Source organism: Peribacillus sp. GL_122, assembly GCF_057835005.1.
This window is the reverse complement of record NZ_CM174415.1, coordinates 1,848,876-1,906,546: the sequence shown is the minus strand read 5'-3', so window position 1 is coordinate 1,906,546 and position 57,671 is coordinate 1,848,876. Positions and strand designations below refer to the sequence as shown.

The following is a 57,671-nucleotide window of genomic DNA, read 5'->3' as shown; positions in this document are numbered from 1 at the left end:
CAATTATTCGGATGACATTTAACGTTTTTTGAAAATAGTCAAGAACTTTCTCTGCATAATAATACGATATTATATTAGAATGAATAAGGTGATAGGCTAGTGACAAATGGTAATAATATTCAAATTGATTATATTGACTTTGATCAATAGATGTTAAAATTTGAATACAATCTCGATACTGTCCGTTGTGAAAATAATACATACCTAGAACATGCTTTAACATATTGCGGTCTTGCGGAGGAAAAGATGATTCTTTTTTTTGCAGGTTTTGAATAATTAATAATGCTGTTTCTAATTGATAATTAGATAAATAATACCTTGCAGAGAGTAATTGATAGAAAACTTGAAAATCTGGCAATTGAATCAGTGTTTCTTTTTCGATTTCATCTTTTAAAATTTCTGATTCTTTGCTTTGTTGCATAACGAACGTGTCGTGCCATAACTTTAGTTTCTGTTGAAGATTATGATACCGCACAAATTCATCATCAAGACAGATATTCAATCTTTGGGATAATAAGTGAGTAATTTCCCCTGAGTAATCTGTTATCCCTCGTTCTATCTTACTAAGATGTGTAACCGAACAAATTCCTCCACAAAGCTGCCCCTGAGTCAACCCTGCTTTTTCACGATAAAACTTGATAAGTTTCCCCTCAATCATAGCTTCACCTCTAGATTGTAATTTTATCTACTATATATAGAAAAAAATGAATATATATTCTATATATTCTAGTAAAATTAAGAAAAGCGCAAGGCTACTTTAATAGCTTCACTCTATTTATTAGCTTTTTCAATATTCACTCTTATTTCCCGTTTTTATGAATTCCCAATCTACCTCAATATTTTATTCTGAAGAAAATCCAAATAACGCAACCTTATTGGAATACTCTCTTTCTTTAAAAATACTTTTAGAAATATTTTATACTTTCTTTAAAAGTTAAAACACGATGAAGCTAAGCTTTCATCGTGTTTTTTAATCGTTATGGCTGTATTCCCAACTCAACTAAAATTGATTCTAATGTCTTACCTTTATATATTTTCTTTGGTTTTGGAGCATTATCGACATGCTCATTTTGCTTGAGATAGTTTGTTTGAACATATTTCATATCTTTAGCATCAACTATTCCATCAAAGGTGATATCCGCTGCACGCTTCTTTGTTTTCCATGCATTTTGAATTTCAATCGCATCTAGAACATCAATGACATTGTCTTGGTTTACATCACCTGCAGTAATATCAAGGGCAGGTATCCAGCGATTTTGACCGAATAACTCACCATTGTGCTCAAAACCTATACCAGAATTTAGTTTTTCTTTCGTGACAAAGTGGCCTGGGACTTTCATTTCAATTGTGAAGGCATTTGTGCTTAACGGCAGCTTGTTGAATACATATTGTCCATTTTCTTCTACCGTTGATGTCGCATCGAACTCATTTCCTTCTGAATCAAAGATTTTCACTGTACCGCCAACCTTGCTCCAATCCCTTTTCTCTGTAACAGTACCATCTTCATTTTTAAATCCTTGCGGAGTGACATAACCTCTAGCCATTGAGAATTGAGGGTTAACCTTCCAACTTAAATCAGATTTTAACACACTGCTTGTCTGATTATTAGCATCCATTACGCTCACAATCGGATTAATCGCTGCTCCAAGGGTATATTGATCATCCTGAACCTTTAACGTAACCTCAACGACTTTTGCATGGTCTAATGCTTTACTCTCTTCATTAAATTGGACAGTAACGACCTTGTCTTTAATCGTTAAAGAGGCTTTGTCCGAGAATTTGCTGTGAAGCTTCGCATCAACTAACTCTACGCTATCTAAACCTCTGTCAAAGTCTCCGTCACCATTAAAGTTCCATTCCGCCTTTGACACTGCGTTTAGGTTATCTAATGATAGCGTTGCTTTTACCGTATCGCCTGTTTTCACCTCATACTTTTCGCCAATAGCATACGCGACAGGTGTACCTTCTTTTACAAAGTAATATTGCTTTGTAGCTGGTTTGTTTCCTGCCATATCATAACCATTCATGCGGAATTGAAGTGCTGGGATGGATTCATCCAGAGCGATTTCTTCGACAAACTTTCCTTCTTTATCCATTGGAATTGGCGTAGAAGGGAAACCACCTTGACCCCAGTAATACACCATCGAGTTCGATGATTGATCGATATTTACGCCCAATTTCTTTAGTTCGTCAACGGTTGGATCTGTGATTTGAATTTCGAATGGATATGTTTCTTGACCTGGCTTATATTCAATAAATGGAGATTTTCCATCAAGTGAACTTTTGAAGCTCGGTGCATCGAGATCGATGAACAAATGCTGCGTTTCAGTTGTAACCTTCCCGGAAGTACCTGTACCAATGAATTTCAACTTGTAATGTCCCGGTTGCACATAACTTGCTTCTTCCGAAATGGGCTGTTTTGAGTTTCCTGTAAACTCATAATAAGTTCCATTAAATGCATTTAATCCATAATCTACATTGTCATAAGCGTTTTCTAAATTTATTGTTCCGACCAACCCGAGGTCCTTTCCTGTTTTGCCATCTTGAAGAACGACATCCATTTTTTCCATTGGTGCACGAAGGTTAAAATCAGCAAATACAAATGGAGTACGCATAGGATCCCATCCTACTTGGTTTAAATAACTTGGGGAATAGGCAGGATTTAGTAGTCCAACCTTATTAAACCCATCTTCCATTGTTCGGAAGCTGAAAGGAATCCGATACTGCTCTGATGAATTCGCATTGTTTGTTAATGTAATATAACCTTCGTAAATTCCATCTTTTGCTTTCTTAGGAATAAGCAAACGTGGTGTTACTTTTTTGAAGTCTTCACTTTTTACAGAAATTTTGCTTGGAATATCCAACTCCACTCCGTTTTCCTTCAAGCTGTTTGAACCATTCGATTCAGTTACAGATACACTGAATGTTTTGTTTACTTTATCATTATTTTCAATAGTGATTGATTTTTTTAGATTTAGCTTTTTATCTGCATAGTGAACATCAAAGCTGAGTCCGCCCGTCAATTCTTTTACCTTGATTAATTCCTCAACACCTGGAACAAATGTTTTATCGTTAATTTTGAAGCTTGTTCCACTATACACAGCTTGGTATGGATCAACTCTTCCTGCTCCAACTTCAAATACACTGTAGTCTCCGTTGAGAGGATCTGCCGTATTCATTAGAACGGCTTTAATATCTTCCGGCTCTAATTGCGGATTCGCTTGAAGCATGAGTGCTGCAATCCCCGCTGTATGAGGAGTAGCCATAGATGTTCCAGAATATCTTGAATATGCATATTGATAGTTTTCTTGATGTTCAGCGTCCACCATATAAGAAGGGATTGTTGAGAGAACACTTACTCCCGGTGCCGTCACTTCTGGCTTCATATCGTATGTTTCTCTTGCCGGGCCTCTTGAGCTAAAGTCCGCTAAGTGGTCACCTTCTGTCTGTTTATCCGCGTATTTGGAGAAAGTAAAATTCGCTTCACCTGCTTGAATCTGTGCTTTAATGCTTTCTCCCGCTTCTTTTGTTAAAGAAAATGACGGCACAAAGTCAACGGACTCACCAAGATTTGCATTAATCTGCCCTTCCACATTGTTATAAAGAAGGACGGCGGCTGCTCCATTTTGTTTCGCATTGCTGACCTTTTCCGCTAAGGCGAATTCTCCGCGTTCCACAAGTGCAATTTTCCCTTTTACATCCTTGCCGGAATAATCAGAGCCATTTCCTAAACCGACATTTACTACCTCATAGGATTTCCCTTCCCATTCCTTTAATTGGTCTGAATAGTGGCGTGCCAAACTAACAAGTTCGATCGAATCTTTATTTCCGATTTTCCCACTGAAAGTAGAAACCGCCATCGGCACATCACTCGCCCCGACTGTCAAAGCAAGTGCTGCTGAGCCAGGTGAACCTAATGTATAATCATCTGATCCTGCATTTCCAGCTGCTACAACTGCTGTTACATCATTAAGGACAGCATAGTTAATGGCAGTACTGGTTGGATCATAAGGATCATTGATGTCCGATCCGAGGGAAAGGTTGATAACATCCATGCCATCGTTTACAGCTTTTTCTATACCTGCAATGACCCCTTCAGATGATCCTGAGCCATATGGTCCAAGAACACGATACGCATATAAATCCACATCAGGAGCCACACCTTTCACAGAAACCTCTGCATTCGTTCCTTGTCCAGCAATGGTACCTGCGACATGTGTTCCATGGGAAGTATAATAGGAAGAACCGGACCAGCTAAATTCTGGTTGCCCCGACGCTTGCCAATCCTTGTACGTTGCCTCCATTGGATCATTATCTTGATCAACTAAATCGTAACCGCCCTTATAGGCATCCTTCAAATCAGGGTGGTTGTAATCAATCCCTGTATCAAGAACCCCAACTTTGATTCCTTTTCCTGTAATACCTTCATTGTGCAGCTGGTCAATTTTTAAATATGGAATACTTTCAACGGATGTACCAGGGGCTGATTTCTCTCCCATAGCGATCGGATCGACCTTAAATTCTACATCTTTATATACTGCTTTTACGACTTCGGATTGTAAAAGCTGCTCTACCTGATTAGCTGGCAGCTTCATAGCTACCCCGTTATAAACGGTCTTAAAGGTAGAAGTGATTTTATGACCTGTTTTCTTGCTTCTAAGATTAGTAGATGGAAGAATCGATTGAATGTCTTTATTAAACTGAGCATGTTCCTTTTCTACTTGATCATCCGCATGTTTTTTAGAAAGCTCCTTTCCTTTTACATTCGCATCCAAGACTGCAACTTTTCCCGGCTTTGATTTAAACTGGACGATGACCGAGATTTCTTTATCCTTTTTTAACTCTTCCATTTTAAATCCTTGCAATCCGACATTATCTGTCATTTCAAGTTTATTTAACGCTTTTCGTTGTTCACTTGTCAACGAAGCCAAGACGTCTTCTGCCTTTATATTCGCTGCATTTGCATAAGGAATGAAAGGCGTGTTTGCTGATGATAGCAGCAAGCCAGCTGACAGCGTAATCGCCGCTGTTCGTTTAATGAATGAATGAATTTTCATATGTTCCCTACTTTCTTAGTTAAATAGAAGGTTTCCGAAAAATATCCCTTTCTAAAAATTTAAAATATTCATACAATAATATTAATTGCTTTTCTATTGGATTGCTATTGGGTTAATTTTAAAGTGCTTTATACCTACTTATTTAAAAAATGTTATAAAAAAAGCATTATCCCTGAGAAAATTAGTTAAAAAGACCTGAATCCATTTTTATAAATTGGGGTTTTCTTTAGTAAAATAAGAAAATATGAATTCCATTGAGTGAGTTGAGGAGGGGAAGGTCTATACTTAAGTTGCAGCAAAAAGGTTTATTCCCGAAAATATCCAAATTAACTTCCAAGTGTTATTCTATTATCAGGCCCAATTGTTGAACAAAGATCAAACAGCATTGTTGAACTAACCTGCCTTTAGCTACATAAGAAAAAGAGCTGCCGAAGCAACTCCCTTTTTAAAGTAAAGCACCCGTTAGTTCAACAAGAGAAATTAGATGAAACTTTCTTTGGTCATTTTTAGTTTTTTAATCCTCTTTCTCCTAACCCTTTTTCAATCCTTTTTCTATCAACTTCTTCTACCCAATCATAGTATTTCTCATAAAGTGGACGTATCTGGTCTGCTTCACGGGCTATGACTTCGCACCCTCGGTCGTCGTAGACAAAGAAAATAATGTCTTTTGTGATGTTCACAAAGAAAACATCAGGATAAGCAATGGAGTATCTCCCAAACTTTGGTTTCAATGGAAAATCCTCATTACTCGCTGCCTTAAGTAATTCATTTACACGTATGTCTTCTCGTTTACACAGCAAGGAAAATTGTTGCATCTCAAATTCTTCTGCTTCGTCCAACTCGAAGGGATAAGGGTAAGTTTTCACCTGAATTCGATTCAAATTATTTTTACACTTCAGAAACGGCTGGTATACCTTCAGTTTTCTTGTACGTTTCTCTTTTGTTTTGTGCTTATATACATTCGTTACAAGGAACAAGTCGTCATTTTGCTCAAACAATTCATTAAAAATTGTGGAGGTTTGCTTATATACTAGACGAAATCGTTCAAGATTGAGTTCATCATTTTCTTTGAATTGATAGATTTCCCCACCAAGTGAAAAGTGAATGCCAATGTCCCATTGAGAATAAATGCTTGGGACTAATTCGACAGTTGGAAAACTTCCATTAAGATAGTCCATTATATTCATTTACTCATTCTCGCTTTCGTTTACATCGAATTCAAGATATCCGAAAAAGGTTTGGATTTTTATACATAAATAGTTAAAGTGAAAATAATACAGCATTTCATCTTAAACTATCCTGCCCCGTTAGTGCCATAAGAAAAAGGTTGCCTCAGCAACCTTCCTTATTGAAGTAAAGCACCTGTTAGTTTAAGTACATTTCTTCACAAACTTATATTAGTTCGCAACTAAGATTTAAGAACATAATTGATAAATTCTGTTTTTTCTTTAGTGTACGCTTCACGATCATTGCTATATTTTTTTGCTAAATTTCTTTTAAGAATAGCGTATTCATCAATAAACTGCTGATTAGTCCGTAATAAATCACGAAAAAGTAGCTGATTATCCCACCGTTCTTCTCTCCCTCAAGTAAAATATGTAAATGTACTACTCGTTTGTCGTTAATTACTTTCACAAAAAATCTTTGCCAAGGTCGATTGTCTATGTTAGGTGGTACATAATTCCAGTCGTGATTAGCTAACAATGAAGATATTTCTTTTATTTTTTGAAATGAATCAATTTTAGCCATTAAATCAATGATTGGTTTAGCTGGTAAATTTGGAATAGATGTACTTCCATAATGTTGAATTTCCGTTATGCCGAAAGTTGAAAGAAGAATAAGAAGAAGTGCTTTTTCCTGATTACCTTTTTCTACCCACTTGGGATTTGGTTCGACAATGTCTATTGTCTCATTAGCCCAAACGGGCCATGTGCTTTCATCATGAATATCTTTCATTTTACTCTCCCTCAAGATTTTAATTTTTTCAGTTTCAGAAAAATCTTAGTACCTGCATTCTTTTACAAACCTGCCTCGATAAAAGAAAAAGCTGCCTTAAAGACAGCTCCGATCTTCAGCTAACGCACCCGTTAGTTCATTAAGAAAGCCTTTATGGAAGCAAAGAAAAGAAAATAAATAAAGAGATAGCAATATTCATATACCCCCAAAATCCTTTTCTGTCTTTTTGAAGTTCGGCTAATCCTGTCACCAACATAAGTGCCCCAAGGAAAAACATATAATATGGAAATAACTCAAAGGTTTGAGTTATTAGACTATAACCCTGATAGAACAATAACCACTATTGTTAAGATAATTCTAACCATTTTCAAGAATATATTTCCCCCTAAAAATTAAGTTCTGTACAATTTCTTTTTCAATCATACCATTTGACACCTTTTCATTTGTGTGAAAATGGAAATTCCTTCTTTCACTATCCTGCCCCGATAGTTTATTAAGAACAACAAAATAAAAAGGACCCTTGGTCCCTTAAAAATACTTTCTATACAAGTCTCTCCGCATTGCACCACTTAGATATGCATAAATTTTTGTGGTTTCACTTTTTTCATGACCCATTAAATTTTGAATCACTTCTAGAGGGGCTCCATTATTTAATAAATTTGTAGCGTAACTATGTCTAAGCTGGTGGGGATGAATGCTCTTTTTTATGTCCGTTCTCTTTGCTACCAGTTTTAAAATGTTCCTCGCTTGAGAAATACTCATTCGATGGGGTGCGCGTGTTGTCACAAATAGTGCTTCCTCATGATCTTTTCGCTCACTTAAATATCGCTTCAACCATATTTCACAACGAGTATTGAAATATACTTCTCGTTCTTTACGCCCTTTACCTAAAACGATTGCTGATTGATTAGAGAAGTTGATTGAGGCCTTATCTAGAGTTATTGCTTCACCAATTCTGCATCCTGTTGAATACATAAACTCAAATAAAGCATTTTCGAATGTTGTATGACATGCTTCCCGCAAATGTTCAATTTCTTCTTCAGACAAGTATTTTGGAACCCTTAATTCTAATTTTGGTTCCTTGATTTTGGAAGCAGGATTTCCATTAATTAAATTTTCATCCTGAGCCCATCTAAATAAAGATTTAATAAATCGAATTCTGTGACCCAGACTGGATGGCTTAAGCTTTTCAGCTGCTTTTCCGAGATAAACTTTAAGAGAATTAGTTGAAAGTTCTTGAATGGATATATTTCCAAAACTATTCACCAACAAGTTAAATTGGACGTAATAGGCCTTTAATGTTTGTGGAGAATAACCTTGGATTTGCTTATCTGCCTTATATAAACCCCATACATCAGTTAAGATCATATTTGTTTCTCTCCAATCTATACCCTATTAATTGACAGTATAGACAAAAGAAGAACTATTATACTAGATTAGTAGATTTTTATATTAAGCAATAACACCTGTTAGCTAAAGAAGAAAAACTGCCTTAAAACAGGCTTCAATCTTCAGCTAACGCACCTGTTAGTTCCATAAAAAACATTACGAACCACTTATAAATGCTATACCAAAAATACTACGAACCATATAAAAGCAATACCAAAATCTAATAACATCTGCCTCTTATTTTCCTTTTTTAAAAAACTTTCAAATCCATCTATTATTGAACCAATTCCTAATAAAAGAATTATATATTTAATGAAATTAAAATTAAAATCATTAATTATAACTAATATTAAAATTAAGCCCATTAATATCCTCATTAAATAACTAATCAGTATAAATGGTTTAGTACGTTTAGTACTTTCTCTTTTTTCAAAAAACAATCCCATTACATATTTCAACTTATTTGACACTAAATTTCCCCCATAAACTACAAACTGAATTTAATAAACTATACCATAAAGTAAACGGGTCTTCGTCAACTAACCTGCCCCGATAGTTGCATAAGAAAAAGCTGCCTTAAAGACAGCTCCGATCTTCAGCTAACGCACCCGTTACTTTAAGTACAATCTTTCACAAACACCATACTAGCATTACCATAAGTATTCAATATTTCTTAAGATTCTTCCTCCGTTAAATGGCCCTTTCGTGCAAAAAGGACGCTTTTCCTATTCCGGAAATGCGCCCTTTTATGGAATAATTAAAATCTGGATCAGCCCTAAAAACACTCAATTTTACTTAAACAATACCAGCTAATAGGTTGTCAATATCTTTCTATAATCCTTTTTTATATTTATTTTATAGTTATACTTTTTACAGAACTCCAAGAGCCATAATATTTTGTTCCTGACAATGTTTTGTACGCTTTTAATCGAACATAATATTTTTCACCCTTTTTTAAAGAGTTTATTGTTTTAGATACGGTATTTTTGTTTGTGATTGTCACATTCTTTGTTGTACTACTAGTAAACTTGCTGCTAGTAGAATACTGAATTTGGTACCCTGTAGAAGTAGAAATCTCCTTCCAGTTCACTTTCATACTTGTTGAGCTACTCTTTTTAACACTCGATAATGTAACAGTAGCCGGATTTGTTGTAGAAGTGAGAACACTGCTGTAGGATCCATAATAATTTGTTTTCCCTACGGTTTTATATGAACGAACTTTATATTGATACGTTGTTCCGGCACTTAGTTTGCTAATTGTATAACTGCTCGCGTTACTTGTAATTGTCTTTAACAGTTTACCCTTACTATCATACTGATAGATTTTATAGCCTGTGACTTCACTTTGTTTTGTCCATATCAGTTTTAAAGAGTTTGTCCCTCTGCTAGATACTTTTAAGCTTTTTACTTGAGCAGGGTTTACCGTTACATGTCTTTCTATATTTACAGTGTTTCCATCACTGTCCATTACCTTGTACGTTAAGGTGTAGCTACCCACCTTCGTCGAGTTCACACTTCCGGCAACTTCTATACTTGATGTCAGTTCTCCATCTTCTGTATCTGTTGCAGTCACACCATTTTTAATATCAAAGCTATCTCCTACTTTGATTGTTGCAGCTTTGGTCCCTTTGATCATAGGCTTATCATTACTTCTTACTCTCACTTGTCTTTTAACCTCTGTTGTATATCCATCACTATCCGTCACCTTGTACGTTAAGGTGTAGCTGCCCACCTTCATTGGGTCCACACTTCCGGCAACTTCTATACTTGATGTCAATTCTCCATCTTCTATATCTGTTGCAATCACGCCTTTTGTAACATCAAATCCATCTCCTAGTTTAATTGTTACAGCTTCTACCCCTTCAAATACAGGTGGATACAACCATTTAGCATATATCGTTACACCTGTTGTAGATTGATCCCAAACTGTTGTGTAATTTCTGTCTAAATACCAGACAAATAAGTGGTTTTCCTCAGTACTTCCAAAAGGAGCTCTCCCCATACTCGTTAGACTTTTCGGGATGGTTACACTTTTTAATTGATTATCCTTAAATGCCCCATCCCCTATTCTTGTCACGCCTTCCGGGATGGTTACATTTGTTAGTTGATTTCTACTAAATGTATAATATCCTATTCTAGTCACACTTTCTGGGATGGTTACTCTTGTTAGTTGATTATCACTAAATGCTCCATCCCCTATACTTGTCACGCCTTCCGGGATGGTTACATTTGTTAATTGATTTCTACTAAATGTATCAGATTCAATACTAGTCACACCATTTGGAATAGTTACACTTGTTAGTTGATTATCCTCAAATGCAGATGACCCTATCCTAGTCACTCTTTCCGGGATGGTTACTCTTGTTAGTTGATTATCCTGAAATGCATAAATCCCTATACTAGTCACACTGCTTGGAATGGTTACACTTGTTAGTTGATTCGAATGAAATGCCATCCCCCCTATACTTGTCACGCCTTCCGGGATGGTTACTCTCGTTAATTGATTTTCACTAAATGTATGAGATTCAATACTAGTCACACTGTTTGGAATGGTTACACTTGTTAGGTGATTATCCTGAAATGCATAAGACCCTATTCTTGTCACACTGTTCGGAATGGTTGCACTTGTTAGTTGATTCGAATGAAATGCATGATTCCCGATACTCGTTACACTGTTCGGAATGGTTATACTTGTTAGTTGATTCCAATGAAATGAATGATCCCCGATACTCGTTACGCTATTCGGGAGAGTTACATTTGTTAATTGGTTCAAAGCAAATGCATAATCCTCGATACTTGTTACACTTTTCGGAATGGTTATACTTGTTAATTGATTTGAAAAAAATGCAGATTCCCCTATCTTAGTCACACTTTCTGGGATGGTTACACTTTTTAATTGATTAGAATAAAATGCACTTTCACCTATACTTGTCACGCTATTCGGAATGGTTACACTCGTTAATTGATTACCACGAAATGCTTCACTCCCTATCTTGTTCACACTATTTGGAATGGTTACACTTGCTAATTTATTAGAACGAAATGCACTATCTCCTATACTTGTTACACTATTCGGAATGGTTACGCTTGTTAATTGATTACCACCAAATACATCATTCCCTATACTTGTCATACTATTTGGGATGGTTACACTTGTTAGGTGATTATCACTAAATGCAGATGATCCTAAACTAGTTACACTTTTCGGGATAATTACACTTGTTAGGTGATTATCGCTAAATGCAGATGACCCTAAACTAGTTACACTTTTCGGGATGGTTATACCTGTTAGGTGATTATCACTAAATGCATAATTTCCTATACTAGTTACACCTTCTGGGATGGTCACTCTTGTTAGTTGATTACTACTAAATGCACTATCTCCTATACTTGTCACACTTTTTGGGATGGTTACACTTGTTAATTGATTCCAAATAAATGCACCTTCCCCTATACTAGTCACATTATCCGGGATGGCTACACTTGTTAGTTTGTTACTACTAAATGCACCTTCTCCTATCTTAGTCACACTTTCCGGGATGATTACACTTGTTAGTTGATTAGAACGAAATGCATAATACTCTATACTAGTTACACTTTCTGGGATGGTTACACTTGTTAATTGATTAGCACTAAATGCTTCATTCCCTATCTTAGTGATACTTTTTGGAATTGTTATATTTGTTAATTCATTATGGCGAAATGCACCATTCCCTATACTTGTCACACTATTTGGGATGATTACACTTTTTAATTGATTACTACTAAAAGCATAATTTCCAATACTTGTTACTGGCATTTCATTCAGTTTACTTGGAATTTCCACGTTTTTAGCGTCTCCAAAGTAATCTACAATTTCAACTGTTCCATTTAAAACATTATATTTGAAATCACCTTCTTGTAGTGTTTCCGCAGATGCCTGAATCATTGAAATTGGTATAAAACTCAATAACAATGTAGATAATACTATTATCTTAAATATAAGTTTCATTGAATCCTCTCCTTTTTTGAAATCAATACTAAATCGTTTAAAACCAACTATACTACTATACAAAATAGGGATACACATTACTAGGTTCTAGTGCAAAAATCCCAAACTATCTGCAAGTAATCTTCTAAGCTTTGACATACTGATATGATTACTCTATAAAAGGTGCGTGATCAGTATGGAAAAGCAAAATCTATTCAAGTGGAAACATGCTTATTCTATGAACTAATAAAATTGTCATAGGCTTTATTCGTTTTTTTATAATTACCTTCTTGTGTACCTACTCCATATTCAATACAGGCCTTTATGTATTCTTGTAAAACTTTTTCTATAACCACTTACTTCATACCTTTCTCACATCTAACGCCTTTGGCGTTCTTGTTGAGCTAACCTGCCCCGATAGTTCCATAAGAAAAGAGCTGCCTTAAAGACAGCTCCGATCTTCAGCTAACGCACCCGTTAGTTTAAGTACATTTCTTCACATTCTTCGCTATATACTTTAACATATATATCCATTTTAATTAGTGTTATTCCACTAATTGGCCCCACGAGGATTGCTTTGCTAATTGCCAAAAAGGAAAAAAAGTGTGTCCAGGGTTTACCTAGGCACACTTTTTTTAGAATCAAGGTGAATTCCAAAATAAAGAAGCAACTAACGGAAGGATTCCAGCAATTAAAACTACAAAACTATTCCCGACTAAACCAATCAATTTTGAAACACTTTTTTTGGCCATTAATGAAACAACGATTCCTACAATTGGCACTAAGATCAGTATGGCCAATGTTAATTTACCAGGCAAAATTTCTATTCCAGAATATATACTAACAGCATAGAGGCAGATGGTTAGGATAAATATAAAAACAGATATAAGACCTAAATTTCTTCTCATTATTATTGTCTCCTATTCTCATAATTCCTTTTATGGTTCCGAAATCCCATAGGCTAAAGTTAGGGCCAAAGTAAAAAGAGTTAAAGCGATAAAAAATATGCTATTCGATATAACACTGATTACTCTTATACCAAATTGCTTTGTCTTGATTCCCAAAATCAGAGCTACTAAAAATCCAATATCAATTATAAAAAATAAAAAAATGGGTATCCTTAAGTCCGAGTTTGGGAAAAATCTGCCGATATAAAAAACCAGTAGTGCAGCAATCACTAAAACTACAGTCAATATCATTGGTATAGCTGCTTGTTTATTAACTTTTTGGTTTTCCAAAATATCACCCCTACCTCCATATTACCAAAATTTACCTAAATGGAAAAGGGAATAATCTCTGTAAAATATTTAGATTAATCATAGAAACACTCTAAAAAGCAATCCGGCTGAGAAGAGTACTGTTATCAAATTTTGAGCTATATAAAAAACCAATCCTAGCAAGGTTCCATCAGTTGTTATGGCGCTTTGTGAATACACTAAGCTTATTCAACTAACCAGGGCTGCCATAGCAACCCTATTCCCTAATTTTTGCATATAACGTGGAACGTGGAACTCCTGTAGTTTTTACTATGTCATTTACACTCATTCCGTTTGTTTCACGTTCATTATATAGCTTGATAGCCCGTTTTAAAGTCTTTTCATCTTGCCCTGGTCTTCCCATATGTTTCCCTTGCCTTTTTGCTCTCTCCCGGCCTTCTGTTGTTCTTTCTACAATAAGATCACGTTCAAATTGTGCGAATGAACCTAAAATATTAAAAAGCAGTGTTTGTAAGCTGTTTCCTTCGTTTGAACCATCAAACTTCATATCTTCTTTTACAAATCTTACATTAACCCCTTTTTCAGCTAATTCATGAACTATCTTATTTAAGTCCATAATAGAACGAGCTAAACGATCTATTTTAGTTACTACTAATGTATCTCCTTCTCGTGCAAATTCAATAGCTTCAAAAAGTTGAGCTCTTTGTTTTGTACTTGTTCCGGTTACTTTTTCAACAAACAGCTTTTTACACCCTTCATTTTCCAATATTTCTTTTTGCGTTTCTAAATCCTGGCCAGTAGTTGAAACCCTTGCATAACCAATTAACAATATGTATCATCCTCTGTCTATAAGTCTTAAATCTTTTATACATTAAATTATAGACTAACTTTTAGACAGGAAACAAGAATAAATAAACAAATATTATCTCTATTTTTAAGAGTGTCTTAAAGTTTTAATTTTTAGACACGTTCGTAAAGTTAATTCATAACCTAAATATAATTGTTTTTTTACAATAGTTAAATAAAACCTATATATTACCCCTGTACAATTATGCTTGAGATCTAAGAGAGGTGAGGATGAAATGAGAAAGGTATCAAAATTCATGTTGGCTGTTATGGTTTTAGTTGTGTCACTATCATCTTTAGTCGGGAATGCTTTTGCCGAAGAGCAGGAATTCCCTCGCGGAAAATCGGTTAATGTCAATGTGATGTCTTATAATATTCATCACGCCGAAGGGGTAGACGGCGTTTTGGATTTGGAACGAATTGCACGTATCATTGAAGAGGGGGAAGCCGATATTGTTGGTCTGCAGGAAGTGGACAACCATTTTTCCAACCGCAGTGACTTTCAAGATCAGGCAAAATGGCTGGCAAACCGGCTTGGAATGTTTTATACATATGCCGCAAACCTTGATTACAACCCGTTAAATGAAGGTGAGCCACGTCGCCAGTATGGGACAGCCATTTTAAGCAAGTACCCAATTTTAAAATCTGAAAATCACCTGCTGCCGAAAATTGGAAATACAGAACAGCGAGGACTGTCGGAAGTGACCATAAACGTGAAAGGTAATCATCTTCATGTTTATAATACGCATCTAGCTTTGACTTCCGCGGAACGCCAAATCCAAATTGAGGAAACAATCAATATTGCCGGTGAATCAAAAGGGCCAAAAGTTATTATGGGTGATTTGAATGCGACACCTGAAAGTAACGAAATGAAGCTAATGTATTCCAATTATATTGATGCATTTGCAAATCAAAATGAGGCATACACTATTCCTGCGGAAAACCCAACAAAAAGAATCGATTATATTTTTACCTCAAATAATATTGAAACAAATGGTGCCCGGGTGATTGACACTCTTGCATCAGATCATCTTCCAGTGATGACTACGATTGTGCTGGATCGGTCTGAGCCTTTTAATAATGGAGAAAAGTAATTTTTTCGGGGTCCCTTCGCTTTTTGCGAGGGGCTTTTTTAAAACGTGCTATCAAAAAGGATCTTTAATCGAAGATCCTTTTTTCATGCCTATAAGGGTGATTATGTGAACTAGTTCTGTATATGGTATACATATATTTTTCTAAGCAACTTGTTTAGTTTCTATTGATAAACATACTTTTCTGATTCTTATTAGATTTATATATGTAATAGTTATAAATACTAAACCAATTGCCAAAGGAATGAAATAATAGTGGCTATTAAATAATTTATCGTAGCGATCTAAAGGAGTAATATAAATGGCTGCTAAAAAGCTCATGAAACCTAATGCAAGTGTCGTGATTAAATTTAAGTTCTTATCTTTAATATTTTTATAGATGAACATAGAATTAGTCACTAACATCCACATACTTAATACAAGCAATGCATGAGGAATTCTTTCTTGATATAAAGAGTGGAAGTTAAGTATCACAATTGAAAGGATAATGAGAGCAACTATAGGTGTTGCCATAAGAATTTTGGTTTGGATATCTAAGCTTTTTATTGATAAGTTACCCTTTAAACCAATGATATTGTTGGCATTTAAAATTGAAAGAAAGGACAAGATAACGGCTAGAAATACTGCAATAAACAAAAAACCACTTCCTAAACGATAATATACAAATATCATACTACAAATACATATTGGGGTCTCGCCAGCATTTCGGAAATCTTGTACGCTAAGCGAATTTCAGCAATGATTTTGCTATTTTTGTGTACGTTAAGCTCTTCCCAAAAACGATATTAGTCCAGATTATTGAAACTTTGTTTTTGGGAATGAGTTTTGGGTCTGAAAATCAGCTATTTTCAAAGAAAAGTAGCTTTTTAAGGTTCAGTCCCAAAAAACGAGCGCTAACGGAACACCCCTTTTGTATCAACGGTTGAAGCCTTAGCGTACGTTTTCCCAAAATGTTGTCTGTACCCCTTATAGAACTAACCCACCCGACTATTGTGTTCTTCTTCCTAATTAGAGCATAAGGTAATATAACCCATTTAATTAAGTTCCTCCTTAAAAACAAATAAGGAGAGGTTTCTGTATGTCAGACGGTATTGGATTTGGTGGAGGTTTCGCCTTTATAGTCGTTTTGTTTATACTCTTAATCATTGTTGGAGCTAGCTTTGTTGGTGGAGGCTGCTGCTAAAACAGTATGAAAAAAGCCGACCTTTATTGGTCGGCTTCTTCAAATTTGATTCCTATTTCTGGGGAATAATAGCTATTTTGAACAGTCTAATTATGGTCCAGACCACAAAACGCGAAAAACTATGATAATACATTTTATGAAAAAATAAAGCCCCGAATTTCCTTCGCTTAGGATCTTCAAGGATCTCATATCTTATGCAACTAACGCACCCGTTAGTTCAAGAAGGATCAGCTTCTATAAACTGTTCATAATACTTTTTAGGGTTACTTATTTTGTTTTCAATGAAAAATTCAGCCTGGTTTTTAACCATATCAATATAGTCACTATCAATTTGACCCTTACGAGTATTCTCAACACTGCCTTCAACCTTAACATAATTTGATTGTACATTTACAATTACCGTCATTATTTTTGTATCTTTAAACGAAACTGTTCCAATAACTTCTTTATTTTCTAAATCAACAGAAGGATAGTCCACTGTTATCCCAGAGGATTTGTACACAGTAAACCCTGGTATTGGTACCATTGGTCTAATATATTTAAATGTAATATAAAGACCAATGCCAACAATCGGTATCAACAAAATTTTCAAGACAAGCGAACCACCCATTACTGTCCTCCTAACAACAATTCTCTTTCCTAAATAATACCATAAAGTTAAAGTTCCTTCTTCAACTAAACTGCCCCTTTAGTTGAATAATTACCAAAAAAATATCAATACTAAATTTTATAAAACCATTCTATACAGAGAGGATTGCATTATCATCAGAAAGTTACCTTTGTTAATTTTGCTTTTTTCATTTTTCCTCCTAACTGGCTTCAATAGTGCAAATCAGTTAGTAATATCAAATATTGAAACGACTATTATAAAAGCAGAGAATATTCTTCGTTATGATATTAAATTAAAAAATACAGGTACTACTCAAATTAAAAGTGAATTCGATTACCCAGGGCATCATGTTTACGGGCTTGAAGTGGTGATAAGACCTAATGGAAAGTTAGCAACTAAAATGGAAATGGACAATAGTAGCAAGTACAAAAAAATGATTTCAATGGGTTGTGGAAGTGATGGACTCATTGACCCAGGAAATGAAGGTTCATTTAACATTGAATACAAAATTAAAGAAGGTACAGACATTAAAGATATAGAAAAATTGGCTTTTGACTCTACCTTAATAATATTAGATGGTGTAAAAATTGTTAAAGAATTTCCATTAGAAAAAATAAACGAAAATTAACTGCACTATACGCCTTAATATGACATCAGTTATTAAGGTTTTTTTATTGTTTAATTTCAAAACTCTTGTTGAACTAACCTGCCCCGTTAGTTCATCAAGGAAATCAACAACTCCTTTAACAGAGCCTTCTAATAAAAAAGAGCAGGCATTAGCCCACTCTTAGATTTCTTTAATGACTGGTTTACCCAGCATGTTCTCAGAGGACAATAGTTCCTCTAACCGTTCTTCCTCAACCTTTTTATTTCCTGGTTTCGGAAATGCATCCCCTTTACGATAAATCTTTCCCTTGTCCTGAAGGTCTTTGAAATCCACGATTGCTTGGTAATTCTTTTTCTCGCTCATCCATTACACCCCTGCTAGTTTTCCAGGATAAGGCTTTCCAAATACCTTTTGCAAGAGAATCCCGGTTGTTTATTTCCCCTTTTTTGTCCGCTCCGAACAGAACAGATTTTTCAGATTTTACCCCTTCCACATAACGTTCCATAAATTCCCCTGTTACTTCTTCATTATCAAATTCCTTGTTTTCTTCTTTGGTTTTTCCTGAAATTTTGGAACGCATAAACATTCCTTTTGTAAGTCCCACCCATTATCTTGAGCCGTCCTCAAATGTCTTGGTAAATACAGCTGCGACATATGGAGGTACATCATCACTCCCAACGGACGAAAGGCCATCCCCTGTTTCCAAACCAAACAAGATATTTTTGTTTTGGGCGGGTACTTAATAAAACTGCGTGGATACGGTTATATTTCCACCTGAAATGGCTATTTCAGCTGTACGGTTATCCCCATACGCCCTCATCGCTTCTTGTGGAAACAGCAGCAGTATCAATCAAGCGGTAACCTTCCATCAGGGCGTTATAAACTGATTCTTCGCAAACTTCTTGATCATCAATTTGATAAACCCCAAATCCAAGTATCGGCATCTCAACACCATTGTTCAGTGTAACCTATTGCATGCTATTTCCTCCTATTTTTTATTTTGTGAAACGATTGTATTAGAAGACTTTGGTAAGTATCCCCCTTTTCAATGTGCAGACGGCATAGGGGAACATAAGTAAACCTTTTTCCTCTTGATTGTCCCCCTAATAAAACAGAATGGAAGTTTGAAAGTTACATGTATTGTGAAGCTGTTGATGACCTTCTCACCAAGATAACGTAGGAGATAACAGCCAGAATACTTGTCATAAAAATTGTTATTCCGAAGGGTACGGCAGAATTTTCTCCTGCGATACCTACTAAAGGGGAAGTGACAGCCCCTAACGCAAATTGAAGAGAGCCTAATATGGCTGCCGCACTCCCGGCAATATGCCCTTGTGATTTCATTGCCAGTGTAAATGAAACCGGTCCAATCATTCCAATAGCTGCTGCGAATAAGAAGATTGCAATGAACAACGCAACAAAAGGTCCGTGAACTAGCACGACAAACAAGATCGCAGTGGTAGTGATGAAAGCTAACAGCAGTCCATTCCGAAAAATACGGTGTTCGTCCATCTGCCCTGCCAGTCGTTTGACAAGCTGTGATCCCAGAATAATCCCAAGCCCATTTAAGGCAAAAAGAACCGAAAACAGTTGAGGCGATATGCCATACATATTTTGATAAATAAATGGAGTGCCGGCAACATAGGCGAACACACCAGAGAACAATATGCCATTGACAAGCGCATACCCCATAAAGCTCCGATCTCGAAGCAAGGAACCGTAGTTTCTTAATACTTGCCTAAAATTGCTGGGAACACGCTGCTCAACAGGCAAGCTTTCTTTTATTCCCCATATGGATATGCCTGTTAAAAAAAGCCCTAAAAAACCTAGAAAAATAAACACACCGATCCATGAAGTGAACGTAGTCACCGCGCTTCCAGCAGTAGGGGAAATCAATGGAGCGACATTACTAATCATCGTCAACAGTGCCATGAATTTGACCATTTCTAGTCCACTGTAGCGATCACGAACAATCGCGCGAGAAATAACAAGCCCTGCGGAAGCAACAAATCCTTGAATGAAGCGTAAAACAATAAATATACCGATGCTTGGCGAAAATGCACATACTATAGAAATAATAAAATAGAGCAGCATCGAAATCAGCAAAGGCTTACGCCTGCCATGAACATCGCTTAAAGGACCTGCAACGAGCTGCCCCAGACCTAACCCTAACAAACTGGCAGTTAAGCTCGCTTGAATGAAAGATGCCGTTGTATTAAAATCATTCATCATTTGGGGCAGCGATGAGAGATACATATCAACGGTAAATGGACCTAGTGCTGAAAATATTGCTAACAACAAGGCAGTTCTAAAAGAATTGTTAGAAGTCTTATAATCCATTTATACACAGCTCCTTTGGCATTCTATTTTGTTTGACACGGGGTATACTGCTAAATGAGGAAGCTGCAATAATAACAGCAATTTAACGGTTATTGCCCATTAATATTACCTAACTTAAGAAGTCCGAAACTATTTGCTATTATGAAATTGTGCAATTACAAGGTTCCAATAAGAAGATCGGCTTTCTTCTTTAACTTTGTGAAGAAATATACGTAAATTCAACTGATTTTAGTGCCAGGAAAAACCAAACAGGGGCATAATCCATCTGGTTCAATGCCCCCGTTTGTTTATGCTCATTACTTCAAATTCTCGGTAAAGAATGATTCCAACCTGTCGAAAGGAATGAAATCTGTCTTGTCGTACAAATCAACATGCCCTGCATTTGGGACGATGTACAGCTCTTTTGGTTCTTCAGCCAATTCGTACGCATCTTCACTAAAGTATCGTGAGTGAGCGTGCTCGCCTATGATAAACAAAATTGGGCGCGGCGAAATCGATTTGATGTGTGTAAGCAGAGGGAAGTTCATAAATGACATGCTGCTTGTTACGGTAAATTGAGTAATTGAGTTCGGGTGATACCCACGTGGCGTAGAATAGAACTCGCCAAACTCGCGACCAATAGGGTCTGTATTTTCGTCAAATCCAATAGGTGCTCCTCGCTGGGCGAGCGTTGGCTGGCCTGCCTCAAAATCCACGTAACGTTGCCCGGCAATTGCATCCAGTATACTGTTGCGATCTTCTTCAGTAAATGAATCCTTCCAGCCGTTGGCTGTTACACGGGATATATCATACATGCTGACCGTGGCTATTGCCTTGATGCGTCTATCTACCTGTGCTGCACTGATCGCAAAACCACCGCTACCACACATACCTATTGCACCAATTTGATTCTTATCTACAAATGGACGTGTACCTAAATAATCAACGGCTGCACTGAAATCTTCTACGAATAAATCTGGAGAAGAAATGTGTCGTGGTTCACCACCACTGTATCCGTTGTATGAGGGGTCAAATGTAAGAGCTACAAAACCACGCTCAGCCATGTTTTGAGCATAAATACCAGAACCTTGCTCTTTTACACCACCATAAGGCGCGCCTATAATAATCCCTGCGTGTTTCTTTGTCTCATCAAAATCTTTTAGCATGTAAAAATCTGCTGCAATTTCGATTCCAAACCTATTTTTGTATGAAACAGACTTTCTTGTAACTTTATTACTTAAATCAAAAATATAGTTATCTGTCTTTGACATTTTTTTCACCCATTTTTCTTCAATATTTTTTAGAGATACCACAAACACCTATGACTTAAAACCCAGCTATTTCAATAGTGGAATAACCCCTCTTACTGAGTATTTTTTCACCTTCCTAATGTAGAACTAGTTAATTTTCAGGATATATATGCTGATTATTAGCCCCATGTTAACTATAAAGTTCGCTTGATAAGCAGTATTGATTATCTATTTTTTATATAATCCACCTATAGCTGTGCAATTATTGTTCTTTCGCTGTCTTACAGGCAGTTTAGATCGTAATTTAGCAACTTAGATTGTACTAGTGTCAATAACAAATCGATACTTTACATCTGATGCTAAGACACGCTCATATGCTTCATCAATTTGATCAGCAGAGATTACTTCAATCTTAGGAACAATATTATGTTTGGCACAGAAATCCAACATTTCCTGAGTTTCACGTATGCCTCCAATCGCGGAACCTGCAAATGAACGACGATGACCGATAAGGGATATCACGTTTAGGGACAATGGCTCTCCAGGAGCACCGACGTTCACCATAGTGCCATCAAGGGTGAGTAAGGAGAAATACGCATCAAGATCAATCTTTGCACTTACTGTGTTGATGATTAAATCAAAAGAACCTGCAAGCTTCTCAAATGTATCTCGGTCGCTAGTAGCATAGTAGTTGTCTGCGCCAAACTGCAAGCCGTCCTCTTTTTTATTCAATGTTTGTGATAGAACGGTCACATTTGCACCCATAGCATGTGCAATCTTGACTGCCATATGGCCAAGACCTCCCAAACCAACAACCGCTACTTTCTTGCCTGGACCAGCTCCCCAATGGTTTAATGGTGAGTAGGTTGTAATGCCTGCGCAAAGTAATGGTGCAGCGGCGTCAAGTTCAATGTTATCAGGAATTCTTACAACAAAGCCCTCGGTTACGACGATATGTGTAGAATAACCACCTTGTGTAGGCTCACCATATTTGTCGACACCAGCGTAAGTTGGAACATGTCCTTTAAGGCAGTATTGTTCTTCCCCTTTAAGGCAGTTCTCACATTTTCCACAGGAGTCAACCATACATCCGACTCCTACTCGGTCACCGACTTTATACTTTGTTACCTCGGCTCCAACATCGGTAACAATTCCCGCAATCTCGTGTCCTGGTACAAGTGGATAGTTAACGGGACCCCATTCGCCGTGAGCAGCATGGATGTCTGAGTGACATATGCCTGCAAATTTAATCTCAATTAAAACATCATGTAAATCTAGATCACGTCTTTTAATTTCTGCTGCTCGAAAATGTCTGTCAGGACCGTCGACAGCTCTTGCTTTAGCCGTTACCATTTAAAACCCTCCAATTAAATATATTTTTCAAGAGAATACTTTGTAACTAGAGGAGAAAATTAGGTTTGAAAGCTCTCATTCCTTCATTACTCCCCCTCCTCTTTTCTCTTGCAAATCAATGTTATTCCTTATAGTTAACTCTAAGTCAAGTCATTTTTTTATATTTTTTCTCATTCGTTTAGGTGACAATTCAGCTAGTAACATAGGACAATAACACATTTATGAGTTATATCTCCATTTTTTAAAAGTGATTTTGACACTCAGCAATACCCATGATAAAATCGCTTCACGTCTTAGAGTTAACTCGAAATTTATGCTTGAGGAGAATAGGAGTGAAAACAATGAACAAATATTCTATTAGTGAAGTTGCAAAAGAATTGAACCTTACAACATATACCTTACGTTACTACGACAAGGAGGGACTTTTGCCTTTTGTAGAACGAACACCTAACGGAACACGACTGTTTAAAGAATCCGATATTAATGCTTTAAAAATCATTGAATGTCTTAAATCCACCGGGATGCCTATTAAAGAAATTAAAAATTTCATTGATTGGTGTACTGATGGGGATTCCACCATACAGCAAAGATATGACATGTTCTTAGAACGTAAAGCTGCTGTAGAAGCACAGTTGGAAGAAATGAACAAGACTATGAAACTAATAAATCTTAAATGTAACTATTATAAAACTGCCTTGGAGGCTGGAACGGAAGATATTCATAAAAACGATAAAATTGGGAATTTTAATTAATATAGAGCAACCTATCCTTCAAACCTAATTTGTAGGATAGGTTGCTCTATTTGTGATATTCACTGTGCCAATAAAGCAATGCATTTCCAAAACCACTGCATGTTCTCTACTCCCACTTCATCCAACGATACAAAGTGGCTTAATCTAAAGTTAACAATAAGCCAATAAAAAAAATTAATTATTATTTATAAAATTCCCTCTTGAATTAGAGTCTACTCTAACGCTTATGCTTAGTCATGTAACTAATTATCATTACTACGTCGTGTGATAAATGGAAATTCTTGATTCTAACAGAAGCTATTCGGGGAATAGGGCTGATTCCTTCATTTTTCTAGATTGTGCAATAATCTACTCTTGCCTATGATTAGCGGGCGAAAAAGGAGGATATTGGAAAATGTCAAAGGATACAAAAGTTGCACTTGTCACTGGCGGTAATCGAGGAATTGGATATGAGCTGGTCAAACAATTGGCTTTGGAAGGTTTTAAGGTCATCTTGACAAGTCGAGATCCAATAATAGGTCATAAAATTGCCAAAAAACTTAAGAAGTCAGATTTAGACGTATCATTTCTGGTAATGGATGTAAACAATCAAGAAAGCATTCTTCAGGCCGCGATCACTGTAAATGAGCGATATGGAAGATTAGATGTATTGATTAATAATGCAGGCGTGTATTTGGATGAGGATAAAAAGTTAGTGGCTATGGACCCTTCCATTCTGGAGAAAACAATGGAAACCAATTTCTTTGGAGTTTACCATGTAATCCGTTCCTTTATTCCCCTCATGGAAAAACAAGGCTATGGCAGAATTATTAATGTTTCCTCAGAATATGGCGGGATGAGCCAATTGTCATATCCAGGAGTAGGAGCATATAAGTTGTCTAAGCTTGCCTTAAACGGATTGACACAATTGCTTGCTGGAGAAGTCAAAGGTGATATTAAAATAAACGCTGTCGATCCAGGATGGGTAAGCTCAGAGATGGGTGGACCATCTGCTCCAACGACACCTAAGCAAGCAGCTGAGTCATTCTTATGGTTAACAACAATTGGATCTGAAGGACCAAGCGGAAAATTTTTCAGAGGCGGAAAACTAATTGATTGGTAACAAAACAGTCTAAGAAATAGAATATTCAGTGTTTAGGTGTGTTGGATGAAACCATCCGCAATATGCCGACCGCATTGCTGGTGCAATTGCCTTTCCTATTTAGCAACTATCTGATGTAGTCATTAATGAAATGATAATTTGACCAACTGTTCAAGTTGGTTAATAAAAAAATGAAGTTATTGGAGGCAGTAAAATGGCAAAACATGAAGAAGTAAAAAATGGCGTTATTTTCCCAGTGGGTGAAAAAAATGAAGCATATGCTCAATTTTTTGTCGGACAAAGTTATCTTAAGACATTAATTGCAGATCCTAAAGTAAATGTAGGTGTTGGGAATGTAACCTTTGAACCAGGATGTAGAAATAACTGGCATATTCATCGTAATGGGTTTCAACTTTTATTAGTAACTGGTGGCGAAGGTTGGTATCAAGAAGAAGGAAAACCTGCTCAATTCTTAAAAGCCGGTGATGTTATTGTCACCCATGATGGTGTAAAACACTGGCATGGTGCTACAAAAGACAGCTGGTTTGAACACATTGCAATTACTGCAGGTACGCCGGAATGGTTGGAACCAGTAACAGATGAGGAATATAACAGATTAAAATAATTGGCCGGACACTTCTTGGACCCTTTCACAGGGTCCTTGCCGGACATTTTATCTTTCACAGGCTGATAATGATGGCGTTGGCTGTTCTTTTTTCTCTTCATGGGTACTTGGCGGATCATGCCAAGGTCTTCAAGTTTCTTCATTAAACGTTGAACAGTTTTAATCGTATAAAAATATATAAGATAACTAATTAAAATAACTAAAGTTGCTATTGCTCACCAAAAGACTGCTGGTTATAAAAAAGGGGGTTTTTACGTTTATAAATTGGAGAATAAAGGAATCCATATAATACAGGGAAAAGAAAATCATTATATTACGATACACACAAATTCCTCCTTTATCCATAAGTTCCTCTTTTTATCATGACCTTAAATCATATAATTTCCAAATATTACATTAAAATTCTTTATCACTATGATTTACTTTTTGGGGTGGAAGCGTTAATGTAACCGGATTTATTCACAACAAAGGTGATATGGATGCGACTGATATTCAGGTTGCAGCAGAAGATAATAAATTTTCAGGTGCATTAATACGCATCTCTGACGACTCCACTACTGTTCAATCTGGCAATAGAGTAGCATTGGCCTAGGAGTTCCTTCATTCCCGAGTAATATGATTAAGGAAATAGATCACGCAGAAATTAAAGCAATTAGTTATTAATTGTGAGGAAAAACAATGAACATAAACATCAAGGTTTACTTACATTCAAAAGGAACGAGATTTTTACAGAGTAGAAGTTTCCCAGTACATATTCCTAGGTATGAACCTAAACATCCTCCTTTTCTTTGCATACTCTAAATCAATAAAGAATAGAGGAGGAATCGCAAAAAATGCATGATATATACACAGATGAAGATATAAATTTAAACGATTTAAGAAGACGTATTGGTTTTGGTGGTGGAGGTCACTTTGGAGGTTTTGGAAGGCCTTTTGGGTTTGGGAGACCTTTTGGGTTTGGAAGGCCTTTTGGGTTTGGATTTCCTTTTTTAGGTGGTCTTGCTGCTGGAGCTTTGCTTGCAGGACCTTTTTATGGCGGCTATGGAGGATATTATGGATATGATGGATATGGATATGATGGATATGGATATGGATATCCAGGTTATGCACCATATCCAGACTCATATTTATACTACACTTAATACTACTCTTATTGAGAAAAAAAGTTAGTGACTAAGAACAAGAGCGAATATGGACTTGTAAAGATAATCTACTTTAAAAGCCCTTCTCACATAGAGAGGGGTATTGTAAATGTGGTAAATGTGGTTCATAACAGGAAATATAAAACATAAAAAATGTTGATATTCCTAGGTAATAACCTAAACTTCTTCCTTATCTTTGCATACTCTAAATCAAATTAAAAAATAGAGGAGGGGTTACTTGAAATGTGTGAATTAAATGCAGGTATAAATATAGTTGATTTAAGGAGAATTACTGTAGGTGGTATTGGTCCCATTGGAGGGGTTGGACACATTGGTGGTGTTGGACACATTGGTGGTGTTGGACATGTTGGTCCCATTGGTGGTGTTGGACCCATTGGTGGTGTTGGACCCATTGGTAGTGTTGGTCCCATTGGAGATTATGGTGGTATTGGTATTAGCTATGGATTTCCTTTCGCAGGTGGGCTTGCTGGTGGAGCATTTCTTTCAGAGCCCTTTTATGGTGGATACGGTGAATATGGATACCCCGGATATGCTCCATATCCAGATTTTTATTCATACTACACTTATTGAGAAAAAAAGTTAGTGACTAAGGGCAAAACGAATGTAAATTGTAAAGATATTCTTATTTAAAAACCGGGATTTATGTTTGCATAAACATTAGCAATGCGCCAATTCTTACTAGTTAATTGTGAAATTATACATCATAAAACATTTATTAAATATGGATAAGTTTATTATATGCTTGAAAGGCTACTACCACTGCAATAAATGAACCAATAAGAAATAAAACAGAGCTTCCTAGTGTAAACAACCTTCCTATTAAGGTGTTTTTTGCTTCTTCAATCTAGGAAATATCGTTATTTATATATTATTGCCTCCGACCTATTGAATTTAATATTAATAACTGCAAAATTCACTGTTGGTGAAAATGGGGATAAATAAAATTTTGTAAGAAGATCACTTCTCTTTTTAGAGATTCGGTAATAAAAAATAAAGATTTCATATCCTGATGTAATGAATCTATTTGTTTTTCCATTTTTTTAATTTTTCTACTTTGTTCCTTTGCTTCTTGTTCTGCTTTTTTCTCTAATAAAGCTGTTTGTTCAATTGCCAGTGCAGTAGATCCTGTAGATACCATGTCTCCAATAGTCACCAATATGGCCCCAATCAATGATAATATAAAGCCTGCATTAGAATCTGATCCTGAATTGGTGGTATTTGGATTCTTAGTAGCTCCTTCTCCTTCTCCTACTCCTACTCCCTCTTCAACTTCTTCAACCTCTTCAACTTCTTGGGCCTCTACAGCAATCCCGATAACAGTGATAAGATTCCCTATGTTTACAATCATTTCACCAAAAAAATCAATCTTATCCGCAGTATTAGTAGGTAAGGAATACAATATATTATTTTCATCAGGTCCTTGGTTCAAAACATCTCACCTTCTTGTTTGTGAATTTAGCTTTTCAATCAAACCCAGTGTAGTTTCAGTTAATTCCTTTTGAATCACTTTTAATATAGAAATTTCATTCATAATATCAGCTTCTTTTATTTCTGCGGGTGTTACACTTTTAATTCTTAGTATTAAACTGTTTAGACAAATTAATATATCTTTAAATGCTTTGATCAATAATCCATGTTCCGTTTCTAAAATATACGGAGGAGAAATTGTCTCAAGAGATTGTATACTGCTTTGACTAACACTTATTGCATTTTTTATATCCAAACAGTATTGTTGATAATTAGAAATAGTTCCATTTGAATAAATAGGATAAATCATATTAGAAATATATACTAAGTTCCCTCCAACCAAATGGAGAGTTTGACCGTATTGCTTGAAATTTTTTCTCATACGAATCCCTCCTGGACTTACCGAAAGACTTTGGGCTGTTTGCTTAGATAATGTATGTAAAAGGAAATAAAAAGGTTCATTAGAGAAGATTATAATCAAAAAATAAAAGGTCTGATTTTTTTACTAATAGTGATGAAATAAGGCTTTTTTGACGTGATATACTAAAACACTTAGCGGTCTTTGATACAGTCGGTATACTGGCATTATAAAGGACAGAGAAAGACTCCTTCCCGATTAAGGAGAAGGATAGTCAATTATCCAGCAAGCAATTCAGTGAAAGTAGCTTTTCCTGCTTTCTTATCTGGAGATTGTCAAAAACCTGTTAAAAATAGGTGATTCAATTGAACTAAAAAAAGATGAAGAAAATATATATGACGAATACGCAGTAGAAGTGTTATTTAAAGTCATGAAATTATGGTATGTTCCTAAGTATTATTCAAAAGAATTTTGTAAAATGATTGATAGCAATGCACCTTATGATGCTAAAATTTCAAGGTTAGATATTGAAACCCCCTCCCCTGATGAATGGTCACAAATTAGGATTAAAATAAATAAGGTTCAATAAGAAAAGCCCCTCTCACTAAGAGAAGGACTTTTTATGATGGAGGTACCATGTGTAGTCTGCACCATAATTATACTTTTTCCATTCATTTTCTAATTAACCTAAACTCTCTCTATAAAAAAATTGAGCCCCACTCGATTCGAAAAGGACTTTTATTAATCCTTAACGATTACACTAATGATATCACTGAAGAATATACTCAAAGTTAAGGAGAAGGGTATTTTTTTAGGATTAATCTATTGCCATATCCGATGCCCTTCTTCCGAAGCCAATGCATCTGCTTTGGTAACATGAACAGTGCCAAATGGATGGTTAGGAGGTGCATATATCGAATAAAGTTTTAGAGGAATATTACCTGTATTGGTTACATTATGCCATGTGCCAGCAGGTATCATTATTGCATAATCATCATAAACGTTTCTTACAAAGTTTAAGTTATCCTGTCTATTACCCATTTGAACAACCCCCTGACCTTGTTCAATACGTAAAAATTGGTCAACGTTAGGGTGAATTTCTAAACCAATATCTTCACCAACTTTAAGACTCATCAGTGTAACTTGCAAATGTTTTCCTGCCCATAAAGCGGTACGGTAGGTAGTGTTTTGTTTCGTAGCTTCATTGATATTCACTACAAATGGTTTTGGTCCATAATCTTTTACCTCAATATTATTTCTTCCGTTAGATGATTGTAAAAAACCCAATTGGTTAGCATTATTAACACTCCAATAATCAGGATTTCTTACATAGTTATACATTGGTACATTAACATAATAAGGATTTTGATATTGATAGGTATGGATATAAGGAACATAGTACATTTTTCTCAACCCTTCACAGTTTATAACATTATCATATGCACCTGTTAAGTGAATGTACTTTAAACAGAGCTATAAATAAAAAGCCCTACTCAAAGCGAGTAAAGGCTTTTTATTATGCAGCAAGCAATTTAGTGAAAGTTGCTTTACCTGCCTTCTTATCTGCAGTTATCTTTTTAGCTTTCTGGAATTTAGATAATGCTGATTCAGTACCTTTTCCGAATATAGAATCAAATGAGCCAGGGTTAAATCCTTCCAAATAAAGTGCAGACTGTAGGATCCATGTAAGATTCCCTTTTGCACCTTTTTGGACAGTGACAATGGCAGCCTTAGTTTTAGCCCCCCATTTACCATCCACAACAAGACCAGCTTTATAACGGCTGTTTAACGTTTTTTGAATAGAAAAAATAGTGTTATCCCATTTGTTCTTGGAAGGCTCTTCACTAACCTTTGAAGCCACTTCAGTCTTAGGAGGTACAGTAATAACGGTTACGTTTTCTATCTTGAATTTCAAAGAAAGACTAGGTTTTTTGCCTGCATTCTTCTGTGAATAGGATAATCCACCCGTCATTTCCAAGTGAGGATAATCTTTAAAACCTGTCCAATCTCCACCCCATTTAAACCCTAATTCTTTACCAATAACAGCTACTCGTTTCCATTTAGAGTTAATAGCCCACAATGGTTTTTACGTCCTCACTGACAAGAAAAAAGTCAATTGCTACTCCAAAGTTATGGAATGATTGTCCTGGCTTAGCGTTTGTCACCTTTGGCTTGGCTAGATTGCTATAATTTTTACCTTTGTAGCTATAAAAACGACCTTGGCCAAATAAAGCCGCCTGTTCTTCCATGGAGCGATAACCAGCGCTGATTTGTGCGTAAATACCTTCTTTATAGGCACGCTTAATCATTTCTAAGGTTGATGCTTTCACCACTGAATTCATACCAGAACCCATATTTTTAATTGAACGATCTAATAAAGTTTGCAATGCTACAGTCATTTTTCATCGTCTCCTTTTAATTGAAATTAATAAGAAAAAGCCACCCAATGGGCAGCTTATTTTGAAGTTCCTTCTCTTTTGGTAACTAACTCATAAAATCCGGTCCCACTAAGGCCAACAAATGCACCGGGCCATAACCTTAAAGTTAAATCCATATCAGTGAATGGAGACGCCACTGAACCTACTCCCACACCAATCACCAAACTTAAAATTGGTAATTTGTTGTTTGGTAAAGTAACGGTCAGTTTAACAACCTGGACTATTGCTGCTACAACTGGAGCCAAAAGAGTCGCAAATAATAATACTAATTACATGCCTTCGTTTTCCATAATTTTATCCCCCAAAAGAATTTATGATTTTCGGTATATATTCAAAAGCCGCGTTATGGGAGCCTTTAGTCCAATGCCTACGTCTCCAGTACAACATTGCCCCGCGCAAACATTTCCTACTCAAGTTGCTCCAGCGCAAGTCTCTCCAACACAGCAATATATTAATACGAACGTATCGAGCACAGTAATTCCTGTCGTTCATCCATCACATACTACAACTGTCAATAAACATGTAAACACGTATAAGCATTACTTTCCTCACACTCAATCCGTGGTGAACGAATGTTATACACAACACCTGATTTGTGGAAAGCCACCGCACAATCCATGCTGCCCTCCCAGGTATTTTGGATATTAATTAGTACTTTTAAGGGCTTATTTGCCCTTATCTACATAGTAGGTTGTTCTATTGTTCATTTTTTTTGCGGAAATAGTTCATTTCTTAAAGTTTCACGATATTTCACCGGGGATGAATTTACATATCTTCAAGTTAGGGATGATTTAGAAAATACAACTATAGAAACGGTTATTTTTATCGGTATAGAAACCGCGGTTCCTGACAATGGAAAACCTTCCTGTTTAACTAACGTGATTCCCATAAATACACCAAAAGTAGTCCCATTTTTAATCATAAAACCCTTGTTCAAGTTATAAGTACAGGCAACTTGTACAGCATATTAATAGAAATATAGTAACTTGAATTAGGGGGTGGAAGTAATTTGAGTAAACAAAAAAAATGTTCAGATTGCAAGCACACTAAATGCAGATGCAAGCATGAAAAATGTAGAGTTTGTGGGCACAAAAAATGCAAATGCATAGTCGAGAAAAAAATCAAAGTGAAAGTAAATATACCTACAGAAATGTCAGGACCAATTGTATGCAATAGCACATGTGGTAATCTGTTATTGACCGATCAGGTTCCGAGTCTGAAAATTTGGAAAGCGAGAATTTCGATGGACGCTACCGTAACAATCTCTGTATTCAATAGTGCTATGAGCACTGCATCGGTTCGGGTTCTCGTGAATCGAAATGATGAAAGTCCAGTTGAATTCTCCGTTCCTTCTGGCAATACGCTTTCAGCAACAGTAGATGCTGCCGAATCGATTATCGTATTTGGGATAGACACAGGGAGAACTGAGGGGAAATATTTTTTGGAAGTATGCTTTCCTGTTATTTGCGATGACAAACGTAAACAAAAAAAAGATAAATAAGAAAAATGCAACCAGGAACCCAGCCATTGTAAAATACAAAAATAGTTACTGAAACGTAAACTTTTCTACAAGTGATCAAACTATTTTAAATCCTAAAGGAGTTATATTCACTTCTTTATCCTTCATAAGTATTCCACATATTTAAGGGAAATTGCCTTCCACCTTTTCTATTTCTATTAACGAAATAAAAATAATTTAGCAAATATTACACTCATGTCAGTTGCAAAATTGCAAAATTTACATTCTATAATATTGAATGGCTAATACAAGCTGTTTAATAGTAAATAGGAGGAATTCATAATGTGTGGTTCAAATGGAATTAACGGAGGTTGCTGCCCTCCTGCACAGGTGTTTCAAGAAAAAATTTGTGGTAATTTTAACGGCCCTTTAGCGGGTGTGGAAATATGGTCTGCTCCAGCAGGCGCTTATTCTTCAGGAACTTTTGAAATTTTCAACTCAGCTTCTAGTACTGCTACAGTAACGGCTACAGGGACATCAACTCCAGCGATAGCTTTAAGTGCTGCTCCAGGAAATACTGACTCACAATCAGTTAATCAACCTACTAGTTTTACTATTACAGCAGGTACTGGAGATAATGGGTCATATTGTATCAATTTGTATAAGCGTGTTCTAGCGTAATAAAGTTATAAAGGAATTTATTACTCTATATCTTTTAAAACGGACTTCATACTCTATTAGAGGAATGAAGATCAAGTATCGAACAGATAAAACATATCTGGAAAAAATCATTCGAAAGGAGAAATATACAATGTGTTTTTATGACTCTTGTTGTCCTCCTGCTCAGATATTTCAAGAAAGCATTTGCGGCAATTTTAATGGTCCAACAATTGGAGTAGTAGATGAGACGGTATTTACTGCTCCCGTTGGTACTTACATTGAAGGGACTTTTGAGATTTTTAATTCTGCTGCAAGCGTTACAACTGTAACAGGTACAGTCAATTCATCAACGGCTCCTGTTACAACTACGATCGGGCCAGTACCACCAGGAAATACGATTGGTAAAACTGTGAAAAATCCGACTTCTTTTGTTATTCAAATGCCCGCAGGAACAAGTGGGACATACAGTCTGACGCTATACAAGCGTATTCTAGCTTAAAACACTTTAAGTGCTGCCCTAGGAAATGCAGACTCATAATTAGTTAATCAACCTACTAAAAATGCTATATCCTCACTAACAAATGGGTTCTGGTGCAAATATGATTTATTAGAGCTGATGAAGGAACACAAAAATAATCAATCTTTTCTCAAAACATGCTTTTGTTCGTTTATCAAGAGTCATAGCATAAATTTGTTTAACCTATATTTGCCTGAAATAAAAAAAACCCTGACACCAAAGGTGCCAAGGGTTTTAAAGATTAATACATTGACATATATTGTTCGCGTTCCCATGGGTGAACTTGTGTACGGAACATGCTCTTACCTTTAATATAGTGTCAAACTTTCACAAAAACGCTTATTTCTAAGCATTCACTAAAATTCATTTATCATAATAACTCAAGAATTATCGGGCATTTATCGGGTGATTTTCGGGCAGTATTTTTAGTATACCTTTCACCTTTATAAATTTAAAAACCAAAAAAGCACAGCGTGTTAAAGTCGTGTTGGTAGCACTTCTTAAACCGTCCGCCTACTCTGAATAGGCAAACACTTGCTGCACCCTTAGATGTAGTTTATTACATTATGGGTTTCTTCGTAACGGTTTGCTAATCAATGGTGAATCGTTGCTTTTTTGTTTCCTAAAAGAGACCAAATTAATGAAGAAACGTATCTATGTAATCGCAAATGAAGAAGCATATAACAACTTATCATCTTTCATTGACGTAGAAGAATTAAATAAGAATGTACGAGTTTGTCGAGACGCCATTCGTGCGTCTGTAAAACGTGTAGATGTACAAGCTAGATTAATTAAATTGTTAGAGATTTTAAAGCGTCACAGCTGCAAGCAAATCGGTGTGAGCTATATGTGTAAGAATACAATTGCAGATAAGCTTGAAGTTTCTTATAAAACAGTACAACCTTTAATGAAAAAACTTGAAGACCTAGGCATGATCCGCCAAGTACCAATGAAGAGAAAAAAGGATATGTTGCAAACAGCGAATGCCATCATTATTCAACCTGTGGAATATGAAATGTCCGGCATGGTCCCTGTGAAAGAGTCCAAGAAGTGTGCAGCCATTAAAACAACTACTTCTTTCTTAAAACAAAATATTAAAAACAATAAACGTAAAGCTGCGGTTCAATTCTGTGGATAATTCTCTAAAAGCCTCTTTAAAACAAGCGAATTTTGTAGCCCATTGGGTGCCAGATGTATTTAGTAATTTAGTTGGTTCATTCTACGAAAAGGCTGAAACTATTCAAGAATTTTGGAAGGTAATTAAACAGTTTAATAAAGTGGTTGATTATTCTACTAACAAAAGAGCATTCACTAGGGAACAAGAAATAGCAATTGGAACTCAAGCATTCAAGGAATTTGCTATGAAGGTGAAAAGTGGAGTGAATATCCGTAAAGGACCATTCGCTTACTTCAACGGTATTGTCAACAAGCTTATGAGTAATCTTTACTTTGATACTGAATTTATGGACAACCTTATATAATTTCAGAGAAATTTTTTACTTGGACATGTATATTCTTTGCTTTTAGCCACATTTCTAATATTTTTTCCGCTCTGAATTAATTGTGTAGATGTAAAAAAACAGGTTCCATATTCTCCAAAAATTCTGCAGTATACCCGCAAAGCTATCAATAAATTTTTTTCGGTTATCCACCATGCTCCTTCTTCACTCAATTTACATTAGCCTTTGTTCTTGAATAAGAAGATAAGTAAACAAAGTTTAACAGGTATTTAGTTTCAATTCTCAAGTTAAGAAACATAAAAACCCTGACAAAAACTATCTAAGTTCTTGCCAGGGTTAGTAAATATCTTAACTTGAGGGAGATTAATTTCTTTTCTTCTTATAGTTCATTAATTTATACCATTAAAAAAGTATAATAATAAGAAAAATAAAAAAAGTACAAAGTAATAAGATTGTCTAGTTTTTTTGTTTTTTTGTTTTTTTTCTATAATTTGATATAAACAATACACAATCACTGCACTTATAAGAAAACCTTGTAATAATATCATATTAGTTTTATCTATCCTTTATTTTAATAGATTATAAGCCTCTTTCATATCTGCCTTAGCTGAATTGCTTGCACTATATATTTGATAAGCTGCAATACCTGCAGTACCAGCTGAACCAACTAAAGCAACAATTGTCCACCAATAAAGAGCACCAATACCAGCAGCTACTAAAGTAGCTGACGCAGTAAGAATAGTAGATCTTGCACTTGATACATTTTTAGATAACTGTTTAAAATCAACTACTTTTGCTCCATAACTAACATTTTTTTTAACAGATCCCCTATTTCATTCTGCCCTCATCTTATCAAAACGGTCCTATCTCTTTCGTTCATCTAAAGCAACCTATACCATGTGGTTTGAAATCCTGCGAATAAGCGAGTATTCGTGAGCATTATCTATTAAACTGAGGGAGTTCATTAAGAAAAGCGATTCTTGAAGATCGATAGTATTATTGAGGATTTTACCCCAAAAAAATTAAACCTAATTATTACTCGACTCTTTCATTAAATTTTCCTTTAGGTAAATTCAATTGTTGGCGAAGCTCGTTGGATAAAGTCGATCTTGTTTCATCACTCACTGTATAATACCATATATCGCCAACCATACCTCCATCACCTTGGATCTCCATTTGTTTAATATGCTTAGCAGCACTTATATAGGAGCGTTGAACAGCAATCATTTGATCCATTGTTAAGTTCGTTTGAACATTTTTTTCTAGTGCTTTTAATATCTTTTGATAGTTAGCTAATGAAGTTAATTGAGATCCTTCATGAATAATTTGTTTAATGACCTCGCGTTGTCGCTGTTGCCGACCAAAGTCACCGCGTGGGTCTTCTTTTCTCATCCGAGCATATGCAAGTGCTACTTTGCCATCGATATGTTGTTTTCCTTTCGGTATGTGCACACCTTCTAGGGTAAAAGTAAACGGGTTATTCACTGTAACACCGCCAACCGCATCTACAATATCCTTAAATCCGTTCATATTCACTTTGACGTAATAATCGATAGGAATGTTCAAAAACTGTTCGACCGTTTGGACAGTTCCTTCGATTCCGCCATAAGCATATGCCGAATTGATTTTATTATAGGTGTTCTTGGATGCAATGAATGCTCTCGTATCACGAGGAATACTCACCATTGTCGATGTTTCTGTCTCTGGATTAACGGTGATAACAATCATAGAATCTGAGCGCCCAATATCACCAGGTCGTTCATCTACTCCCAGCAAAAAGATTGATATCGGATCGTGTGAAGTAAATGAAGGCTGCTTGGAATCGCCATGCAGTGGTTTATACATATCGTTTACTGATTTTGCAACGGCATCATAAATGCTGTAACCAAATAAACTACTAATGATTAATAACGTGACTAATCCAATAAAGATGAACTTTTTCCATTTAATTTGTTTCTTCTTTTTTGATTCTTCCATGTACATCCTCTTTCTTGTCAATAATAACTGAACGATTGCTCTCATTTTGACACTCACTAAAAAAAGAACTCTTTCAATATTAGTGGAACGTCTTTAATTGTTTAAAGGTTCATATACCTTTTTGGAATTCCCTTCATAAATTACAACAGATTTTGCTTGATTTTTAGGCTTTTTTATTGCTATTTGCTGAGGGCTTCCTTTAGCACAGCCGGTAAAGAAAGTAACAACTAAAGTAATAACAACTGATACGATAAGTACTTTGTTCAATTTTCATTCCTCCTCTTCACCTAAAATATAACTTCTATTTGTTACATTAGTTTTACAATCTCCACAAAGTTACGTTGGATTTTGTAGCTCATAAAAAAAGAACCCTAATGATTGACAGGGTTCTTTTGAAAACAAATATAGAATTGTATCTGATTATTGAAAATCGAGACTCCATGTTTAAAATGATGACGATTAAGAATGGATTTAACAATAGCAAGACCTAGGCCTGTACCTGAGGCTTTTTTGTTTCTGGATGCTTCTAATACACAAAATGGCTCCCAAATTTGCTCAATCTTTTCTGTTTGTTGTATGTTAGTGCCATTCTTAATTTGAAATACGGTCTCTTGTTTTAAATCCTCAATTTCAATTTCAATTTTATGATCTTCTGTATATTTAATCGCATTACTTATTAAATTGTTAAACACCATCTCGATCTTCTCTTTATCCGCCAACACAAATAATTGTTGTAAGTGAGAATTAGAAATTCTTACATCTATTTCTTTTGTTTCGATCTCAATTTTATGTTTTACAAGGCACGTATGAAATAAGTCGATAAGATCAAAAGTGGTCTTTTCAATCTCATCTCTTTCAATTTTTGAAAAGTTTAATAAATCCTCTATTACTTTGGAAATATTATCTGTTTGTTTTATAATCGTGTCAATATAAGTACCGTCGTCTAGCCCATCTTTGATTCCTACACAATATGCTTTTATTAAAGACAACGGTGTTTTCAGTTCATGCGTAAGATCAGACATAACTATTTTTAAGTTCACATTTTTTCGTTTTAAGTCTTGATGAGCCTTATTAAGCTTATCACTCATCAAATTAATGCTGTTGGCAAGCTCCTCAATTTCATCATTTGTTTTGATATGAACAGTTTCAAATTTTAATTCTGAAATATCTTTAGAAACATCTTTTAACTCTTTCAACGGAGTGGTTATCCTTTTTGACAATACCCAGACTAACGCAATGATGAGGATAATAGAAAATAGCAACATATATAAATTAAATTCATTGACGATTTTTGCCGTATCACTAAAATGTACAATGGAATTGCCGACTAACACGAGCATATCGTCTCTTTGCATAAAACTGACTAAGAAGCTTGATTTTAACTTTCCCTGGTCATATATTTTATTCACTTTTTTTCCTTCTGCCAATTTTTGAAGTGTTTCTTCTGTAATCCAAAATTTATTTAATGTGATTCGTTTTTTGTATAATTGACTAAATACTACTTCATTTAATTCATCTACATTACTATGAATAGGCTCGTAAACAATTGTTATTCCATATTTATTTTCAATAGTTTCTTTGGAATGAATAAATGTAGTCTCATCCATTTCTTTTATCTCATTAGAAACTTGCTCTAACCTCTCTTTTGTTTTATGCAAGTAATATTTAGGTAAAAAATATTGAGTAAGCAAGATTGAGATAGAAAAAATGACGATTACTGCTAAGGAGATGCTTAGGGATAGCTTTCTTCCAAGCTTATTCATCTTCTTCCTCCAAACTATATCCCAACCCTCTATGAGTTTTGATCACGCCTTCTCCGATTTTATCTCTTAGCCTTCTTATATGTGTATCAACCGTTCTTTCTTCCCCAAAGTAATCAAATCCCCAGACGATATCAAGGAGTTTTTTTCGTGTTAGTATACTCCCTTTATGATTTAGAAAGCATCTCAAAAGTTCAAATTCCGTTTTTGTCGCATTCAATTTTTTTTCCTTTTTATAAATTTTTTTTGCTTCTAAGTCAATTTTTAAGTCTTTTAATTGAACGATCTTCTCTTTACGAAGTAGTTTCTTTGCTCTTGCTAATAGAATTCCTGGATGGAAAGGTTTCCTAACGTAATCATCTGCTCCAATCTTTAACGCTGCTAACTCATCTTCATTTTCACTTTTCGCCGTGAGCATTAATACTTTTGTGTCACTTTTACTTTTTATTTCTTTACAAACTTGCAAACCATTTGCCTTAGGCATCATCCAATCCAATATAGCTAAATTGATTTTGTTACTATAAAAAATAGTCAGTGCCTCTTCTCCATCTTCAGCTAGAAAAACATGAAATCCTTCTCTCTCAAAATAAGCCTTTAAAATTTTCAACATATCTTTTTCATCATCTGCGATAAGTACTTTCATTTTTTCCTCCGAGTTATCGAATTTAGATACAGATTTAATTCTTCAACTTGACTAATCACACACTAGTATTTACATTTATAAAAATTTCCTGAGCCAAAAACTTCTTTCAGCCACTTTCCTAATTAAATCAATTAGTTTTTCTATTGCCTGATTATCTTTATTCTTTTTCATATTTTCGATGTATTTTTCCCGATTTTGATATAACATGTATATCGCATCGATAAATGTATCATTGTTCAAATTCTCTTGTAGAAGTACTTCTGCATATCCAGCATTTTGAAAAGATTGAGCATTTAAGACTTGCTCTCCCCTGCTGGCACCATTGGAAAGTGGAATAAGAAGCATTGGCTTTTGCAAAGACAATAATTCAAAAATAGCTGTTGAACCTGCCCTTGAAACCACAAAATCGGTCATAGCCATGACATCAGATAATTCTTCGTTGATATATTCAAATTGTTGATAGCCTCTTACCTGAATTGATGGATCGACTTTTTCTTTACCACAAATGTGTACAACTTGAAAATCTGTTAGTAATTTATCTAAACATAATCTGACAGTTTCATTAATACGTTGCGCGCCCTGACTTCCACCCATAACTAGCAACACGGGTTTCTCTTCTGTAAATCCACAATGGGACAACCCCCTATTGTAATGGCCTTTTTTCAATTCATCTCTAATAATACCACCGATATGAATTGTCTTATTGGTCTTTAGGTCTTGTCCAGTATCAGGAAAAGTCGTGCATACTTTTGTTGCAAAAGGAAGAGATAGTTTGTTGGCAAGTCCTAGTGTCCGATCAGGTTCACGAATCACGATTGGAACTTTGTTTAACCATCCCCCTAAAACGACAGGTACAGCTACAAATCCTCCTGCAGAAAATACAACATTAGCTTTTACCTTCCTAAATAACCGATACGATTGGAAAATTCCTTTGATTACTTTAAAGGGATCTTTCACATTATTCCAATCAAAATAGCGCCTTAACTTCCCAGTTGAAACGCTATAATATTGAACGGAGGGGACACTTGTCATTAATTGTTTCTCGATTCCGTTCTCAGAGCCAATGTAATGAACATCCCAACCTGCCTGAATAAACTTCGGGATCAGCACTAGGTTGACCATTACATGGCCAGCAGATCCGCCTCCAGTAAAAACAATACTTTTTTTCAACTTATTTCCCCTGCCTTTATCATTAACAAATATCATCATATTACATACAGTCATACTATCCGTGTATTTCTTCAGCCTATTAAAATTCAATTAATAAAATTTCCGGTTTTTAAGAAATTATGGAAAATGTCTTTATGAGAGTCCATCATACCTTCTGGGATTGCATCCAACTTAAAAAAACGTAAACCTAAAGATTCTGTATCGGATACTAACAATTCTCCTTTAAAATCTTTCGAAGTATAAACAACTGTTACAGCATAAAACTCGTCTCCATTTTGTAATTTTACAAAGTATTCTTTTCCAGAAAATACACCAACTAAGGTGAGATTATCTACAAGAAGGCCGGTTTCCTCATACAATTCTCTTTTTGCTGTATTTTCAGTTGATTCTCCTAGCTCCATTAAACCGCCAGGAATGCCCCATAAACCCTCCGGTTCTTTACGTTGTTGTAATAGAACACCATTATCTTTATCAATTAGAATCACAACCGCACCAACCAAGATAACTGGTCGATGTCCTACAGCTTTCCTTAATTCGCCAACATACCCCATCATATATCAGCACCTTACATAGGATGAGATCGTCAATTTTCGTTCCACGACAGAAAACCGCCTTTCATTAACATTTGTTCTACTTCACTATTTGAAATTTGCTTTGTAGCAGAACTATATTCCTTCAGGTTTACCGGTGTACTGCTAGTATAATGTTCTTGAAGTCCTGGCATAGTAATAGAAGGCAGGACTACAAAATAATCATTATCAAAATATACAGTTCTGCTGCTTTCACATTCGGTGAAGAGTGTTTCATTCAATTTTTCTCCTGGACGAACACCTATTTCCTTTATTTCAATATTCTTTTTACCTGATGATTCAATTAACACTTTGGCTAGATCAGCTATCTTTATAGAAGGCATGTTCATAACATATGTTTCTCCACCTTTACCGTTAATTGTTGCCTTAAACAACAATTGAACGGCATCTTCAATCGATAAGAAAAAACGTGTCATACCTAGATCAGTAATCCCTATTTGTGAAAATTGTTTTATTTGACTTTTGAAAATAGGAATAACACTGCCACTGGATCCGAGAACATTACCACTTCTTACACAAATAAATTTAGTGTTTGTTTCTTTTAAATTTGCATGAATAATTAGCTTTTCTCCAAGAGCCTTCGTGATTCCGTAAGTATTTGACGGATCCGCAACTTTATCAGTTGAAACGTATATGACTTTTTTTACATCGTTTTCAATGGCTGCTTCGATCACATTTTGCGTACCAAGTACATTTGTCTTTATGGCTTCAAAAGGTTGATATTCACAAACAGGTACATGTTTTAATGCAGCCAGATGAAAAACATAATCGACACCCTCACATGCTTGCATAAGTTCTTCCTTATCACGGATGTCACCGATAATGAACTTGAATCTATCATCATTAGCAAATTGTTGTTGCATCTCAACTTGTCTTGTTTCATTCCGTGAAAAAATACGAATTTCTTTCGGATTATGATCAAAAATCTGTTTCACAATTTCAAGACCCCATGATCCTGTACCACCTGTAATTAAAAATGTACTATTATTCAATGTTTTTCCCTCCATATAAATCATAAAATAATTCAATCAATCCCTTTACATTGCATATCGAAAAAAGAAAGCAATTCGTAACAACCATCATGACGAATATATTGATTTTTTATTCTAGATATATAATAGTTTTTGTTTGTTACATTAGTTTGACAATCGTAATAGTTATAAAAAACTACATGATAATGGATAAGGACTCTGGATTATTAATAAGTTATTAGCTCCATGGATAACATCTATAGGTTGGGTAACTTTACCAAAAACCATGTTGAAATCAAATTTACTATAGAAAAACACCATTCAAATAGAGAATGGTGTTTTCTATATATATGTTCCACTATCAGGAGTTAATTAAATAACTTAGAGTGTCGATTCACTTTCTATTATTCCCTTCTCTTATTCCAGAAAATGGCCCTTTAATGGAATAACATGACTGACGTTTTTAAACAACTTTATTATGTTTTAAATTTAATGTCACTTAACAGTATTCCTTATGGAACTATCCTGCCCCGTTAGTGCCATAAGAAATTCTATGGCGGCGATCCCCGCCGCCACCATCTACCACGAAACCTGCTCATCACCCCAAAATAAAGTCTAACCCATTAAACTGTTGACAATAATGGTGATAACAATACAACCAGGCTGAACCTTTTTTGGTGGATCTTAAGAAAGATACCCTGTATAAGAAACTGGTTGTGACAGTATGGAAGAACCATTTAGTGTACTACTAGTACGGATACAAAAATTTTTGTAACAAATCTCCTGTCATATGTATTGTTAATCTTTTTTTGAGGTGATTTCTCCTATGGAAGCAATGATTGAACGGTGTGCTGGCCTAGATGTACACCAAGAAACAGTAGTAGCCTGTGTATTATTTGGTCCATTAGATAAAAAGCCAAAGACCTCTATTGAAACTTTTTCAACTACAACAACGGGACTCTTGGCTTTAAGTGATTGGCTCGCTACCCTTCAGGTATCCGATGTTGTGATGGAAAGTACCGGAGTCTACTGGAAACCAATATGGAATATACTCGAAGGTTCTTTTCACCTTGTTCTTGCCAATGCAAGACATGTCAAAAATGTTCCAGGGCGTAAAACTGATGTGAAAGATGCCGAATGGCTTGCCCAGCTTCTAAGATGCGGACTTATTGAAAGCAATTTTGTTCCACCGGAGGATATTCGTGATTTACGAGATCTTACTCGTTATCGAAAAAAATTGATTCATCATCGCACCTCAGAGCAGAATCGCATTCACAAAATCCTTCAAGATGCTAATATCAAGCTAACATCCGTTCTATCAGACATTTTTGGAGTATCGGGACGCCGTATCCTTGAAGCGATTCTAAACGGTGAAAAAATAGAGACCGATGGTCTTCGAAAAATGGTGGATTGGCGAACAAAAGCAAGTATTACTGACATTGCCAGTGCAATTAATGGTCGTATTCGCCGTCATCATCGTGATATGTTTGCGTTACCATTGGGAGCATATGGGTTATTTAGAACAAACCATAGAAGAATTGGAAAAACAAATCGATCAACTCCTGTCCCCCTATCGTAAGGAAGTAGAATTATTGGATGGTATACCTGGTGTGAACAAAGCTGCCGCAGCCACTTTTATAGCAGAAATGGGTGTTAATATGTCCGTATTTAAGTCGGCTAAACATCTTGCATCATGGGCTGGTGTGAGTCCCGGAAATTATGAAAGTACCGGTAAAAAAACAAGTAAAACCACACAAGGAAACAAAGCATTAAAAACGATGGCCGTAGAGTGTGTACTGGCAACCTCAAGGCAAAATAATCGAATTGCTTCACATCGAAAAAGGATTACCAAACGACAGGGAAAAATGAAGGGACGAATCGCTTCTGCTCATTTACTATTGACGATTGCTTACAACATCTTAAAAACAGGAGAACCTTATCATGAACTAGGGTCAAATTACCTTGAAGAAAAACAAATGAACAAAGAATTAAAAATGATCGAATACCTAAAAAAGAAAGGATATACAACAATCCCTCCATCTGAACAACAAACTGCATAACCAATCAAAATAACGCAAGGTACACTTAGTCCTTCAAAAAATTAGAATTATGGTGGGCTTATTTTAGTATGGTCTTTCACTAATGTGTTTTCATACAAAAAAGAGCTACCTTAAAGGAAGCTCCGATCTTCAGCTAACGCACCCGTTAGTTTAAGTGAAACTCTTCACATTTTCACGAAAAGTTTACCATCTTTTAGCTAATTCGGTATAGAATGATTTTAAGCAAATTACTCAAGGATAAAGGTCTTTTTTTAATGAATCTCTATTCCTATTAATGACAATTATTCATAATATTAAATTACTGTTTATTGAGATTAGGTGACGTTCATACTTTCTAAGATTTGTACAACTTCTTCAGTTGGAATTTTCATATCATCATTTATCCATTTTCGAATTACTTCAATGATTCCTCCTGTCGAATAAGTGAAAAAATATTCTAAATGAGTCTCATCAGCATTTGGTAACTGTTTTTTTATTTCTGCAATTGTTATATCATGAGCAGAATTCAAAACTGTATTTAGTACATGAGAGCTATTTTTTTCATTAAAAATGATTTTACAGGGCTCCTTATTTATATGTATCAATTTTAAAAGTTCATTAAGTATATTTTGTTCTCCTGAAATATGAATTGTACTCATCATTTTCTCTATCATTTCTTCTTCAATACTTCTCATTAAATCAAATGGATCATTGTAATAAGAATAAAAAGTTCCACGATTAATATCTGCTTCTTTGCAAATATCCGTAACAGTAATTTTATTTAAGTTTTTTTCTTGTAATAGCAGTAAAAACGCCTCTATAATTACCTTTTTACTATACAATGTTCTTCGGTTTCCTTTTGTACCAACCACGTTTTTCCCTCCTACTTATTAACCAATTCTGTTCAATATGTTTTTAAATAAACAAAATAATAATAAATGACTATTTAATAACACATGTTTTCATTTTGCATATTGTTACCTTCAATTAGCTTTAATATACTTTGTCTACGTCATTAAAACAACAAGGTGTTCAAATAATAACTTGTCGTTTACTAATAAGTTGTTTTAATGTGTTGTATGTAATATTAGGATGAAAGGAAGCTGTTAATGGCAAAGTATCTTTATAAATTAGGAAAATGGGCGGCAAACAATAGTAAAAAAATAATTGGAGGCTCATTAACAGTTCTCCTTGCGATAGCAATTATTGCAATGAATCTGGGACCAAATTTTTCTGAAGACATGTCTATACCTGGATCAGAATCAGAAAAAGCCCTTCAACTCATTAAAAAGGAATTTCCCTCTAATACCGGAGGTCAAGTACAGTTAGTATTAAAAGCACCTGAAAATAAAACCTTAGATTCTGAAGAGATTAATAAAGTAATTACGGATACATTGAGAGTGATAAAAGAAAAAGATGGACATATTGTTTCTGTAGCAAGCCCATTAGAGTTAGGGAATTTAAGTAAAGATAAGAAAATAGGTTATGCAATTGTTACTTATAATGTAGCAGCAGACAAGGTATCGGAAAAATCAAAGGAAAATATTATAGAAAACATTGAAAATACACGTGATGCAGGTATTCAAACAGAATTAGCTGGTGATGTTTTATTTTCTGAAATGGAAATTGGAGGAATCACAGAAGTAATTGGGGTAGTTGTTGCTTATGTTATATTGGCAATTACTTTTATTTCCTTCCTAGCGGCCGGGTTGCCAATTATTACGGCGGTTATTGGACTAGCTATAGGAATTTTATTAATTGTGATTGGAACAAATTATTTGGAAATTACCTCTGTTTCGATAACGTTAGCAGCAATGTTGGGACTGGCAGTAGGCATTGATTATGCTCTCTTTATTATGACTCGTTTTAGACACCAAAGAAAAGAAGGATATTCTGTCCAAGAGTCTGTAGCAATTGCAAATGGAACAGCCGGGAGTGCTGTAGTGTTTGCTGGCATAACAGTCATCATTGCGCTCTTAGGTTTATCTGTTGCAAAAATACCATTTTTAACAATGATGGGTCTATCTGCTGCTCTATGCGTATTATTAGCAATATTTATTGCAATAATTGTGGTTCCAGCTTTTTTAGGTCTGATGGGACATAAAGTGGGTCCAGATAGAAAAAATACTTTTTTAAGCAAAATTATTAAAAGCGATAAAAAACAAACTACTTCCGATAGATGGGGAAATTTTGTAGCAAAACGCCCGTGGAGGGTAGCAGTTATTGGAATTATACTTCTTTCTATAATTGCTATCCCTATTTCCCATATGGAACTCGCATTACCAGATAACGGTTCGAAAAATGAAGAGACAACTGAAAGAAAAGCATATGATTTACTTAGCAAAGCTTATGGCCCAGGCCATCATGCAACATTAAATGTAGCCGCTAAAACATCAAGCGAAACAACCAATCCACAAGTAGCATTAAGAGATACTATAGAAGAGTTAAGTGGATTATCAAATGTAAAAAATGTTAGTCCAGCAATTCCTGGACCTTCTGGAGAATTGTATCTTATTTCTATAACTCCAGAGACAGGAGCATCTGATTCAGAAACAAAAGATCTTGTAGACGATATTAGAGAAAAGGCAAAGACCTTGGAAAAATCCGAACAGTTAAAATTAATGGTTACAGGTACTACGGCGGTAAACATTGATATATCACAGAAATTGAGTGATGCATTGCCAATATTCGCTTTATTAATTATTGGATTTTCATTCATTTTATTAGTTCTAGTATTCAGGTCTATTCTAGTTCCATTAAAAGCAGTTCTAGGATTTTTACTTTCATTAGGTGCAACATTAGGATTCACTGTATTTGTTATACAAGATGGAAATTTAATTGATTTATTTGGATTTCCCATTGTTAATCCTGTATTAAGCTTCTTACCAGTCATTGTGATAGGGATTTTATTTGGGTTAGCAATGGATTATGAGGTCTTTCTAGTTAGTAGAATGCGTGAAGTATTTACACATACTGGGGATGCACGCGAAGCTGTTTTAGCAGGAATGAGAGATAGTGGTGGAGTAGTAACAGCTGCTGGGTTGATTATGATTTCAGTATTTACTGGATTCATGTTAGCTCCAGATCCAATAATTAAAGCAATGGGCTTTTCTCTCACATTTGGCGTTCTATTTGATGCTTTTGTAGTAAGAATGGCTATTGTACCAGCAGTAATGATCATAATGGGAGAAGCTTCTTGGTACTTGCCAAAGTGGTTAGATAAACTACTACCAAATTTAGATATTGAAGGAGAATCATTTATAAAAGAAATAGAAAGAAAAAGGAAATAAAAGGAGAAAAATGTTAAGTTCGAATAATGCATAAATATTTTTAACTAATGGGGCTGAAGGAAGTCGATTCTTGTTATTCTTCAGTCCTTTTTCTACATTAAAAAGATAGAATTTGGTTTTATAATTTGTAATTATTGTGAAATAAGTTGCTTAAACTGAATTTATTAGCGAAATGGCTCTTTTAGTATATTATTTGCTTCTTGAACTAATCTGCCCCTTTAGTTCCATAAGAAAGTGTTGCGTAGCAACCCTATTGTTAAACTCAAGCACCCTTCTGCAAAATAAATAGGGAGATTATTCCCGAAAGAACCTCTCCCTGTTTTTTATTTAGCGGCAGTATTTATCCCTTAATGCAAGTGCATATCTAACCGATTGCTCTGCACCTTTTTCTTGATCCTCAATCATTTGTTCTAGAAGTTCTGCTGGCGGATAATAGTAATCCAATGGCTTAATTACATTTAAATCATAAGGAGGTTGTCCCACCTTAAATGCTCCTTCGCCTACTGCAAAGACTCCGCCTGTACCAGGCTCTCTCTTAAAATGGATGGCATACGGGAAGCACATTTCAACGTTGATTCTAGTCAACATTGAATTCTCAATCAATATTTTAAAACATTCTTCCAAATCGATATTACCAGTCCCAGCAGGTACGCCACATACCCTGTAATCTTCGCCATCATGGACGATAATATGATCCTTAAAATGAGTTGTAAAGGCATATGGTGCTAATTTTCTTACAGCTTCAATCGGGTCCTCCCATGCCATCATTGCATTCCCGAAATCACAATGAGCACCAACCCAAGGGCTGTTGACTTCCTTAATGATTTGAATCACTTCATCCGTTAACTCTTCCTCGTGATTTTCAACAGCAAGCTTGATTCTATATTTCTTTAATAATGGTACAATTTGTTTAATATCTTCAGGAGCTCTTCTCAATCTGTCTGGATCATATTCTCCCATGCAGGTATACGTACGAATGACATCCGCTCCAATTCTATGCGCGGCCTCAATGACCTCAGTTAGATGTTTCGGATCGGTTCCATTTGTATCGATTTCAGCGAAAAATCCATACTTTTGAATTTCTTTTTTCACCTTGTCTAAGTATTCCGGTTCAAATGATTCTAATGTACCAATTCCTGGTAACCCTGGCCATGGAACAATATTGATCATGACTCCATCTAATCCCAATTCGGCTGTTTTTCTGATAAAACCGAAAATATCCATTCGACCTGTAATAAACTGCAAGTGAAAGCTTTCTGTCTCTAATCCAATTTTCATGTTTTACCCACCTTTATGTTAATTTATTGTGCCGAGAAGAAATTAAACTAAATTTTGTTCGACTTCTATTTTTATTTGAATTAATTTCTACTTAACGACTTTGCTTACGAAAGTTCTCTTAAATTAGGGAAGAACCAGCAACTAAACGACGAAACACATTCTCCCCAAAAAAGAATAATTGGTCACCTTTTTACCTCGGCCATCAATTCAATTTCAATCATTGCATTCATAGGTAATTCTGCTACCTGAATGGTACTCCTAGCTGGAAAAGGCTTCGAAAAATATTCCGCATAAATTTCATTTACAGTTTGAAAATCTGATAAATCAGTCACAAATATAGTTGTTTTCAAAACTGAATTCATTTCTAGACCTTTTTCTATTAAAATGTGCTTTATATTTTCTAAACATTGTCTTGCTTGGTCTTCAATGCCTATAGCTAATTTATTAGTATTAGGATTTAAAGGGAGTTGCCCCGAAATATAGAGAATCCCTTTTGATAATACCGCTTGGGAATATGGTCCAATAGGTTGTGGCGCATTACTTGTTAAAACTGCTTCTTTCATAATAAAAATCTCCTTTTTATCTACAATATTTTTCTCGTAACTTTTTGACCGTTTGTACAGATTCTTTAATTTCATTATCTTGGGCCAATAACATTTGTTCTAAAAGATCATCACTTGGATAGTATGTTGTTAAAGGATCAATCAGTTTTTGATTGAAATACGGTTTTTACATCTTAAATGATCCTTTCCTTACTTCGCTTACTCCCCCCGAACCTTTAGGTCGTTTAAAAGTAGAAACATATGGATGACACATTTCTAAAATTATTCTGTGTAAAGTATGACTCCGTCTAATCCTAATTCAGCTGTTTTTCTGATAAAATCGAAAATATTCATCAACCTATAATAAACTGCAAGTGAAAGCTTTCTGTTTCTAATCCAATTTTCATTTGTTACCCAAATTTAAGACAATTTATATATTGATAAAAAATTAAGCATTCATTTAATTATCTTCCAAATATCGGTTAGTTTGTTTTTTCTTTTTTAAAATTTTAACTGAATAGTTACTTATAATAAAACCTATAGCTGCAAATGCAATCATAATCAAAAATACATATCTATATCCAGTAATTCCAGGATTGTGATCCAGAATATTACCATACATGGCAAAGGCGAAAATTGAAGGAGCATAACCAACTAAACAAGCTACTGATACGGCAGCACCGCTTATTTCTTTTGGAATATCAATTTCATCTAATGGGGCAAAAAACACAGCCCGTTGAGTAAATACAATCGATCCGAAGCCAAGTGTCGCAATTATTCCTATATAAATATTCATTTTGTCATGTGGAAGCATAATAAAAATTATCATTGCAATAATGGATAAGAGAAATGTAAATCTAAGGTATTTTGTCGCTGATTTAAATTTTTTATCAACTAAGAATCCACCGATGGGACCGCCTATCATTTTTAATCCGTATTGGTTTATAATCCCATATGCACCTAATAACGCTACCGGCATTCCATAAATTTCTTCCAAGAACGGAATAAAGTAAGTTAAACCTGCGTAAACCGTATAAACGCAAAATATTGTAAATGAGGAAAACCACAGTATGGGAGTTTTAATTGCTTGAATCGCACCTTTCAAAGCTACTTTATTTTTACTAATTTCTTCTCCACCCTTATCAAACGTTTCAATAATATCGTCCTCTATAAAGAAATAACTAATAATACCAACAATAATTGTAATCAAGGCAAAGAATAAAATTGCGGCTCTGAAACCTAATGACTCAGATCCTAACCAAATAAATATACCTAGAGCAGAGAATGCAACGATTGTATCTACAACACCACGGCCAGCTTCAAGAAATCCAAACATCCTGCCTTGTTCGTCGGAGTCTCCAAGCAATTTAACGGTTTTTATCAATACTGGCCAAAAAGTAATCTCTGTAAATAAAGCCATTACTCCCCAAGAAGCTAAAATTCCATAATAACTTGGTATAGTAGATAAATAAATCCCAGTTGCACCTACACCAATCAATCCAATCGGAATTAACTTCCTTTTAGAAAATCTATCAGTGATATAAATGGAGACTACATAACCAAACATTTGTACAATAGCATATACAGATAATGCCAAACCTATTTGGGTATGTGAAAGATGAAAATATTTTTGCATCGGAACGTAAAAAGCATCTTTTAAGGATGATAATTTAAATATTGTTCCTCCTCCCAAAATTAAGATACATAAGGTAAACCATTTTTTGACCTGCTTCTGTGCTACTGCCATAAACAATCCCCCCTCATAAATATGAAAGTAATTAGCGGTTTTCGTTAAAACTCAAAATTCACCTTTATTAATTAGGAAAATATTCAATTAATACTAGTTTTTGCATTGACCTCGATTCAGTTAGTTACTTCATCAAAGTTATTTGAAATATTTTTTATGTTCTTTAAACTAATACTTGTTGATACATTGTTTTTTAATGGATCTTATTTCAATAGAGGTTTTTGGCAGAAGACACGCTACAGAGGGGAGTAATTTTTTAAACCCGTCTGTACGTTTCAAGCTTATTACACTACCAATCTCGGCAAATCCGGCAATAAGAAGAAAAAACCAAGCCATCGAATCATCCCCTAACCTTGTATAAATCATTTCATTTTCTTTAATTTTTAGGTTGTGCTGGACTAATTTTTATTCCAATTATTCCAAATATCATTAAAGCCACAAAAAATACTTTCAGTGGATTAATGGTCTCTCCCAAAAAAAGCATCCCAGTTACTACTGTTCCCACCGTTCCCAATCCAGTAAAAATGGCGTAACCAGTTCCTAAGGGAATGGAATGTAAAGCTTTTGAAAGTAAAAAGAAACTAAAGATTATAATAACTACCGTTACTATACTAGGTATAATTTTGGTGAATCCGTGAGAATATTTAAGACCGATCACCCAGACGATTTCCAAAAGTCCTGCGATTATGATATATATCCATGCCATTTTATCGCTCTCTCCTTCGGCATTGACACTTATTTTTGAACCACGAAGTTCTCCATATATCGATAAATCGCATAAGCTACCCCATTCTCATCATTATTAAGGGTTGTCGTTGTACAAACAGCTTTTATGACATCTTTCGCATTTCCCATCGCTACGCTGTATCCAACTTTCTGGAACATGGATAAATCATTGTTGCTGTCCCCGATTGCCATAGCCTGATCTAGGGAGCCATTCATCAAAAAAGCCAATTTTTCAAGGGCCATTCCTTTTGAAGCTCTTTTACTAGTCATTTCAATGTTGTGATCAGCAGATGAAACAACCATCAACTCATCAAACTGTTTGAATTGGTTCCATGCTTCTTCTAATTTCTTTTTATCAAAAGAACATGCCAATATGTTATAGAATTCTTCCTCCTGTTTTAAGATATCATGATAGTTTTCAACTAAAACATATCCAAACTGGTCAAATTGCCTTTCCGCTACTTCAACTAATTCTTTCATATCTGTATTCAAATCGGCGCTTTTCAAACTTTTAATCTCATTATGGAAATGTTCTCTACCCTTTTTAAGAGTATAAATGGCTTTATCAGTAAACACTTCGTAATAATAATTCCGTTCATCTAACCATTGGAGTATAGATTCGACACAATCTTTAGTTATCGTAATTGAAGAAATGCACTTTCCGCTTTTGGAATGGATGGTTGCGCCATTTGTCCCGATTACAAATGGGGAAATCCCGGCTTTTTCACAAATTGTTTGAACGTCAAAATAAGCTCGTCCTGTTGAAATAACTACTTCAAAGCCTCTATCTTGGGCATATTGAATCGCCTTTATATTTTCTTCACTAATTTCATTCTGGTCGTTTAATAATGTTCCGTCTAAATCTATCGCAATGAAACTCATGCTATATAGCCCCTTTTCTCATTCTATCTATTAAATTCTCTTTCTAGCTTTTATACCTGCTATCAATAAAAATCTAATCAAAAAAGAGAGTACTCCCTCTTCCATCTCGATATGTCCTTTTATGCGCTATGCTTGAATCCAATTGATTTCCTCTAATTTTGAATGATTTCTCCATTCCTCTGGAAATGGTTGCTCGCAGACAATCACATCGACTTTTTCTAGAGGACAAACTTTATTAAAATTCCCCAGTTCACTTGTTAATCCAAGCTATCCTCACCAGCAGAAACTAATTGTAAAATTTCAGGACGAATGGCGACTTCATTCTTTCAGGGTTAACGAACTTGGATCCTTAAAACTGGAGCAGCCTCCTCTTTAGTAGCTCCACAAGCAGCTAATCCTAGTACACTCACTTCTAACATCACAGCTTGAATAGACTTGTAACAATTCTTCTTGAATGTGTAATTCATACAAAGTGCCCCATTTAATGTGGAATTTTTAATGTTTATTACTGTTTATTACGGTTCAATCGTAATCATTCAATATAAACCCCACATTAATCCAATGTTAAGATTTTGTAAATCAGGTCTTAATTTGTCCAATTCACCTGCTCTTATTTTCATTATCAACTAGAAAAAAGCCTCAACAGCTGACTGTAAAGAGGGGAAAGTAAAGGCAAATCTATTAAAGATAAAATGAAAAGTTTTTTATTCAAACATATCACTCTTTTCAGTTCGTCATTAAACAAAGCTCCTGGTTAGCTAAATAACACTTATGCAAAAAACTCTCTTGAAAAGAGAGACAGACTGTAGACAAACTCGATGAAAATCGAGTTTGTCTACAGTTTTTTTGAGGGTTTTAAAAATTCGAACGTTGATTTCCACTCCAGGCACTCGCTTTCCGCGGGCGGTCCGGGAGCCTCCTCGGCGCCTTTGCGCCTGTGGGGTCTCCCTTGGACGCGCTTTTCCCGCAGGAGTCTCGCACCTTCCGTTTCAATCAACTTTGTTTTAACAATTAGATACAACCGCTTTTGCCTACAGTCTTTTTTGTTTTAAAATATTAACAGATTAGCCCTTCTCATTTAAGAGAAGGGCTTTTACGATTTGATAGACGCAGAAAGTTTATTTGTCTACATTTATTTTTTGTTCATCTGATTTTTGGATGATTTCTTTTAGTTCTCCTGTATCACCTTTAGCATTAATAATTTCAAAGATCTCATTTAAGCCATCTTAGGTTTTTTCATCTTCCGTTTTCACTAAATCCCTCCTAATTGTGGTTATCTTTTAAGGTCTCCCAAATTAATAAAAACCCCCCTTCCAAATAGGAGAGGGGGTAAACGGGCTTATGGAGTTGCCTGGGCTTGGGGAATACATCCCGATATACATCTAGATAGGGCATGAAGGTTTACTACCTTATACAATTATCATCAAAAGTATTTTCAAGGGGTGGAGGCCAGTTATGCTAACCTGATGGGTCGGTGCCCTTTTGTTGAAGAAACCTGGTACTCCGTACATATCTTCTAAAAAAGAGGTCTTATCAACTTTTCTTAACTCTGCTCTTCTTATTTTATAAAAAAGAAAGGGAGAAAAGAAAGGGAGGTATGCTCTGCATTCCTTCCCCTCTTTTCTTGCTATTGCTTTGGCTCCAGTCCGATCAGGCGCAGGAAGTATTCCAGACCTTTTTTTCCAATTTTTTCTTTCGGCTGTTTATCGGCAGGCGCATCCGGTCCCTTCGTTAAGAAATTTTTCTCAACGAAGCGAATGTCTGTCTCGTTCACCTCTCCGTCTTGATTGATATCTTGCGGCACGATGGATGAATCCTTCGTACCATATGCATCAACGACACTCTGGATATCGAGGATATCAATCATTTTGTCACCATTCACATCCCCTGCAAGACTTCTCTGACCAATTCTTAAAAATTGCCCTCGTAGCTCTCCATTTGCATCATGATATCCAGGAATGAATTTCTTCATCACTTTAAGATGCCCCGGAACATCGAAAACAGCTGTATATACTTGATCGGAAGCAGGAATATCATTGACTGTGAATTTTCCACTCTTATCAATTGTTCCTGGATATTTTTTACCACTTCTAGAGAGAGCGTATACTTGTGCTCCTATTTTTGAATAATCCCATTTTTTCAAAAATTCTGATCCTGATTCACCTATCAAAAATGCTTCCGGTAAGATGGATCCCAGCAACTGTGTATGTGTAGGAATTATTTTAAGATCTTCAGTGCCGTAAAAAGGAATAGCAGTGTCTGCTGTTTGTCCGGATTTCTTATAAGACCCCTTCTTTACCTCAAATCCAGGAATTTCATCGTAAACTTCATCATTCGATACTTTAAACGTTACATCGAGGAACGGCATATCTCCATCCAGTCCTCTGAATGCTTTTCCAGTAATAGAAGCACCGATTTTCAAACTATTATTGAATGTACCTTCCGTCACAACAGGTTTATCTAGTGATACCTGTAAGCCTTTTTCCTTTGCATATTGTTTGACTGCCTTGTTCAGCTTCACGTTCGAAAACTTGAAGAAGTCTTTGTAGTACTCTACATTAAATTCTCCCGAGACAAGCTGTTTCACATTATTAAGGCTGAGTGTCATCGTAAAGCTATCGTCGACTTTTAACTCTTTCTTGTTATAACTGGAAGTCGTATATTCCGTTCCTTCTTTCATGAAGTAATACTTTTGGTAACCAACTGCCGTTGCAGTATCCCACGTTCTCAACCACAATCTCATAGGTTGTTTTGCAATATCACTTTCCTCAATTCCTAACTTCACATCTCCATTCGCTTGAATAGGGAAGAACCCAGCCATATATCCAGAGGCACCTGTATAGTAAGCCATAGTGTTGGACGATTGATCGATGTCCAACCCTTTAGATTGTAATAGATCCACTGTCTCATCCTTAGCTGTTCCATGCAGCCACACCGCTTTTTGGCCATCTTCTACTGTAAACATAGAATCATTGATTTCGATTACACCCGATTTTATATCCATGTTGACTTCTGGTGCTGTATTGTCCACGATAAGTGGATTGTCTACCACATATGATTTCCCATCCTCATCGTGTGCAATCAGTTCCAGTATATAGTCGCCTGCTGGAAGCTTTATAGGAACATCACTGATTGGCTGGGACAGATCATTTGTAAATGGTAAGACCGTACCGCTGAACGCACCCGTAAGAAACACTTCTCTATCTATTGGAAAGTTAGTGTTCGCTGTCCCTATGAACCCTACAGCTTCTCCTGTTTTACCGTCTTTTACAAGCACATCCATGGTTGTCATTGGGCTGTTCAACTTCATGATGAAATGGATCTGTTTGTCATTAAGTTCCCAGAAAGGTGTTGTATTTGTCACGGATGGTCTAGTCGCTTTGACATAATCAAATCCTTTTTCCGTCGCCATAACAGCAAATGGAATTTGATAGGATTCGGCTGGATTGTTCGCGTTGGTCACATGAATATACCCTTCATATCTTCCTGCCGCAGCGCTGGTTGGAATCGTTATTTTTGGCTGGATCTCCTGTACTTGGCCGCCTCCCACTGTAATCGATGAAGGCACCGCCACTTTTACACCGTTCTTCACGGCATCTTGAATGCCTTTACGCTCACCGTGATACTCCACTTCTAGTTTAAAAGATTTCTCTTCCTGGCTGTTGTTTTGAACCTTCACCTTTTTGCTTGCTTCAATTGGTTCATTACCTTTTTTATAATATCTGCCGAATACGATGGAGCCTGTTTGTTCGTCAATTTCTACGAGGTTTCCATTTTCGATATTTTTTGTCTTATCCCATACTTTGATGGATGTGTCTGTATGAACCGCTTGATAGGCATCGATTCGTCCTGCACCCACTTCGTATACAGAATTATTCCCTTTTAAATCATCCGATGTATTCATGAGTGCCGCTTTTACATCGAAAGGAGTGTATTCCGGATTCTCCTGCAAAATCAATGCTGCTGCGCCTGCCACGTGTGGTGTAGCCATCGATGTACCCGACATGCGCACATAGGCATTCCCGTAATTAATGCCGTCCTGCGGATCGTTGATGAATTCCGGTGTCGTAGAGAATATCGACACACCTGGAGCGACTACATCCGGCTTTATATCATAATTTCCATTTACCGGTCCGCGTGAACTGAAATCTGCTAAATGATCGCCTTCCGTTTTTGTGTTATTTAACGTTTCAAATGTGAAAGAACCTTCGCCCAGCCCCTTTAATCGCTCACCATCCGCTTTTGACAGGCGGAAAGAAGGAATTAACCCGACAGCCTCACCCAAGTAGGCAGGTATTTGCCCTTCGACATTGTTATACACAATCACTGATTTAGCCCCAGCGTTTTTGGCGTTTTTGATTTTTTCATCAAACGCAATTTCCCCGCGCTGAATCAACGCAATTTTCCCGCTGACATCTTTCCCCCCAAAATCAGTTGCTTTACCAAGTCCCGCAAATACAATTGGTAAGGATTTTCCTTGCAATTCTTCTAATCTATCAGAAAAATCTTTGCCTAGCAGCTGCATATTTTCAAATTTCTCGGCGGAAGCGCTTCCATTAAATGCAGGAATGGACATGGAGGCATCGCTTGCACCTACTGATATGCCAAAAGCCGCTGTTCCCGGAGAACCAAGAGTTTTCTCATTCGGTCCGGCGTTACCTGCAGCAACGACGGTCACCAAGCCTGAAAGCATGGCGTTATTTACTGCGACAGAAGTGGCGTATAAAGGATCGTTAGTCTGCGCGCCAAGCGACATATTGATGACGTCCATGCCATCTTCAATCGCTTTATCGATTCCAGCAAGGATTCCTTGTGTATTTCCCCCTCCCCAAGGTCCCAATACTCTATACGCATATAAATCTACTTCAGGTGCTACCCCTTTCACAGCATAATCCACATTGTTTTTCTTTTGGGCTGCAATCGTCCCTGCGACATGTGACCCGTGGTTTGTGTAATACACATAGCCTGGTTCTTCCGGCTTGCCAGCATTTATCCAATCCTCGTAGGTCGTTTCCATTGGATCGGCATCATTATCTACAAAATCATATCCGCCTTTATAAGCTTCTTTTAAGTCAGGATGATTGTAGTCAATACCTGTATCAAGAACACCGACTTTTATTCCCTTACCGGTAATGTTCTCGGCATGCAGCTTGTCCACGCCAATTTGCGGAATACTGTCTGCCATTTTCGGCTCAATGGTTTCTTTCGTTTTTACCGGCGGTTCCACT

The 57,671-nt window shown here is 35.8% G+C and carries 52 protein-coding genes and 5 pseudogenes (2 of these 57 cut by a window edge); 17 read left to right on the top strand and 40 right to left on the bottom strand.

The features are described 5' to 3' along the window. The 11 genes and pseudogenes from AC3ISB_RS09280 to AC3ISB_RS09230 all read right to left on the bottom strand — a co-directional run. Positions 1 to 658, bottom strand: partial view of a helix-turn-helix domain-containing protein gene (locus AC3ISB_RS09280; protein ID WP_480340580.1) — the 5' portion only. The gene continues 590 nt to the left of window position 1, outside the view; 658 of the gene's 1,248 nt are visible here — the first part of the coding sequence; its start codon is at positions 656 to 658; the stop codon falls past the left edge of the window. Positions 659 to 977: 319 nt separating this feature from the next. Continuing rightward, positions 978 to 5,057, bottom strand: a complete 4,080-nt coding sequence (locus AC3ISB_RS09275) for a S8 family serine peptidase (protein ID WP_489276153.1) — start codon at positions 5,055 to 5,057, stop codon at positions 978 to 980. Between the two features lie 506 nt (positions 5,058 to 5,563). Further along, complete coding sequence (locus AC3ISB_RS09270; RefSeq protein WP_480340578.1) at positions 5,564 to 6,244, bottom strand: DUF3885 domain-containing protein; 681 nt, start codon at positions 6,242 to 6,244, stop codon at positions 5,564 to 5,566. Positions 6,245 to 6,465: 221 nt separating this feature from the next. Further along, a pseudogene (locus AC3ISB_RS09265) lies at positions 6,466 to 7,013 on the bottom strand (GrpB family protein). 151 nt (positions 7,014 to 7,164) lie between these two features. Continuing rightward, positions 7,165 to 7,269 carry a hypothetical protein gene (locus AC3ISB_RS09260; RefSeq protein ID WP_489276152.1) on the bottom strand — a complete coding sequence of 35 codons (105 nt, stop codon included), beginning with the start codon at positions 7,267 to 7,269 and terminating at the stop codon, positions 7,165 to 7,167. 272 nt (positions 7,270 to 7,541) lie between these two features. Continuing rightward, positions 7,542 to 8,381 (bottom strand): tyrosine-type recombinase/integrase, encoded by an 840-nt coding sequence (locus AC3ISB_RS09255; RefSeq protein ID WP_489276150.1) that lies wholly within the window; start codon positions 8,379 to 8,381, stop codon positions 7,542 to 7,544. Between the two features lie 197 nt (positions 8,382 to 8,578). Beyond that, entirely contained in the window at positions 8,579 to 8,872 is a 294-nt protein-coding gene (locus AC3ISB_RS09250) for a hypothetical protein (RefSeq protein ID WP_489276149.1), read from the bottom strand. 380 nt (positions 8,873 to 9,252) lie between these two features. After that, positions 9,253 to 12,393, bottom strand: a complete 3,141-nt coding sequence (locus AC3ISB_RS09245) for a leucine-rich repeat protein (RefSeq protein ID WP_489276148.1) — start codon at positions 12,391 to 12,393, stop codon at positions 9,253 to 9,255. Between the two features lie 620 nt (positions 12,394 to 13,013). Next, the gene (locus tag AC3ISB_RS09240) at positions 13,014 to 13,280 is read right to left on the bottom strand and encodes a hypothetical protein (protein WP_489276146.1); all 267 of its coding nucleotides are present in this window, start codon (positions 13,278 to 13,280) and stop codon (positions 13,014 to 13,016) included. Between the two features lie 30 nt (positions 13,281 to 13,310). Further along, positions 13,311 to 13,610: a hypothetical protein gene (locus AC3ISB_RS09235; protein WP_350301319.1), complete on the bottom strand. Its 300-nt coding sequence runs from the start codon at positions 13,608 to 13,610 to the stop codon at positions 13,311 to 13,313. 235 nt (positions 13,611 to 13,845) lie between these two features. Beyond that, on the bottom strand, positions 13,846 to 14,421 hold the full coding sequence (locus tag AC3ISB_RS09230) for a recombinase family protein (protein WP_480340583.1): 576 nt from the start codon (positions 14,419 to 14,421) through the stop codon (positions 13,846 to 13,848). A 250-nt stretch (positions 14,422 to 14,671) separates the two neighbouring features. On the opposite strand from AC3ISB_RS09230, the gene AC3ISB_RS09225 reads away from it, so the two are divergent. Next, a complete protein-coding gene (locus AC3ISB_RS09225) occupies positions 14,672 to 15,529 on the top strand; it encodes an endonuclease/exonuclease/phosphatase family protein (RefSeq protein WP_379148820.1) in 858 nt (285 codons plus the stop codon). A 141-nt stretch (positions 15,530 to 15,670) separates the two neighbouring features. Here AC3ISB_RS09225 and AC3ISB_RS09220 read toward each other — a convergent pair whose 3' ends face one another. Next, complete coding sequence (locus AC3ISB_RS09220; protein WP_489276143.1) at positions 15,671 to 16,162, bottom strand: hypothetical protein; 492 nt, start codon at positions 16,160 to 16,162, stop codon at positions 15,671 to 15,673. Positions 16,163 to 16,604: 442 nt separating this feature from the next. On the opposite strand from AC3ISB_RS09220, the gene AC3ISB_RS09215 reads away from it, so the two are divergent. Then, complete coding sequence (locus tag AC3ISB_RS09215; protein ID WP_376111312.1) at positions 16,605 to 16,709, top strand: YjcZ family sporulation protein; 105 nt, start codon at positions 16,605 to 16,607, stop codon at positions 16,707 to 16,709. Positions 16,710 to 16,926: 217 nt separating this feature from the next. Here the strand turns inward: AC3ISB_RS09215 and AC3ISB_RS09210 are convergent, their stop codons facing one another. After that, positions 16,927 to 17,319 carry a hypothetical protein gene (locus AC3ISB_RS09210; protein ID WP_201225391.1) on the bottom strand — a complete coding sequence of 131 codons (393 nt, stop codon included), beginning with the start codon at positions 17,317 to 17,319 and terminating at the stop codon, positions 16,927 to 16,929. 169 nt (positions 17,320 to 17,488) lie between these two features. On the opposite strand from AC3ISB_RS09210, the gene AC3ISB_RS09205 reads away from it, so the two are divergent. Continuing rightward, positions 17,489 to 17,947, top strand: coding sequence for a hypothetical protein (locus tag AC3ISB_RS09205; RefSeq protein ID WP_489276141.1), 459 nt, complete (start codon positions 17,489 to 17,491; stop codon positions 17,945 to 17,947). Between the two features lie 159 nt (positions 17,948 to 18,106). Here the strand turns inward: AC3ISB_RS09205 and AC3ISB_RS09200 are convergent, their stop codons facing one another. From AC3ISB_RS09200 to AC3ISB_RS09180, 5 genes and pseudogenes are all read right to left on the bottom strand, one after another. Next, the gene (locus AC3ISB_RS09200) at positions 18,107 to 18,289 is read right to left on the bottom strand and encodes a hypothetical protein (protein ID WP_141995123.1); all 183 of its coding nucleotides are present in this window, start codon (positions 18,287 to 18,289) and stop codon (positions 18,107 to 18,109) included. Positions 18,290 to 18,762: 473 nt separating this feature from the next. Continuing rightward, positions 18,763 to 18,870: pseudogene (locus AC3ISB_RS09195) on the bottom strand (aldo/keto reductase); the annotation flags it as partial. Between the two features lie 187 nt (positions 18,871 to 19,057). Next, positions 19,058 to 20,266, bottom strand: coding sequence for a multidrug effflux MFS transporter (locus tag AC3ISB_RS09190; protein WP_141995126.1), 1,209 nt, complete (start codon positions 20,264 to 20,266; stop codon positions 19,058 to 19,060). Between the two features lie 296 nt (positions 20,267 to 20,562). Beyond that, positions 20,563 to 21,516: an alpha/beta hydrolase gene (locus AC3ISB_RS09185; protein ID WP_489276138.1), complete on the bottom strand. Its 954-nt coding sequence runs from the start codon at positions 21,514 to 21,516 to the stop codon at positions 20,563 to 20,565. Between the two features lie 291 nt (positions 21,517 to 21,807). Further along, positions 21,808 to 22,848: an NAD(P)-dependent alcohol dehydrogenase gene (locus AC3ISB_RS09180; RefSeq protein ID WP_489276136.1), complete on the bottom strand. Its 1,041-nt coding sequence runs from the start codon at positions 22,846 to 22,848 to the stop codon at positions 21,808 to 21,810. Positions 22,849 to 23,189: 341 nt separating this feature from the next. On the opposite strand from AC3ISB_RS09180, the gene AC3ISB_RS09175 reads away from it, so the two are divergent. From AC3ISB_RS09175 to AC3ISB_RS09155, 5 genes are all read left to right on the top strand, one after another. After that, the gene (locus tag AC3ISB_RS09175) at positions 23,190 to 23,600 is read left to right on the top strand and encodes a MerR family transcriptional regulator (RefSeq protein WP_489276134.1); all 411 of its coding nucleotides are present in this window, start codon (positions 23,190 to 23,192) and stop codon (positions 23,598 to 23,600) included. Positions 23,601 to 23,994: 394 nt separating this feature from the next. Further along, a complete protein-coding gene (locus AC3ISB_RS09170; RefSeq protein ID WP_141995129.1) occupies positions 23,995 to 24,702 on the top strand; it encodes an SDR family NAD(P)-dependent oxidoreductase in 708 nt (235 codons plus the stop codon). 193 nt (positions 24,703 to 24,895) lie between these two features. After that, a complete protein-coding gene (locus AC3ISB_RS09165) occupies positions 24,896 to 25,306 on the top strand; it encodes a cupin domain-containing protein (protein WP_098372720.1) in 411 nt (136 codons plus the stop codon). 833 nt (positions 25,307 to 26,139) lie between these two features. Beyond that, a complete protein-coding gene (locus tag AC3ISB_RS09160; protein WP_489276133.1) occupies positions 26,140 to 26,448 on the top strand; it encodes a hypothetical protein in 309 nt (102 codons plus the stop codon). Between the two features lie 243 nt (positions 26,449 to 26,691). Beyond that, a complete protein-coding gene (locus AC3ISB_RS09155; protein ID WP_489276131.1) occupies positions 26,692 to 27,039 on the top strand; it encodes a hypothetical protein in 348 nt (115 codons plus the stop codon). Positions 27,040 to 27,382: 343 nt separating this feature from the next. Here the strand turns inward: AC3ISB_RS09155 and AC3ISB_RS09150 are convergent, their stop codons facing one another. Then, a complete protein-coding gene (locus tag AC3ISB_RS09150; protein ID WP_141995133.1) occupies positions 27,383 to 27,898 on the bottom strand; it encodes a hypothetical protein in 516 nt (171 codons plus the stop codon). Positions 27,899 to 27,904: 6 nt separating this feature from the next. Further along, entirely contained in the window at positions 27,905 to 28,318 is a 414-nt protein-coding gene (locus AC3ISB_RS09145) for a hypothetical protein (RefSeq protein WP_141995134.1), read from the bottom strand. Between the two features lie 289 nt (positions 28,319 to 28,607). On the opposite strand from AC3ISB_RS09145, the gene AC3ISB_RS09140 reads away from it, so the two are divergent. Next, positions 28,608 to 28,883: an HIRAN domain-containing protein gene (locus tag AC3ISB_RS09140; RefSeq protein WP_430100444.1), complete on the top strand. Its 276-nt coding sequence runs from the start codon at positions 28,608 to 28,610 to the stop codon at positions 28,881 to 28,883. Positions 28,884 to 29,116: 233 nt separating this feature from the next. Here AC3ISB_RS09140 and AC3ISB_RS09135 read toward each other — a convergent pair whose 3' ends face one another. From AC3ISB_RS09135 to AC3ISB_RS09120, 4 genes and pseudogenes are all read right to left on the bottom strand, one after another. Continuing rightward, positions 29,117 to 29,698, bottom strand: coding sequence for a cupin domain-containing protein (locus tag AC3ISB_RS09135; RefSeq protein WP_489276130.1), 582 nt, complete (start codon positions 29,696 to 29,698; stop codon positions 29,117 to 29,119). Positions 29,699 to 29,810: 112 nt separating this feature from the next. Continuing rightward, positions 29,811 to 30,374 (bottom strand): peptidoglycan-binding domain-containing protein, encoded by a 564-nt coding sequence (locus AC3ISB_RS09130; RefSeq protein ID WP_489276129.1) that lies wholly within the window; start codon positions 30,372 to 30,374, stop codon positions 29,811 to 29,813. Continuing rightward, entirely contained in the window at positions 30,361 to 30,693 is a 333-nt protein-coding gene (locus tag AC3ISB_RS09125) for a M15 family metallopeptidase (RefSeq protein WP_489276127.1), read from the bottom strand. Before AC3ISB_RS09125 ends, AC3ISB_RS09130 begins: the two co-directional genes overlap by 14 nt. A 56-nt stretch (positions 30,694 to 30,749) precedes the next feature. Further along, positions 30,750 to 30,983, bottom strand: a pseudogene (locus AC3ISB_RS09120) (holin); the annotation flags it as partial. A gap of 22 nt (positions 30,984 to 31,005) precedes the next feature. Here AC3ISB_RS09120 and AC3ISB_RS09115 point away from each other — a divergent pair. From AC3ISB_RS09115 to AC3ISB_RS09100, 4 genes are all read left to right on the top strand, one after another. Further along, positions 31,006 to 31,380: a CotD family spore coat protein gene (locus AC3ISB_RS09115; RefSeq protein WP_489276887.1), complete on the top strand. Its 375-nt coding sequence runs from the start codon at positions 31,006 to 31,008 to the stop codon at positions 31,378 to 31,380. A gap of 478 nt (positions 31,381 to 31,858) precedes the next feature. After that, entirely contained in the window at positions 31,859 to 32,233 is a 375-nt protein-coding gene (locus AC3ISB_RS09110; RefSeq protein ID WP_489276125.1) for an S-Ena type endospore appendage, read from the top strand. Between the two features lie 300 nt (positions 32,234 to 32,533). After that, positions 32,534 to 32,872 carry an S-Ena type endospore appendage gene (locus AC3ISB_RS09105; protein ID WP_489276123.1) on the top strand — a complete coding sequence of 113 codons (339 nt, stop codon included), beginning with the start codon at positions 32,534 to 32,536 and terminating at the stop codon, positions 32,870 to 32,872. 64 nt (positions 32,873 to 32,936) lie between these two features. Beyond that, the gene (locus AC3ISB_RS09100; RefSeq protein WP_286178885.1) at positions 32,937 to 33,350 is read left to right on the top strand and encodes an S-Ena type endospore appendage; all 414 of its coding nucleotides are present in this window, start codon (positions 32,937 to 32,939) and stop codon (positions 33,348 to 33,350) included. Positions 33,351 to 33,609: 259 nt separating this feature from the next. Here the strand turns inward: AC3ISB_RS09100 and AC3ISB_RS09095 are convergent. Beyond that, positions 33,610 to 33,687, bottom strand: a pseudogene (locus AC3ISB_RS09095) (hypothetical protein); the annotation flags it as partial. Positions 33,688 to 34,008: 321 nt separating this feature from the next. Here AC3ISB_RS09095 and AC3ISB_RS09090 point away from each other — a divergent pair. After that, a pseudogene (locus AC3ISB_RS09090) lies at positions 34,009 to 34,849 on the top strand (helix-turn-helix domain-containing protein). A gap of 1,014 nt (positions 34,850 to 35,863) precedes the next feature. Here AC3ISB_RS09090 and AC3ISB_RS09085 read toward each other — a convergent pair. The 7 genes from AC3ISB_RS09085 to AC3ISB_RS09055 form a co-directional block, all read right to left on the bottom strand. After that, the gene (locus AC3ISB_RS09085) at positions 35,864 to 36,805 is read right to left on the bottom strand and encodes an LCP family glycopolymer transferase (protein WP_480340582.1); all 942 of its coding nucleotides are present in this window, start codon (positions 36,803 to 36,805) and stop codon (positions 35,864 to 35,866) included. Positions 36,806 to 36,898: 93 nt separating this feature from the next. Next, a complete protein-coding gene (locus AC3ISB_RS09080) occupies positions 36,899 to 37,072 on the bottom strand; it encodes a hypothetical protein (protein WP_489276121.1) in 174 nt (57 codons plus the stop codon). A gap of 104 nt (positions 37,073 to 37,176) precedes the next feature. After that, positions 37,177 to 38,568, bottom strand: a complete 1,392-nt coding sequence (locus AC3ISB_RS09075; RefSeq protein WP_489276119.1) for a sensor histidine kinase — start codon at positions 38,566 to 38,568, stop codon at positions 37,177 to 37,179. Further along, positions 38,561 to 39,208, bottom strand: coding sequence for a response regulator transcription factor (locus tag AC3ISB_RS09070; protein ID WP_480340558.1), 648 nt, complete (start codon positions 39,206 to 39,208; stop codon positions 38,561 to 38,563). Before AC3ISB_RS09070 ends, AC3ISB_RS09075 begins: the two co-directional genes overlap by 8 nt. 75 nt (positions 39,209 to 39,283) lie before the next feature. Beyond that, positions 39,284 to 40,378, bottom strand: a complete 1,095-nt coding sequence (murG, locus tag AC3ISB_RS09065) for an undecaprenyldiphospho-muramoylpentapeptide beta-N-acetylglucosaminyltransferase (protein WP_480340557.1) — start codon at positions 40,376 to 40,378, stop codon at positions 39,284 to 39,286. A gap of 86 nt (positions 40,379 to 40,464) precedes the next feature. Beyond that, complete coding sequence (locus AC3ISB_RS09060; RefSeq protein ID WP_489276886.1) at positions 40,465 to 40,929, bottom strand: NUDIX hydrolase; 465 nt, start codon at positions 40,927 to 40,929, stop codon at positions 40,465 to 40,467. Positions 40,930 to 40,961: 32 nt separating this feature from the next. Continuing rightward, positions 40,962 to 41,960, bottom strand: a complete 999-nt coding sequence (locus tag AC3ISB_RS09055) for a polysaccharide biosynthesis protein (protein WP_480340556.1) — start codon at positions 41,958 to 41,960, stop codon at positions 40,962 to 40,964. A gap of 805 nt (positions 41,961 to 42,765) precedes the next feature. Here AC3ISB_RS09055 and AC3ISB_RS09050 point away from each other — a divergent pair. Further along, positions 42,766 to 43,518 (top strand): IS110 family RNA-guided transposase, encoded by a 753-nt coding sequence (locus AC3ISB_RS09050; protein ID WP_489276117.1) that lies wholly within the window; start codon positions 42,766 to 42,768, stop codon positions 43,516 to 43,518. Next, positions 43,448 to 43,999, top strand: coding sequence for a transposase (locus AC3ISB_RS09045; RefSeq protein ID WP_489276115.1), 552 nt, complete (start codon positions 43,448 to 43,450; stop codon positions 43,997 to 43,999). The genes AC3ISB_RS09050 and AC3ISB_RS09045 overlap by 71 nt, the downstream gene beginning before the upstream one ends. 314 nt (positions 44,000 to 44,313) lie before the next feature. Here the strand turns inward: AC3ISB_RS09045 and AC3ISB_RS09040 are convergent, their stop codons facing one another. Continuing rightward, positions 44,314 to 44,850, bottom strand: coding sequence for a TetR/AcrR family transcriptional regulator (locus tag AC3ISB_RS09040; RefSeq protein WP_489276113.1), 537 nt, complete (start codon positions 44,848 to 44,850; stop codon positions 44,314 to 44,316). A 237-nt stretch (positions 44,851 to 45,087) separates the two neighbouring features. Between AC3ISB_RS09040 and AC3ISB_RS09035 the strand changes: the two genes are divergently transcribed. After that, positions 45,088 to 47,268, top strand: a complete 2,181-nt coding sequence (locus tag AC3ISB_RS09035) for an MMPL family transporter (RefSeq protein WP_489276111.1) — start codon at positions 45,088 to 45,090, stop codon at positions 47,266 to 47,268. Positions 47,269 to 47,595: 327 nt separating this feature from the next. Here the strand turns inward: AC3ISB_RS09035 and AC3ISB_RS09030 are convergent, their stop codons facing one another. From AC3ISB_RS09030 to AC3ISB_RS09000, 7 genes are all read right to left on the bottom strand, one after another. Continuing rightward, positions 47,596 to 48,546, bottom strand: coding sequence for a sugar phosphate isomerase/epimerase family protein (locus AC3ISB_RS09030; RefSeq protein ID WP_489276109.1), 951 nt, complete (start codon positions 48,544 to 48,546; stop codon positions 47,596 to 47,598). 182 nt (positions 48,547 to 48,728) lie between these two features. Further along, entirely contained in the window at positions 48,729 to 49,109 is a 381-nt protein-coding gene (locus AC3ISB_RS09025) for a RidA family protein (RefSeq protein WP_489276108.1), read from the bottom strand. Positions 49,110 to 49,548: 439 nt separating this feature from the next. Beyond that, complete coding sequence (locus AC3ISB_RS09020; RefSeq protein WP_489276106.1) at positions 49,549 to 50,835, bottom strand: MFS transporter; 1,287 nt, start codon at positions 50,833 to 50,835, stop codon at positions 49,549 to 49,551. Positions 50,836 to 51,003: 168 nt separating this feature from the next. Continuing rightward, positions 51,004 to 51,171, bottom strand: coding sequence for a DMT family transporter (locus tag AC3ISB_RS09015; protein WP_141995173.1), 168 nt, complete (start codon positions 51,169 to 51,171; stop codon positions 51,004 to 51,006). 40 nt (positions 51,172 to 51,211) lie between these two features. Further along, the gene (locus tag AC3ISB_RS09010; RefSeq protein ID WP_489276104.1) at positions 51,212 to 51,541 is read right to left on the bottom strand and encodes a DMT family transporter; all 330 of its coding nucleotides are present in this window, start codon (positions 51,539 to 51,541) and stop codon (positions 51,212 to 51,214) included. Positions 51,542 to 51,570: 29 nt separating this feature from the next. Next, positions 51,571 to 52,443 carry a Cof-type HAD-IIB family hydrolase gene (locus tag AC3ISB_RS09005; protein ID WP_489276102.1) on the bottom strand — a complete coding sequence of 291 codons (873 nt, stop codon included), beginning with the start codon at positions 52,441 to 52,443 and terminating at the stop codon, positions 51,571 to 51,573. 1,627 nt (positions 52,444 to 54,070) lie between these two features. Next, positions 54,071 to 57,671: the 3' portion of a S8 family serine peptidase gene (locus AC3ISB_RS09000; RefSeq protein WP_489276100.1), read on the bottom strand. Its footprint extends 548 nt past the window's final position; only the last 3,601 of its 4,149 coding nucleotides appear in the window; its start codon lies beyond the right edge, outside the window; the stop codon is at positions 54,071 to 54,073.

What these genes read in the sequence shown, in the direction of transcription:
- AC3ISB_RS09275 (WP_489276153.1), bottom strand. Translation starts at nt 5,057, where the DNA reads ATGAAAATTCATTCATTCATTAAACGAACAGCGGCGATTACGCTGTCA.
- AC3ISB_RS09270 (WP_480340578.1), bottom strand. Translation starts at nt 6,244, where the DNA reads ATGAATATAATGGACTATCTTAATGGAAGTTTTCCAACTGTCGAATTA.
- AC3ISB_RS09260 (WP_489276152.1), bottom strand. Translation starts at nt 7,269, where the DNA reads ATGTTGGTGACAGGATTAGCCGAACTTCAAAAAGACAGAAAAGGATTT.
- AC3ISB_RS09255 (WP_489276150.1), bottom strand. Translation starts at nt 8,381, where the DNA reads ATGATCTTAACTGATGTATGGGGTTTATATAAGGCAGATAAGCAAATC.
- AC3ISB_RS09245 (WP_489276148.1), bottom strand. Translation starts at nt 12,393, where the DNA reads ATGAAACTTATATTTAAGATAATAGTATTATCTACATTGTTATTGAGT.
- AC3ISB_RS09240 (WP_489276146.1), bottom strand. Translation starts at nt 13,280, where the DNA reads ATGAGAAGAAATTTAGGTCTTATATCTGTTTTTATATTTATCCTAACC.
- AC3ISB_RS09225 (WP_379148820.1), top strand. Translation starts at nt 14,672, where the DNA reads ATGAGAAAGGTATCAAAATTCATGTTGGCTGTTATGGTTTTAGTTGTG.
- AC3ISB_RS09215 (WP_376111312.1), top strand. Translation starts at nt 16,605, where the DNA reads ATGTCAGACGGTATTGGATTTGGTGGAGGTTTCGCCTTTATAGTCGTT.
- AC3ISB_RS09210 (WP_201225391.1), bottom strand. Translation starts at nt 17,319, where the DNA reads ATGGGTGGTTCGCTTGTCTTGAAAATTTTGTTGATACCGATTGTTGGC.
- AC3ISB_RS09200 (WP_141995123.1), bottom strand. Translation starts at nt 18,289, where the DNA reads ATGAGCGAGAAAAAGAATTACCAAGCAATCGTGGATTTCAAAGACCTT.
- AC3ISB_RS09190 (WP_141995126.1), bottom strand. Translation starts at nt 20,266, where the DNA reads ATGGATTATAAGACTTCTAACAATTCTTTTAGAACTGCCTTGTTGTTA.
- AC3ISB_RS09185 (WP_489276138.1), bottom strand. Translation starts at nt 21,516, where the DNA reads ATGTCAAAGACAGATAACTATATTTTTGATTTAAGTAATAAAGTTACA.
- AC3ISB_RS09180 (WP_489276136.1), bottom strand. Translation starts at nt 22,848, where the DNA reads ATGGTAACGGCTAAAGCAAGAGCTGTCGACGGTCCTGACAGACATTTT.
- AC3ISB_RS09175 (WP_489276134.1), top strand. Translation starts at nt 23,190, where the DNA reads ATGAACAAATATTCTATTAGTGAAGTTGCAAAAGAATTGAACCTTACA.
- AC3ISB_RS09170 (WP_141995129.1), top strand. Translation starts at nt 23,995, where the DNA reads ATGTCAAAGGATACAAAAGTTGCACTTGTCACTGGCGGTAATCGAGGA.
- AC3ISB_RS09165 (WP_098372720.1), top strand. Translation starts at nt 24,896, where the DNA reads ATGGCAAAACATGAAGAAGTAAAAAATGGCGTTATTTTCCCAGTGGGT.
- AC3ISB_RS09160 (WP_489276133.1), top strand. Translation starts at nt 26,140, where the DNA reads ATGCATGATATATACACAGATGAAGATATAAATTTAAACGATTTAAGA.
- AC3ISB_RS09155 (WP_489276131.1), top strand. Translation starts at nt 26,692, where the DNA reads ATGTGTGAATTAAATGCAGGTATAAATATAGTTGATTTAAGGAGAATT.
- AC3ISB_RS09145 (WP_141995134.1), bottom strand. Translation starts at nt 28,318, where the DNA reads ATGAGAAAAAATTTCAAGCAATACGGTCAAACTCTCCATTTGGTTGGA.
- AC3ISB_RS09135 (WP_489276130.1), bottom strand. Translation starts at nt 29,698, where the DNA reads ATGTACTATGTTCCTTATATCCATACCTATCAATATCAAAATCCTTAT.
- AC3ISB_RS09125 (WP_489276127.1), bottom strand. Translation starts at nt 30,693, where the DNA reads ATGACTGTAGCATTGCAAACTTTATTAGATCGTTCAATTAAAAATATG.
- AC3ISB_RS09115 (WP_489276887.1), top strand. Translation starts at nt 31,006, where the DNA reads ATGCCTTCGTTTTCCATAATTTTATCCCCCAAAAGAATTTATGATTTT.
- AC3ISB_RS09105 (WP_489276123.1), top strand. Translation starts at nt 32,534, where the DNA reads ATGTGTGGTTCAAATGGAATTAACGGAGGTTGCTGCCCTCCTGCACAG.
- AC3ISB_RS09100 (WP_286178885.1), top strand. Translation starts at nt 32,937, where the DNA reads ATGAAGATCAAGTATCGAACAGATAAAACATATCTGGAAAAAATCATT.
- AC3ISB_RS09085 (WP_480340582.1), bottom strand. Translation starts at nt 36,805, where the DNA reads ATGGAAGAATCAAAAAAGAAGAAACAAATTAAATGGAAAAAGTTCATC.
- AC3ISB_RS09075 (WP_489276119.1), bottom strand. Translation starts at nt 38,568, where the DNA reads ATGAATAAGCTTGGAAGAAAGCTATCCCTAAGCATCTCCTTAGCAGTA.
- AC3ISB_RS09070 (WP_480340558.1), bottom strand. Translation starts at nt 39,208, where the DNA reads ATGAAAGTACTTATCGCAGATGATGAAAAAGATATGTTGAAAATTTTA.
- AC3ISB_RS09060 (WP_489276886.1), bottom strand. Translation starts at nt 40,929, where the DNA reads ATGGGGTATGTTGGCGAATTAAGGAAAGCTGTAGGACATCGACCAGTT.
- AC3ISB_RS09050 (WP_489276117.1), top strand. Translation starts at nt 42,766, where the DNA reads ATGGAAGCAATGATTGAACGGTGTGCTGGCCTAGATGTACACCAAGAA.
- AC3ISB_RS09045 (WP_489276115.1), top strand. Translation starts at nt 43,448, where the DNA reads ATGGGTTATTTAGAACAAACCATAGAAGAATTGGAAAAACAAATCGAT.
- AC3ISB_RS09035 (WP_489276111.1), top strand. Translation starts at nt 45,088, where the DNA reads ATGGCAAAGTATCTTTATAAATTAGGAAAATGGGCGGCAAACAATAGT.
- AC3ISB_RS09030 (WP_489276109.1), bottom strand. Translation starts at nt 48,546, where the DNA reads ATGAAAATTGGATTAGAGACAGAAAGCTTTCACTTGCAGTTTATTACA.
- AC3ISB_RS09025 (WP_489276108.1), bottom strand. Translation starts at nt 49,109, where the DNA reads ATGAAAGAAGCAGTTTTAACAAGTAATGCGCCACAACCTATTGGACCA.
- AC3ISB_RS09020 (WP_489276106.1), bottom strand. Translation starts at nt 50,835, where the DNA reads ATGGCAGTAGCACAGAAGCAGGTCAAAAAATGGTTTACCTTATGTATC.
- AC3ISB_RS09015 (WP_141995173.1), bottom strand. Translation starts at nt 51,171, where the DNA reads ATGGCTTGGTTTTTTCTTCTTATTGCCGGATTTGCCGAGATTGGTAGT.
- AC3ISB_RS09010 (WP_489276104.1), bottom strand. Translation starts at nt 51,541, where the DNA reads ATGGCATGGATATATATCATAATCGCAGGACTTTTGGAAATCGTCTGG.
- AC3ISB_RS09005 (WP_489276102.1), bottom strand. Translation starts at nt 52,443, where the DNA reads ATGAGTTTCATTGCGATAGATTTAGACGGAACATTATTAAACGACCAG.